47 protein-coding genes are annotated in these 48,158 nt (G+C 56.8%); 11 read left to right on the top strand and 36 right to left on the bottom strand.

Annotated features, from left to right (window positions below; translation table 11 throughout):
- The first annotated feature begins 656 nt into the window (after positions 1-656).
- Positions 657-2,042 (top strand): branched-chain amino acid transport system II carrier protein, encoded by a 1,386-nt coding sequence (gene brnQ, locus FD02_RS03010; RefSeq protein WP_056950317.1) that lies wholly within the window; start codon positions 657-659, stop codon positions 2,040-2,042.
- Between the two features lie 96 nt (positions 2,043-2,138).
- On the opposite strand, the gene FD02_RS03005 is transcribed toward brnQ, so the two are convergent.
- The 3 genes from FD02_RS03005 to FD02_RS02995 all read right to left on the bottom strand — a co-directional run bounded on the left by FD02_RS03005 (position 2,139) and on the right by FD02_RS02995 (position 6,457).
- Positions 2,139-2,747, bottom strand: coding sequence for a hypothetical protein (locus tag FD02_RS03005; protein WP_175265286.1), 609 nt, complete (start codon positions 2,745-2,747; stop codon positions 2,139-2,141).
- Positions 2,748-2,982: 235 nt separating this feature from the next.
- Complete coding sequence (locus FD02_RS03000) at positions 2,983-4,953, bottom strand: LPXTG cell wall anchor domain-containing protein (RefSeq protein ID WP_056950315.1); 1,971 nt, start codon at positions 4,951-4,953, stop codon at positions 2,983-2,985.
- Positions 4,954-5,446: 493 nt separating this feature from the next.
- Positions 5,447-6,457, bottom strand: a complete 1,011-nt coding sequence (locus FD02_RS02995) for an LCP family protein (RefSeq protein WP_235806660.1) — start codon at positions 6,455-6,457, stop codon at positions 5,447-5,449.
- Between the two features lie 168 nt (positions 6,458-6,625).
- On the opposite strand from FD02_RS02995, the gene pepF reads away from it, so the two are divergent.
- Together pepF and FD02_RS02985 are read left to right on the top strand one after the other, a co-directional pair.
- Entirely contained in the window at positions 6,626-8,425 is a 1,800-nt protein-coding gene (gene pepF, locus FD02_RS02990; RefSeq protein WP_056950312.1) for an oligoendopeptidase F, read from the top strand.
- A 51-nt stretch (positions 8,426-8,476) separates the two neighbouring features.
- Entirely contained in the window at positions 8,477-9,343 is an 867-nt protein-coding gene (locus FD02_RS02985) for an NAD(P)-dependent oxidoreductase (RefSeq protein WP_056950309.1), read from the top strand.
- 32 nt (positions 9,344-9,375) lie between these two features.
- On the opposite strand, the gene FD02_RS02980 is transcribed toward FD02_RS02985, so the two are convergent.
- From FD02_RS02980 to guaB, 14 genes are all read right to left on the bottom strand, one after another.
- A complete protein-coding gene (locus tag FD02_RS02980; RefSeq protein WP_056950306.1) occupies positions 9,376-10,248 on the bottom strand; it encodes a zinc ribbon domain-containing protein in 873 nt (290 codons plus the stop codon).
- Between the two features lie 54 nt (positions 10,249-10,302).
- Complete coding sequence (locus tag FD02_RS02975) at positions 10,303-11,094, bottom strand: metal ABC transporter permease (protein WP_054723482.1); 792 nt, start codon at positions 11,092-11,094, stop codon at positions 10,303-10,305.
- Positions 11,094-11,792: a metal ABC transporter ATP-binding protein gene (locus tag FD02_RS02970; protein WP_054723481.1), complete on the bottom strand. Its 699-nt coding sequence runs from the start codon at positions 11,790-11,792 to the stop codon at positions 11,094-11,096. The genes FD02_RS02975 and FD02_RS02970 overlap by 1 nt, the downstream gene beginning before the upstream one ends.
- Before the next feature lie 363 nt (positions 11,793-12,155).
- Positions 12,156-12,494 carry a hypothetical protein gene (locus tag FD02_RS02965; protein WP_054723479.1) on the bottom strand — a complete coding sequence of 113 codons (339 nt, stop codon included), beginning with the start codon at positions 12,492-12,494 and terminating at the stop codon, positions 12,156-12,158.
- A gap of 27 nt (positions 12,495-12,521) precedes the next feature.
- The gene (locus tag FD02_RS02960) at positions 12,522-13,382 is read right to left on the bottom strand and encodes an aldo/keto reductase (protein ID WP_056950303.1); all 861 of its coding nucleotides are present in this window, start codon (positions 13,380-13,382) and stop codon (positions 12,522-12,524) included.
- 14 nt (positions 13,383-13,396) lie between these two features.
- The gene (locus tag FD02_RS02955; RefSeq protein ID WP_054723478.1) at positions 13,397-14,146 is read right to left on the bottom strand and encodes an aspartate/glutamate racemase family protein; all 750 of its coding nucleotides are present in this window, start codon (positions 14,144-14,146) and stop codon (positions 13,397-13,399) included.
- Position 14,147: 1 nt separating this feature from the next.
- Positions 14,148-15,704 (bottom strand): UDP-N-acetylmuramoyl-L-alanyl-D-glutamate--2,6-diaminopimelate ligase, encoded by a 1,557-nt coding sequence (locus tag FD02_RS02950; protein WP_056950300.1) that lies wholly within the window; start codon positions 15,702-15,704, stop codon positions 14,148-14,150.
- Positions 15,705-15,757: 53 nt separating this feature from the next.
- Positions 15,758-16,219, bottom strand: a complete 462-nt coding sequence (greA, locus tag FD02_RS02945) for a transcription elongation factor GreA (RefSeq protein ID WP_056950297.1) — start codon at positions 16,217-16,219, stop codon at positions 15,758-15,760.
- Between the two features lie 75 nt (positions 16,220-16,294).
- Entirely contained in the window at positions 16,295-17,575 is a 1,281-nt protein-coding gene (locus FD02_RS02940; protein ID WP_056950295.1) for a serine hydrolase, read from the bottom strand.
- Positions 17,572-18,726, bottom strand: coding sequence for a sensor histidine kinase (locus tag FD02_RS02935; protein ID WP_056950293.1), 1,155 nt, complete (start codon positions 18,724-18,726; stop codon positions 17,572-17,574). Before FD02_RS02935 ends, FD02_RS02940 begins: the two co-directional genes overlap by 4 nt.
- Entirely contained in the window at positions 18,727-19,413 is a 687-nt protein-coding gene (gene croR, locus FD02_RS02930) for a response regulator transcription factor CroR (protein WP_054723486.1), read from the bottom strand.
- 550 nt (positions 19,414-19,963) lie between these two features.
- The gene (locus tag FD02_RS02925; protein ID WP_054723485.1) at positions 19,964-20,707 is read right to left on the bottom strand and encodes a DUF6612 family protein; all 744 of its coding nucleotides are present in this window, start codon (positions 20,705-20,707) and stop codon (positions 19,964-19,966) included.
- A 56-nt stretch (positions 20,708-20,763) separates the two neighbouring features.
- On the bottom strand, positions 20,764-21,510 hold the full coding sequence (locus tag FD02_RS02920) for a DUF6612 family protein (protein WP_056950290.1): 747 nt from the start codon (positions 21,508-21,510) through the stop codon (positions 20,764-20,766).
- A 168-nt stretch (positions 21,511-21,678) separates the two neighbouring features.
- Complete coding sequence (gene guaB / locus FD02_RS02915) at positions 21,679-23,166, bottom strand: IMP dehydrogenase (protein ID WP_056950287.1); 1,488 nt, start codon at positions 23,164-23,166, stop codon at positions 21,679-21,681.
- 158 nt (positions 23,167-23,324) lie between these two features.
- Between guaB and FD02_RS02910 the strand changes: the two genes are divergently transcribed.
- The gene (locus tag FD02_RS02910) at positions 23,325-25,127 is read left to right on the top strand and encodes a helix-turn-helix domain-containing protein (protein ID WP_056950284.1); all 1,803 of its coding nucleotides are present in this window, start codon (positions 23,325-23,327) and stop codon (positions 25,125-25,127) included.
- A 76-nt stretch (positions 25,128-25,203) separates the two neighbouring features.
- Here the strand turns inward: FD02_RS02910 and FD02_RS02905 are convergent, their stop codons facing one another.
- The 10 genes from FD02_RS02905 to FD02_RS02860 form a co-directional block, all read right to left on the bottom strand.
- Positions 25,204-25,884 (bottom strand): DUF1129 domain-containing protein, encoded by a 681-nt coding sequence (locus FD02_RS02905; protein ID WP_054723557.1) that lies wholly within the window; start codon positions 25,882-25,884, stop codon positions 25,204-25,206.
- A gap of 77 nt (positions 25,885-25,961) precedes the next feature.
- On the bottom strand, positions 25,962-27,068 hold the full coding sequence (gene ychF / locus FD02_RS02900) for a redox-regulated ATPase YchF (RefSeq protein ID WP_056950281.1): 1,107 nt from the start codon (positions 27,066-27,068) through the stop codon (positions 25,962-25,964).
- Between the two features lie 8 nt (positions 27,069-27,076).
- The gene (locus FD02_RS02895) at positions 27,077-27,265 is read right to left on the bottom strand and encodes a DUF951 domain-containing protein (RefSeq protein ID WP_054723556.1); all 189 of its coding nucleotides are present in this window, start codon (positions 27,263-27,265) and stop codon (positions 27,077-27,079) included.
- A 32-nt stretch (positions 27,266-27,297) separates the two neighbouring features.
- Positions 27,298-28,167: a ParB/RepB/Spo0J family partition protein gene (locus FD02_RS02890; RefSeq protein WP_056950279.1), complete on the bottom strand. Its 870-nt coding sequence runs from the start codon at positions 28,165-28,167 to the stop codon at positions 27,298-27,300.
- Positions 28,151-28,924, bottom strand: a complete 774-nt coding sequence (locus FD02_RS02885) for a ParA family protein (RefSeq protein WP_056950277.1) — start codon at positions 28,922-28,924, stop codon at positions 28,151-28,153. Before FD02_RS02885 ends, FD02_RS02890 begins: the two co-directional genes overlap by 17 nt.
- Before the next feature lie 3 nt (positions 28,925-28,927).
- The gene (gene noc / locus FD02_RS02880) at positions 28,928-29,821 is read right to left on the bottom strand and encodes a nucleoid occlusion protein (protein WP_056950275.1); all 894 of its coding nucleotides are present in this window, start codon (positions 29,819-29,821) and stop codon (positions 28,928-28,930) included.
- Between the two features lie 40 nt (positions 29,822-29,861).
- Positions 29,862-30,587, bottom strand: a complete 726-nt coding sequence (rsmG, locus tag FD02_RS02875; RefSeq protein WP_056950273.1) for a 16S rRNA (guanine(527)-N(7))-methyltransferase RsmG — start codon at positions 30,585-30,587, stop codon at positions 29,862-29,864.
- 309 nt (positions 30,588-30,896) lie between these two features.
- The gene (locus FD02_RS02870) at positions 30,897-34,364 is read right to left on the bottom strand and encodes a LysM peptidoglycan-binding domain-containing protein (RefSeq protein WP_056950270.1); all 3,468 of its coding nucleotides are present in this window, start codon (positions 34,362-34,364) and stop codon (positions 30,897-30,899) included.
- Positions 34,365-34,383: 19 nt separating this feature from the next.
- Positions 34,384-35,034 (bottom strand): hypothetical protein, encoded by a 651-nt coding sequence (locus FD02_RS02865; protein WP_054723455.1) that lies wholly within the window; start codon positions 35,032-35,034, stop codon positions 34,384-34,386.
- Positions 35,035-35,048: 14 nt separating this feature from the next.
- The gene (locus tag FD02_RS02860) at positions 35,049-35,798 is read right to left on the bottom strand and encodes a hypothetical protein (RefSeq protein ID WP_054723454.1); all 750 of its coding nucleotides are present in this window, start codon (positions 35,796-35,798) and stop codon (positions 35,049-35,051) included.
- A gap of 126 nt (positions 35,799-35,924) precedes the next feature.
- Here FD02_RS02860 and FD02_RS02855 point away from each other — a divergent pair, with 126 nt between their 5' ends.
- On the top strand, positions 35,925-36,263 hold the full coding sequence (locus tag FD02_RS02855; protein ID WP_054723453.1) for a helix-turn-helix domain-containing protein: 339 nt from the start codon (positions 35,925-35,927) through the stop codon (positions 36,261-36,263).
- A gap of 107 nt (positions 36,264-36,370) precedes the next feature.
- Here FD02_RS02855 and FD02_RS11165 read toward each other — a convergent pair whose 3' ends face one another.
- Positions 36,371-37,780: a PucR family transcriptional regulator gene (locus tag FD02_RS11165; protein ID WP_056950267.1), complete on the bottom strand. Its 1,410-nt coding sequence runs from the start codon at positions 37,778-37,780 to the stop codon at positions 36,371-36,373.
- A 169-nt stretch (positions 37,781-37,949) separates the two neighbouring features.
- Here FD02_RS11165 and FD02_RS02845 point away from each other — a divergent pair, with 169 nt between their 5' ends.
- From FD02_RS02845 to FD02_RS02835, 3 genes are all read left to right on the top strand, one after another.
- Positions 37,950-38,810 carry an SDR family NAD(P)-dependent oxidoreductase gene (locus tag FD02_RS02845; RefSeq protein WP_056950264.1) on the top strand — a complete coding sequence of 287 codons (861 nt, stop codon included), beginning with the start codon at positions 37,950-37,952 and terminating at the stop codon, positions 38,808-38,810.
- Between the two features lie 169 nt (positions 38,811-38,979).
- A complete protein-coding gene (locus tag FD02_RS02840) occupies positions 38,980-39,804 on the top strand; it encodes an acetoacetate decarboxylase family protein (protein ID WP_054723521.1) in 825 nt (274 codons plus the stop codon).
- A gap of 18 nt (positions 39,805-39,822) precedes the next feature.
- Positions 39,823-40,461 (top strand): nitroreductase family protein, encoded by a 639-nt coding sequence (locus FD02_RS02835; protein ID WP_054723520.1) that lies wholly within the window; start codon positions 39,823-39,825, stop codon positions 40,459-40,461.
- Positions 40,462-40,530: 69 nt separating this feature from the next.
- Here the strand turns inward: FD02_RS02835 and FD02_RS02830 are convergent, their stop codons facing one another.
- The 3 genes from FD02_RS02830 to FD02_RS02820 form a co-directional block, all read right to left on the bottom strand.
- Positions 40,531-41,430: a serine hydrolase gene (locus tag FD02_RS02830; protein WP_056950261.1), complete on the bottom strand. Its 900-nt coding sequence runs from the start codon at positions 41,428-41,430 to the stop codon at positions 40,531-40,533.
- A 16-nt stretch (positions 41,431-41,446) separates the two neighbouring features.
- On the bottom strand, positions 41,447-42,193 hold the full coding sequence (locus FD02_RS02825; protein WP_056950258.1) for a CPBP family intramembrane glutamic endopeptidase: 747 nt from the start codon (positions 42,191-42,193) through the stop codon (positions 41,447-41,449).
- A gap of 213 nt (positions 42,194-42,406) precedes the next feature.
- The gene (locus FD02_RS02820) at positions 42,407-43,618 is read right to left on the bottom strand and encodes a PrsW family glutamic-type intramembrane protease (protein ID WP_082603283.1); all 1,212 of its coding nucleotides are present in this window, start codon (positions 43,616-43,618) and stop codon (positions 42,407-42,409) included.
- Positions 43,619-43,776: 158 nt separating this feature from the next.
- Between FD02_RS02820 and FD02_RS02815 the strand changes: the two genes are divergently transcribed.
- Positions 43,777-44,445 carry a type 1 glutamine amidotransferase gene (locus tag FD02_RS02815; protein ID WP_056950256.1) on the top strand — a complete coding sequence of 223 codons (669 nt, stop codon included), beginning with the start codon at positions 43,777-43,779 and terminating at the stop codon, positions 44,443-44,445.
- 44 nt (positions 44,446-44,489) lie between these two features.
- On the opposite strand, the gene FD02_RS02810 is transcribed toward FD02_RS02815, so the two are convergent.
- A complete protein-coding gene (locus tag FD02_RS02810; protein WP_056950253.1) occupies positions 44,490-44,897 on the bottom strand; it encodes a pyridoxamine 5'-phosphate oxidase family protein in 408 nt (135 codons plus the stop codon).
- 36 nt (positions 44,898-44,933) lie between these two features.
- Here FD02_RS02810 and FD02_RS11600 point away from each other — a divergent pair, with 36 nt between their 5' ends.
- Complete coding sequence (locus FD02_RS11600; RefSeq protein WP_268871589.1) at positions 44,934-45,056, top strand: hypothetical protein; 123 nt, start codon at positions 44,934-44,936, stop codon at positions 45,054-45,056.
- A gap of 70 nt (positions 45,057-45,126) precedes the next feature.
- Here the strand turns inward: FD02_RS11600 and FD02_RS02805 are convergent, their stop codons facing one another.
- The 4 genes from FD02_RS02805 to FD02_RS02790 all read right to left on the bottom strand — a co-directional run bounded on the left by FD02_RS02805 (position 45,127) and on the right by FD02_RS02790 (position 47,634).
- The gene (locus tag FD02_RS02805) at positions 45,127-45,366 is read right to left on the bottom strand and encodes a hypothetical protein (RefSeq protein WP_225352614.1); all 240 of its coding nucleotides are present in this window, start codon (positions 45,364-45,366) and stop codon (positions 45,127-45,129) included.
- Between the two features lie 171 nt (positions 45,367-45,537).
- Positions 45,538-46,008, bottom strand: a complete 471-nt coding sequence (locus FD02_RS02800; protein ID WP_056950249.1) for a flavodoxin domain-containing protein — start codon at positions 46,006-46,008, stop codon at positions 45,538-45,540.
- 106 nt (positions 46,009-46,114) lie between these two features.
- On the bottom strand, positions 46,115-47,230 hold the full coding sequence (locus FD02_RS02795; RefSeq protein WP_056950247.1) for a lactate oxidase: 1,116 nt from the start codon (positions 47,228-47,230) through the stop codon (positions 46,115-46,117).
- Positions 47,231-47,334: 104 nt separating this feature from the next.
- Positions 47,335-47,634: a hypothetical protein gene (locus FD02_RS02790; RefSeq protein WP_054723560.1), complete on the bottom strand. Its 300-nt coding sequence runs from the start codon at positions 47,632-47,634 to the stop codon at positions 47,335-47,337.
- Positions 47,635-47,796: 162 nt separating this feature from the next.
- Between FD02_RS02790 and FD02_RS02785 the strand changes: the two genes are divergently transcribed.
- Positions 47,797-48,003 carry an LBP_cg2779 family protein gene (locus tag FD02_RS02785; RefSeq protein WP_054723561.1) on the top strand — a complete coding sequence of 69 codons (207 nt, stop codon included), beginning with the start codon at positions 47,797-47,799 and terminating at the stop codon, positions 48,001-48,003.
- The last annotated feature ends 155 nt before the right edge of the window (positions 48,004-48,158 follow it).

The following is a 48,158-nucleotide window of genomic DNA, read 5'->3' as shown; positions in this document are numbered from 1 at the left end:
AAAGAAACTCGCGGCAGGCGGCAACGCCAGGTCCAGCGCAACGCTGAAGTCCCGAGGTAACTTGGGCACCGTAACTGAAGGCATCGCCAGCAATGGCGACAGGTGGCACCGGCCTTGGGCTCGTCCACCTAGAGGGCAACCGCAAGCCAACACGCCAAGGACGCTGAGGGACCACCCAGAGGCGTCTTTGGTGTTTTTTTTAACGTTTTTTGGGCAGCGGTGTCCACGCCGAGTCATTAATCCCTCGCGAGCTGGACAGCTGTATCAATTCTTGGTAATCGGTGAGAATTTACGCTTGACTTTCTCATCTCACCCTGTATACTTAGTCTCAATCGAAACAAAGACAGTGAGTAGCAGAGTAACTGGGAGCGTCAGTCAGTGAGCCGTGGCGAGTGAGAAGCGGTCTGATTAACCCAAGCGAAAGTAGGCTACGAGTCGTCGCCGCGATGAGCGTGCTCAAAGTGGTGACTGGGATTGCGCCCATTACAGCAATGAAGTATCGCCGGGATCCGGACCTGGCCGTACTTTTCGAGGCCGCGACGGTGACGTCCCGGCGAAGCAAGGTGGTAACGCGCGCAAACGCCCTTGGTAGAGACATTCTACCAAGGGCGTTTTTCTGTCTTTGCAACGCAAGTCATCATTCGGAGGAATCGATTATGGAAATCAAATCAGATCATCGGTTAACCAAAAAGGAATACATTATTCTGGGCTCCATGTTGTTCGGCCTATTCTTCGGTGCCGGCAACCTCATCTTCCCGATTCACCTCGGGCAAATCTCCGGGGGCAACTGGATCCCGGCCACCATCGGCTTCCTGCTCTCCGCCGTCGTCTTGCCCCTGTGCGCGATTCTAGCGATTGCCATGACGGAAAGCGACAGCATGTACCACCTGGCCCGCCCGGTGGGTCACTACTTCGCCCTGTTCTTCCTGATTTTCACGCACGCCAGCCTTGGCCTGTTGATCGCCACGCCGCGGACGGCCACCGTCACGTTTGAAGTGGCGATTCAACCCTTTTTACAAAAAGGCCAGATGCAAATGGGACTGCTGATTTTTTCGGCCATTTACTTCCTGATCACCTATCTGTTATCCCGGCGGCCGCAGAAGATTACCGATTACGTCGGCAAGTTGCTGAACCCGGCGTTGCTGTTGCTGTTGGCAACCGCGTTCATCACGGCCTTCCTGATCAAAGGCGACGGCAGCATCCTGGCGGCAAGCACCCACGCCACCGCGGCAACGGCTAACCTCAGCAATGGTTTCTTGCAAGGCTACAACACGATGGACGCCTTAGCAGGGCTTGGCTTCGGGGTCACCATCGTCGCCGCGCTCGGTTTCTTCGGCGTCAATACCGCCAAGCGCCGCTCGCAAGACGTCGCAAAGGTCGGCGCGCTGTCGATGGGGTTAGAAGCCATCGTCTACATCTTCTTGATTGCCTTAGGCGTCATCTCCCTGCAGTTTACCAAGACTACGGCAAACGGCGGCCCCGCCTTCAATGCCATCATGACCCACTACACCGGCCTCATCGGCACCGGGCTGCTTGGTGCCATGACCCTGCTGGCCTGCCTGACCTCCTGTATCGGCCTAGTCAGCAGCCTGTCGCAGGACCTCGGCAAGCGATTCCCGAGAATCGGCTTCGGCAAATTCCTCATCGCAACCTGCTTCGGTTCCTTCTTGATTTCGAACTTCGGCTTGAATCAGATCATCGCCTTATCCAGTCCGATTCTCATGCTGCTGTACCCGCTGGCGATTGCGCTGATCATCTTAGGCATGCTGCATCCCTTCATCGGCAAGCAGCCGGCAATCTACAAGGCAACGATCGGGTTGACCTTGATTCCCGCGATTCTCGATGCGATTCATGCCTTACCACCGTTTCTGGGGAACCTGGGCTTCTTCAAGGCCATCGACACGTTCGCGCTTCACTACATTCCGTTGTTCAGCATCTCGATGGACTTTGTGCCCTTCATGCTGATTGGCTTGATTGGCGGCACCATCTACGCCAAGCTGGCAGGCAAGCCACTGCGCACCCCGGCTGGCGAGATCGACTAACGCAAAGAGGGTTCAGGTGAAAAATCACCTGAACCCTCTTTTTGTGTTCCTTAATATCGTTAATTAATTCGGAAAATATTCTTTAGTCTAGTTGTTTCAATAATTCATTTTTGATGAGGTCAAACTGTCAGATGACAGCTGATGTTCCTCCATTAACTCATAGGCCAACCTGATGCGCGCAACAATGGCTGCCGCATCGCCGAATGGTGGCTTCAACAAGCCGGCGCGAATTTGCTCAGAAGGATTCCGCGTGGTTGGCACGACTCCGGCCAAGAATTGCTTCTCGGCTTGTTTGCGCGCCAGTACCGCAGCGGGAAAACTCGGAAACGTCGCGTTCAATACCACTTTGCCATGCAGTTGCATCCGCGCCAACCAGCGGCCAGAACCCGGCTGGTAGCTGACCCCAACCACGCCAGTTTGATTGTTGCGCCGCGGGACAGTCAGCCCTTTGACGTTAGTCGGCTGGCCATCTTGCGCGCCTTGACTATTCAATCGCCGCATCCGCGCCGCACTGGCTTCCCGCCGGGCACAGCCACAACTGGTGGTCAGGCCGTGGCGCAAGGCATAGCCGTCCACTTCCACGACGTTGCCACAAGAACATTGGCACACCCACATCGCGTTCCCGTTGCGATGAACATGTTGAGATAGACGGACAACCGTCAGCCGCCCGAACTGCTGGCCCACCAGATCAATTCGTTTCCCCATGGTCGCTCCCCATTCAATTCCTGCCATCCCCATTGGCTAATCAGTAAAGTAATAATATCAATTCTTCAACGCATGGTAAACTACTTATTTTTTCATGAACGTACAGAACTGACGCAAATAATTACTGATATTAAATGGTTGAATGTTTTTTCGCTAATTATGCGAATAATTCGCAATCACTATGGTCAACAAAAAACGACCCACGCGGGGTCGTTTTCGTGTATCTCGCCTAAACTTAAGCGCGCTTGCGACGATCGCCGGCTAAGCCGAACAATGCGCCGAAGACTGCAATTGCACCAAGACTTGCTGCAACGACGTTAGTGTCATCGCCAGCTTGTGGTAATGCAGTACCTTCTGCAGACTTCTTAGTCGCAGCACCAGAGTTGTTATCAGTGGTATCACCCTTAGTGTCGGTCGTGTTCTTCTTAGTAGAAATAGGAGTTGGCGTCTTAGGATCTTGCTTCTTAGGATCTGGCGTCTTAGGATCTTTGGCGGCAGCAGCGGCACGATCAGCAGCACCTTGCTTGTAGCCAGCGGCATAAGCGGTGTTCGCCATCTGTTCAGCAGTCGGCTTTACGCCATCCTTGCCATCCTTGTAGCCAGCCTTGATTTGTGCCAAAGCATCCTTGGCCTTAGCGGCATTGGCAGCTAATTCGGCGGCACGGTCAGCAGCACCTTGCTTGTAACCAGCGGCAAATGCTGAGTCCTTCATGGCCAGTTCAGTTGGCTTGTAGCCCTTTTTGCCGATGTCGTAGCCAGCCTTAATGTTGACCAAAGCATCCTTGGCCTTAATGGCGTTGTCTGCAGCGGTCTTAGCGGCAGCATCGCGAGCAGCCTTGTCGGCCTTACCCTGATTGTAGCCAGCGACAAATGCTGGATCCTTCATGGCCAATGCAGTCGGCGTGAACCCTTGAACACCAACTTTGTAACCAGCCTGAATCTCAACCAAAGCATCCTTAGCTTTCAGCGCATTCTCAGCAGCGGTCCCGTCTGCGGCTTCGCGAGCAACCTTATCGGCAACCCCTTGCTTGTAGCCGGCAACAAATGCTGGATCCTGCATGGCAATCTTAGTCGGGGTGAAACCTTGAACACCAACTTTGTAGCCAGCCTGAATCTCAACCAAGGCATCCTTAGCCTTCAGCGCATTCTCGGCAACTGTCTTTTGGGCCGCAGCATCACGGGCAGCCTTGTCAGCAACCCCTTGCTTGTAGCCGGCGGTAAATGCAGGATCCTTCATGGCTATATCAGTCGGTGTGAGACCTTGAGCACCAACTTTGTAACCAGCCTGAATCTCAACCAAAGCATCCTTAGCCTTCAGCGCATTCTCAGCAGCTGTCTTGGCTGCATCTTCTTGCTTAGATGTAGCATCAACAACAGACTTCTGAGCAGCAGCCCTCTCAGCAGCACCCTGCTTGTAGCCAGCAGCAAATGCCGGATCCTGCATAGATGATTCAGACGGCTTGAAACCTTTTAAGCCAAGTTTGTAGCCAGCTTGAGTCTGAACCAAGGCTTCCTTAGCCTTCAGAGCCGCTGCATCGTCGGCCTTTGCCTTCTCGGCAGCTGCTGCGGCATCAGCATCAGCCTTCGCTTGGTCGGAAGCCTGGGTGGACTTGTTCGGCGTGTTGGTGTCATTAAACGCGTTAGCAGGTGTGCCGGTGTCGGTCAGCTTATCAAGCGCAGCAGTAGCATCAGCTAATTGTTTCTGGAACTGTTCCTTCAGAGCCGGATCAGTCGTGCCAGCAATCTCTTTTTCAAGATAAGACTTGGAGTCGCTCAATTTTTTCTCTTGAGCAGCTTTGTCATCTGCAGCAGTCTTCGTCGTGTCGCCGGTAGCTGGCGTAGTCGTACCGCCATTGTCCGGTGTAGTCGTACCGCCATTGTCTGGTGTAGTCGTACCGCCATTATCCGGCGTAGGCGCATCAGTAAGCTTCTTAAGCGCAGCGGTCGCTGCATCTAATTGAGTCTGGAAGTGTTCCTTCACAGCCGGATTAGTCGCTCCAGCAACTTCTTTCTGCAGGTATAAGATATCTTGTTGCAGTTCAGGCGCACCCACGCCTGGCTCGGTCGACTCATTCGTATCAGCCTGAACTGATGCCGTCTGATTTCCTGCCAGTTGGAAGCTAAACAGCGCTGCAGCCGTAATCCCTGCAGCCATCCAACCCTTATGTGTCTTAAACAACTTCTTTGCTCCACGACGATCTGTCATTTCAGTTCCTCCTAATGTGGTTAACTCTGGTGTCAGCACGTATAACCCCCAGTGCTGGTTCTCCGTGAACTCATTATAGGTAGGAACATCGATTGAATACGAGGGCAATTAGATTACGATTATTACCAATACAAATGTTGTGGGTTATGGTGTAACTCTTTATCGTCAAAGTAGAGATAAAAGCCATAGAACGAATATTGCTTTATGTGAATGAACAATAACTCAAATTGCTAATATTCTCGTGAAAATCACCTAAATATATACTCCCCATCGCCTAAAACACGCTATATTCCTGGAATTTAACCACCTATTTGCCGGAACAAACACGTGGTGAATCAGTTCCGGAAATATATTGTTTAACGTTTTAGTCCGCTCGTCGGCATCTATTCATCTTCCACAACTAACGTTCGTCTGGTGTTCTCTAGAATAATTTGATAATTATTTACCGTCAAAACGCCACCCAACGATTGTTTCATCAGGTGGCGAATTTTAGTTAGTACAATGTGTAAGTGCCGGCACCAGTGGAAAAGTTGAAGGTGTTGGCGTTTGCCGCGTTTTCTTTCGTACTATAGTTATTCAGTGTGGTTTTGCTGAGCCCGAGTTCGCCTCGTAACAAATCTGAAACAGACTGTAACTCAGCGGTAGATGGCAACTGCAGGGAAGCGCCGTTGACCATGGCGCCGGTGCCCTTCAATGTCTTCTGATTGAAGGTCTTCGCACTGCTGCTGTAGCCGGTGGCGATACTCTTGATTTCATCAAACGTCAGGTTGGTTTGAATCGCGCTGCTCAAGGACTTCATCAGTGTGCTGTAATTGCTCAAGGTGCCTGCGCTTAAGGCGTTCTTGACGATGCCTTCGATGACCTCTTGCTGGCGTTTCTGGCGGCCGTAGTCACCTTCTGGATCGAGGTACCGCATCCGCGCGTAGGCCAAGGCTTGCGCGCCATTGAGGTGCATCGGGCCCTTGGTGAACTGATAGTTGCCGACGTGTTGGGGATCGGTCCAGGAAAAGGCAACGTTGACGTCGACGCCGCCGACCGCGTCGACGATTTTCCTCAGCCCGGTCATGTTGACCAGCACGTAATAGTTAATCGGCACGGCCAGTAACTTGGAAACGGTCGAAATTGCGCCATCCGTACCGTTATAGGTATACGCCGCGTTGATCTTGTCGCCTTGCACCGTGCCGCCTTGAATCTGGACGTAGGTGTCGCGGGGAATGCTGACCATCGTCGTGCGCTTTTGCTTCGGGTTGATGGTTGCCACGATCATGGTGTCGGTCCGGCCCTTATCCGTGCGGCCTAGCGCGCCGGTATCGGTCCCCATCAGGAGAATACTGATTGGCTTGGTGGCTTCGATGTTTTTCTTGGTGACCTTCGTTGTCTTGGTGGTCGGCTGGTACGTGCCCTTCACGGCATTTTCGGTTTGCGCATAGAGGCGCACCCCATAACCCGTTACCAAGACGAACGCCATGATCACCGTCAGCCAGATCAAGCGCCACATCATCATGTGTGGCGTCAGCTCTCGCCGAGAACGCGTGCGTCTTTCCATTCGTTTATTCTCCATTTGAATTGTTTCGATTGTCTTTCACATTCTAGCGCATTCCCGTCACGGTTGTAGGTCGAAAAGGTTAAGTTGTGGTAACATTAAACAAATATTAGAAATTGGAGGCGCATCATGCAGACTTTACCGACGAGAGAGGAGGTCCCAACCGAATTAACTTGGGACCTGAGCAAGATTTTTGCAACGGATGCCGACTGGCAAGCCGCCTATGACGACGTGTTGGCCCAGGGACAAGCCGCCGGGCAACTTCAAGGCACGCTTGGCACTTCGGCTGAGGCGCTGGCCGCGGGGATCACGCAGATTCTCGGCATCTACCGCGCACTGGAAAAAGTGTACGTCTATGCCAGCATGAAAAGCGATCAGGATACCGGCAACGCCACGTACCAGGCGATGAACGCCAAGGCTGAAAGCATGGCCGCCGTTGTCAGCAGCCAAACCGCCTTTTTGGAACCAGAAGTGCTGGCCATCGCCCCTGCGACGCTGGCCGATTGGGTCGCGACCAACGACACGCTGCGCGGCTACAAGCACTACTTAGACGGCATCACGGTCAACCGTGACCACGTGCTGACCGCAGACGCCGAAAGTCTGCTGAGTGCCGCCGGCGACGCGCTAGGCGCCTCGCGCGCCACGTTTAACGTGCTGGATAACTCGGATATCGACCTGGGTACCGTCACCAACGAAGCCGGCGAAACCGTCGCGTTAAGCAACGGCTTGTATGGTCAGCTGATGCGCTCGACCAAGCGGCCGGTGCGTGAAGGGGCCTTCAAGACCTTGTTCGGCGCCTACGCCAAGTTGCAAAACACGTTTGCCCAGACCTTGTCCGGTGAAACGAAGCGGCATAACTTCCTCGCCACCGCGCATCACTACGACTCCGCCCGCGAAGCCGCCATGGCCAACAACCACATTCCAACCAGCGTGTTCGACACCTTGATCAAAGAGGTCAACGCGCACCTGCCATTACTGCACCGCTACGTCGCTTTGCGCAAGCAGTTGCTTGGCGTCGACGAGTTACACATGTACGACATGTACGTGCCGCTGACGGGCAAGCCACCTTTGTCTTACACCTACCAAGAGGCGCAAGCCGAGGCCAAGCGCGCCTTGGCCCCGCTTGGCGAAGACTACCTCAGCCACCTCGACCACATCTACGCCAGCCGCGACGTGGACGTCATGGAAAACAAGGGCAAGCGCTCCGGAGCCTACTCCGGTGGTGCCTATGATACCGATCCCTACATTCTGCTAAACTGGCAGGACTCCGTCGATGAGCTATACACGCTGGTGCACGAATCCGGCCACAGTGTCCACTCGTGGTACACCCGCCACAACCAGCCGTATGTGTATGGCGACTACCCAATTTTCGTGGCGGAGATTGCGTCCACCAGCAACGAAAATCTGCTGACCGACTACTTCTTGAAGACGCAAACCGACCCGAAAGTACGCGCCTACATCCTTAACTACTACCTGGATGGCTTCAAGGGCACGGTGTTCCGCCAAGCCGAGTTCGCCGAGTTCGAGCACTGGATTCACCTTCAAGACGCCGCGGGCGAGCCACTGACCGCCAAGTCGATGTCCGCTTACTACGCCGATTTGAACGCGCGGTATTACGGGCCGGCCGTCGCACGTGATCCGGAAATCGCCTTGGAATGGGCGCGGATTCCGCATTTTTACATGAACTATTACGTCTACCAATACGCCACGGGCTTCGCCGCGGCGTCGACGCTGGCCAGCCGCATTACCGCCGGCGTGCCAGGCGCCGTTGACCAGTACCTCGGCTACCTCAAGTCCGGCTCCAGTAAGGACGCCATCGACACGATGAAACTCGCCGGCGTCGACATGACGAAGCCGGACTACCTCGAGGCCGCCTTCAAGGTCTTCGAAACTCGGCTGGATGAATTAGAAGGCTTAATCAATCAATAATCTCTGACCGCCTCCCTAATTCGGAGGCGGTTTTGGTGAAAGGAGTTTATTATGAAAATCGGCTTTATCGGCACCGGCGTCATGGGCACCGGCATCATCTTAAATTTGTTGAAGGCCGGCTACGCGGTCACCGTCTACAACCGCACCAAGGCGCACGCCGCTACCGTGCTCGCTGCCGGCGCCACCTGGGCCGACTCACCGCAGGCCGTGGCCGCGGCGAGCGACGTGACGCTGTCGATGGTCGGCTTCCCCGCCGATGTCGAGCAGGTGTATTTCGGCGAGACCGGGATTCTGGCCGGCGCCAAGCCGCACAGCATCGTCGTGGACATGACCACGAGCACGCCGACGCTGGCGCAAACGATTGCCACCAAGGCCGCAGCGCAATCGGTGCAGGCCCTCGACGCGCCGGTATCCGGCGGTGACGTTGGCGCCAAGGCCGGCACACTGTCCGTGATGGTCGGCGGGCCGGCAACGGCACTCGCGCAGGTGCAGCCAATCTTTAATGTCATCGCCAGTCACGTCACGCGCTTCGGCGACGCCGGCAGCGGCCAACACGCCAAGATGGCCAACCAAATCATGATTGCGGGCACGATGACCGGCCTCACCGAGATGTTGGTTTACGCCAAGGCGGCTGGGCTGGACCTCACGCAGGTCATCGCCACCGTCAGCGGCGGTGCCGGCGATAACTGGAGCATGCGCAACTACGGCCCGCGGATTCTCGCCGCCGATTACACCCCGGGATTTTTCGTGAAGCACTTCGTCAAGGACTTGAAAATCGCCTTGGCGGAGGCCCAACGCATGCACCTCGACTTGCCCGCCACCGCCGAAGCGGCACGGCTGTACGAGGCCCTGCAAGCCGCCGGGGACGGCGATCTGGGCACGCAAGGGTTGATCACCAGCTATCCCTCATGGCAATAAAAAACACGCAGCCCGCGGGCTGCGTGTTTTTGTTAACTAAAGGGACCGAAACTATTGTTGCTACTGGCATCGGCAAACATGCTGTAAATCAGCTTGCACAATACCGCAATCAGGAGAATCGCAACCACATGGGTCACGATAAACGCGTAGATGCGGTCAAGATGGGTTTGAATCGCCGTGTAGTAAATCGTCGTCGTCGCCGCAATCGACACGAGCAGCACCACCATCGTCAGCAAGGTGACATTCACGCCGACGTAGTAGCCACCAGTCTGCGTGCCCACCAAAGCGTACAGCAGGAACAGCACGCTGACCGGCACCGCAAGATTGCTGTAATGACCGAACTCGTTGAGACCGGTGAGGTAATCAGCGCGCTTGTCGCCGAGTAGCGACCCGCTGACCACATGCGCCGTCGAAGCATACAACAAGATGCCACAGAACATGATTAAGAACCAGGCGAAAAATGTGGCAAAGCCGCGCTCACTGTCGCCGGCGCTGATGACTTGATGAAGCTGCGCCGTGGCGTACCGGCGATGGTTATCGGTGAAGAAGCTCAAGCCAACTAACAACGACGTCAAGCCGATGCTGGTTAGCCCGGCGTACTTGTGATAGGTCCGCGTAATCGTGGCCGGGTGCTTAATCGAATCGAGTAGGTAGTGCCAGTAGTCTTTGAGAAACAGCGAAAAAGCGCTGGGCTGCGTCGGCGGGAGCGGCGTCGGTTGGGGCGCAATGGGCTGTTGCTGCGGCTGTTGGGTCGCCTGCTGAGCAGTCGCCGGCGCCACGGGTGGCTGAACGGGCGTCGGCGCAGCCTGACTCGTGGTGGTCGCCGGCGTCAACCGCGCGCCACAGAAGGTACAAAACTCGGCATCAGCAGGGATCTGCTGGCCGCAGTTGGGACAAGTAATCATCGCAATTCTCCTTTTATGATGGCATGATAATATCCCTATTCTACCAATCTTTGATTAATCGCGCAGGCGCCGAATGCCCAATGCGATAAAATAAAATCCAAACTCGATGGCGGCAATGAAAAAGGTGACCGGCCAATTGGTGATGTAACCCAGGTACAAACCAAGCCAGACGCCAATCAGCGCGGCGCCGACACTGATGGCCAGCATCGCTGGCAGCGTGTGGCCGAGGTATTTCGCCGCCGCACTCGGTAGCGTCAGCAAGATGAACACCAGTAGGCTACCGACGATTTGCGCGCCGATGGACACCGACACGGCAAGAATCAAGAGAAAATAGATCGACAACAAGTTGCGCGGCAGGCCCTGCGCCCGCGCGCCGTCTGGATCAAAGGAGTCAAACGCCAGGCTACGGAACCCGAAGCACAACGTCACCAACACAGCCCCGGCCAAGCCGACCAGCTGCCAGACGTCACCGCGAGAAATGCCAACGATGCTCCCGAATAAAATCGTCGTGGCGTAGCTGCTGCTGGAGTCGGACAGGGAGAGAAACAGGATGCCCAACCCAACAAACAGACTCGACACCGCCGAAATCGACGCCTCCCGCCGCGACGCCTTCACCGACAACTTGCCCACCGCAATCGAGCTGACGATGGTGAACAGCAACATCCCCACCAAGGGACTGATGCCGGCGAACACGGCAAAGGCGGCACCGGCAAAGCCAACCTCGCTTAACGTGTGCGACAGAAACGACATGCCCCGGGCGCTGACGAAGACGCCAACCAAGCCACAGGTGATGGCGATAAAGGTGCTGGCCATGAAGGCATTTTGCATGAATTCATAGGCAAACATCACTGCACCTCCTCTGCGGGTTGAAGCTCGGGCGGCATCTTCGCCATATCCATGGCGCTGGTGGGCTTCAGCTCGTAGTCATCCGGGGTCAGCAACAGGTACTGATCGGTATACTCCCGCGCCAGTTGCAGGTCATGGGTGATGAAGAGGACCGTAAGCCCGCTGTTGCGGTTGAGCTGACGCACGAGACTCATCAGCTCGGTTTTCGTGTTGACGTCGAGACTGGCGGTGGCTTCGTCGAGAATCAGGAAGTTCGGCGCAGTCAGCAGTGCCTGGGCGAGGTACGCCTTTTGTTTTTCCCCGCCGCTGGCTTGCCCAATCAGCTGGTGTTGCCGCTCGGTCAGCTCAGTTTGCTTCAGCACCGCATCCAGCGCTTGCTTCTCCGCGCGCGTGTGCCACGGCCACAAGCCGTGCTGGTTGAGTTGGACGAAGCTGCGGATGGTCAACGGGTACTCGCTGTCGATGTTGCGAAACTGCGGTACGTACCCCAGGCGCAGCCCCGGCATCCGGGTAATCGTTCCGCCCACGGGCTGGAGTTCACCCATGATCAGGCGCACCAAGGTCGTCTTCCCCACCCCGTTGGCCCCAATCAAGCTCGTCAAGCTGCCTTGCGCCAACGTAAAATTCAAATCGGAATACAGCGGCCGGTCATGAAACCCGAACCGCAAATGATTAATACTAATAAGCGCAGAAGACATAAAACCTCCAAGTTGTGAGCAAGTTGTGAGCGAGGGCGGTTAAGAAGCGGAACACAGGCGCCGCCTGAGGGTTGACTCGCGGGCTTTGCGAGTCGGCCATCAGGTGGTCCTGTGTGTAGCTTCTTGCCCTCGCGAACACGATTAAGTTGTGAGCGGGCCCGGTTATGAGGCGGAGCAGATGCGCTGCCTGGGCGGTGAGTCGCGCACTTTGCGACTCGGCGGCCCCTGCCCGCCACACCACCGCCAGCCTTAAACAGTAATGATTACGATTTACCAAACTAGTTTACCTGAAGTCAGTAGCCTTGACCAGAAAGTTTCCCCACGGGGCATGAAAAGAGCCACCGCACTGGGTGGCTCTTGGTGCTAGCGGACCTCGTCTAGGTTGTTGGCCTTGCTGAAGTCGATGTAGATGGTCTTGGGGTTATCCTTCACGATCAGGATGTAACCGTGGCCGAGGAACGGCTTGTCGCCGCGATAAGTCAGCGGAAATTCCTGCGCCGGCGCCACGTCGCCTTGAATCAGCAACGCGTACATTTCGTCATCCGTATAGTCGTCGGAAAAAGCCACGGCCACCGGCGCGGTGACCAGTTGCTTGGCTTTGTTCATCAGCTGAATGACCTCAAAAATCTGGTTGGTGACAGCGGCGGGAAACACTTCTGCCACGGCGTCGCTAACATGATGCTTCTTAGTGGATTCGTACATGGGCTCCTCCGTTACGTTGAGCTTGCGTTAGAAAGTGGCGGTATCCGGATCGGTAGCCAACCCGGCGGTCCCGTGCAAGGCATCGATGACTTCCATGTCATGATGACTTAATTCGAAGTCAAACAGCTGCGCGTTTTCTTGAATGCGCTGTTCGTGCACGGACTTTGGCAGCGGCAGGAAGTCGTGTTGCAGAGACCAGCGCAAGACGATTTGGGCGACACTCTTGTGGTAGCGCGCGGCGATCTTTTTCAACTCGCCGACTTCGAAAATCTTGCCGGTCCCAAGCGGGCTGTAGGCCTCGCTTAAGATGTTATGCGCCTGGTTGTAGGCGACCACTTCTGGCTGCAGGTCGGAGGGGTTGAGGAAAATCTGGTTGACCATCGGCGTGATGTTAGCCGTTTTGGCCAGTTCGTCGAGGTGGTGTGGCCGGAAGTTCGAGACCCCGATGGCGCGGGCCTTGCCGGCTTGGAGGATTTCCTCCATGGCGCGCCAAGTTTCGGCGTTGGTGTCCTGCCAGGTGTCGCGGAACTTGATGGGGTTCGGCCAGTGAATCAGGTACAAGTCGACATAGTCCGTGCCCAGGCGCGTCAGGCTGGCGTCAATGGCCTGCTTGGTGGCGTTGTAGCCGTGATCGCCATTCCACAGCTTGGTGGTCAAGAACACCTCGCTGCGTTGCAAACCGGATTGGCGAATGCCGGCGCCGACGCCTTCCTCGTTGCCATAAGCGGCCGCGGTATCGATATGGCGATAACCCGCCTTCAGTGCCGCCGCAACGCTTTGTTGGGCGACGGTATCGGCTGGCGTCTGCCAGGTGCCAAAGCCAACGATGGGAATCTTTACGCCGTTAGCCAGCGTGTATGTATCGGTCAGTTTAGTCAAATGTGCCATCAAAATTGCTCCTTTCAGTCCGTCATGGTCTTCAATAAGGCCTGGCCCGCCGCGTCGCTTTCGCGAAACGCGCGGCCCAGCGCCAGGGTTTTGTCCACGATAATGCTTTGCGCGTCGATCACTTGATACGGGTGGTCGCCGGCTTTTTCCTGCGCCAAGGACAGCTCGGTGCAGCCGAGCACCACCACGTTGACCCCGAATTTGTCGTGCATCGTGGCGAGAATCTCGTGGTACAACGCCGCGTTGACGACGTTTTGCTCCTTGATGTAGGTGTAAATCAGGTCCATCACCTGGTCTTGCAGCGCCGCGTCGCCAAGCACCACTTCGCGCCCGGTGCGTTCGATTTCATGCGTGTAGATGCCATCGGCGATGGTGCCCTTGGTGGCGATCAGGCCGATGCGCTGCTCTTCTGGGTAGCGCGCGCACATTTCTTGAATCGCGATGCGCGGCATGTGCAGCAAGGGCACGTCGGTGGCCGCCTGCAGGTCATCGAAGAAGTAATGGGCGGTGTTGCACACCATCACCATGAAATCCGGGTGCAGCAGGCTTTGTTGCTGAATGTCCGCCAGCAGGTCGGGATAAAAACTCGGCTGGCTGTGATCGAGGATATAGCTGGTACGATCGGGCACCGTGGCGTCATTGACCAGGATGTAATTCATATAATCCTGGTCCTTTTTGGCCTGGGTGCGCGCGTTGAGCAGGCGCACGTAACTCTCCGTCGCCGCCGTGCCCATGCCGCCGATCACGCTGAAAAAGTGTCGCATCTTATTCGCCTACCTTTAGTTGTTCAGCATAGTGCTGAACGGCCGGCATGTCACCGACGTAAGGCTGACGCAAGCCGCGCACGAGCTGGCGGCGCTCCTCGCCCTTGGCCACCACGGCGGTCACCGTGGTGTCATCGGCGGCGGCCAGCGCGGCTTGAATCGCCGTTTCGCGGTCGAGAATCGTTTCCACCTTGACCGCGGGGTTCTTCATCGCCGCTTGAATCTCGGCGCAAATCGCGGCCGGATCCTCGTAACCTGGATCGTCGGTGGTCAAATAGGCGGTGTCGGCGTATTCGTCGAGGACCTTGGCGAAGTCCGGGCGGCGACTGATACCTTTGTCGCCAGGCGCGCCGATGACGACGTTGAGCTTGTGCTTGGGATACTCAGCGCGCAGGAAGTGCAACAACGCCTTGAGGCTGCCGTAATTATGGGCAAAATCGACGTACACCGTGCCGTGGCCGGGCAGCGCAACGTGCTCCATGCGACCGGGAATCTTCACGTTTTCAATGCCCGGGACGGCCTTGCTGGCATCGACGCCGGCCAGGCCGGCGCCGATGATGGCCGCGGTGGCGTTGCTTTCGTTAAAGTCACCGATGAGCGCCAGCTTGTATTGACCACCGACGTTCAGCGCCGCGGCCTTGTCGGTCACCGGCACCAGCTTGAACTGGCTGCGGCTGGTGTCCGAGGACAGGCTCTCGTAGCGAAAATCGATGTCCAAGTCCGCCTGGGCCGGCTTGAAGCCCGCGCTGGCAAACAAGTAGATGCTTTCCGGATAGGTGGTCGTCGTGGCCGCCGCGTAAACCTCTGCGAAGTGCTCGGTTTCGGCGTTGATGACGACCTTGCGCGCGTTGACCAGCACCTGCATCTTGTTGTGCAGGTAATTGGCAAAACTCGGGTGCTCGTTGCGGCCGATGTGATCCGGCGTGATATTCAAGAAGAAGCCGACGTCATAGGTCAGCCCGAACACGCGGTTGCGCAGGTAGGCTTGGCTCGACACCTCCATCACCAGGTGCGTCATGCCGTTATCGACCGCCTCGCGCATTTCGTGGAACAGGTCCAAGGACTCCGGCGTCGTGAGCGTTGATGGGAAGCGCTGGTCGGCATTCGGACCCACGATGCGCTCGATGGTCGACAGCAACGCCACGTGCTTCGGGTGGGCCTGATTCAAGATGCCATAGGTGAAGTACGCGCTGGTGGTTTTGCCCTTGGTGCCGGTGTAGGCGATTACCGTCATGTCGTCTTGCGGGTAGTCGTAAAACGCGGCGGCCAGGATGGCCATGGCCTTGGTGACGTTCACGACGATCAAGGCGTTCATGCCGTTGCCTTCGACGTAAGGCTTCTCGGCGACATACGTGATGGCACCGTTGTCCTTAGCCATCGACAGGTAAATCGGCCGGAACTTCTCCCCTTTGCAGAAAAACAGGCTCGGGCCGGACACCTTGCGTGAATCATAGGCGATACCGGTCATGTCCGTATTCAAATCGTTTTGCACCGCGCTGCTTTTCAGCAGGTGATGTTCCTTGAGTAATAAAATACATGCGTTCAGTGAAAGTGCCATTGTAATCTCCTCCGGGTTAGCCGACGCAAAATCAATTCAATTATAGCATAGCGTTAACGTCTCACCGCGACGATGGTGACCGAGTAATCACCGGCCGGCGCGTGCACAACCACCGTGTCCCCGGCGGCGTGCTCCAGCAGCGCCTGCCCCAGCGGCGAATCACTGGCCAAATTACTCGGCGCCATGCTGGCCTCCACCGGGCCCACCAGGCGGTAAGTGCCCTCATCGCCGGGCCCAAAGCTGACGGTAATCGTGGTGCCGATTGCCGCCACGTCGCCTGCCGGAGCCGGCACCGGCTGGCCATAGCGCAGCAGCTTGTCCAGATACCGCAGTCGCCCTTCCAGCTGGCGCAAGTCGCGCTTGGCCGCGCTATATTCCGCGTTCTCCGAGCGGTCCCCGAGGGCGGCGGCCGCGGCCAGCCGCTGAATATACTGCGGCCGGTCGTGCTTTAATTGTTCAACCTCCGCCTGCAAGTGGTCACGACCGGCTTGCGTAATCGGAAAATAGGTCACCATGCCACCACACCTCCCCCGTGTGAATTCGCCTCAGAATCGAAAAACATCCCCACCACCGCGGTGCGGATGCCTCTGTTAGAACAAGTCGCCGAAGTATTCCTGCACGCCGCGCCAGATCAAGACGAAGAGATTGCCCTTCTTGACGCGCCGGGTGGTTTGCACGGCCACGCGTGGCGCCTGGTTCGCCCCCACATAGCCGCGCGCCTCGCCGTCAGCCGCCAAGCTGATGGCGCCGGCAACCGTGCCGCGGGCAAGCGGCGCGCTTAACGCGTGGCGCTGCACCCACTGGCCAAGGACGGTTTGCGCGGTCACGGCCGTTGGCACTACCACGCGCGTTGCCGCCATGGTTGCGACCGGCACGCGCGTGATCGTGCCGCGGACCAGCTTCGCCGTTTTGACGCCACTGATGCGAGTCCCGGCCGGAATGGTGATGGCGTGCCAATCGGCGTACACCTGCTTCATCAACTTCGCAGTTTGAATGAACCGGCGGTCGCTTTGCTTGCCATTGGCGTGCATCACCACGGTAATCACCCGCATGCCCGCCTTGTTCACCGTGCCGACAAAACAGTCGCCGGCCTTGTCCCCGGTGCCGGTTTTCAACCCGTCGACAGGGAGGTCAGCCTCGTAGTCCTTTTGCCCCTTCAACAAGAGGTTCCAGCTCGTCATCTCGGCTTGGTCGCTCGTCCCCTTGGCAAAGGTCAGCTGCCGCGTGGCGGTGGTCGTCAGCACATCGGGAAAATCGGCGATGAGGTGCTGGGCAACTTGGGCCATATCGCTTGCCGACATTTGGTTCTCGTCGGTGTCGCTGGTGCCGGCCAGCTTGTCCGGGCCGATTTCCTTGTTGACCAACCCCGAGGCGTTGACGATGTGGGCGTCAGTGATGCCCCATTCCTTGAGCTTGGCGTTCATCATGGCGACGAACTTGGTTTGGTTGCCGGCCACGGCATTGCCTAACAACATGACCGCGGCGTTGGCCGATTCGATCAGGCTCGCCTCGTACAGCGTGCGCACCGTGTACTTGGTGTTGGCGCTCAAGGCAACGTTAGACAACGCCTTGTTGCGACTGATTTTGACGAGATTGGCATCCGGCGTCGCGGTATCGGTCCACTGCAGGCGGCCGGCCTTGATGGCCTCGCGCACCAGGTAGATGCTGACGAGTTTGCTCATCGACGCAATCGGTAGCGGCGTGGACGCGTTATTGGCCGCCAAAATCTTGCCGGACTGCGCATCGATGGCGATGGCCGCTTTGGCATCAATGGTTGTATCGGCCTGGGCGGGGTGCGGGGCGACCCCCACCAGCGTCGCCAGCGCAATGACAGCAGCGACGATGAATCGTTTCCACTTAATGACGCTCACTCCTTTGGCTTTTGCAGTGTGGTGCCAAGTTGCAACGGCAGGTGAATGACAAAACTAGTCAGCTCCGGCGTCGAGTCGGCGTAAATATACCCGCCGTGCAGCGTGACGAAGCTTTGGGCGATGGCGAGGCCGAGGCCGGTGCCGCCGGTTTCCTGCGAGCGGCTTTCCTCGACGCGGTAGAACCGGTCGAAGAGGCTGCTCAGCGAGTCGTTGGGAATCTGCGGCCCGTCGTTAGAGACCTTGATGACGGCTTCGGAGCCGATTTTTTCGGCGTCGAGGTAGATGTGCTTGCCGCCCTTGCCGTACTTCAAGGCGTTGACGATCAGGTTGTTGAACACCCGGCCGAGCTTCTCGGTGTCGGCCTCCATGATCAGCGGATCGGGCTTGCCGGTGACGACAAAGCTCATGTCCGCCCGCTCAGCTTCCAGCTCGTAGCTGGCGGCTAGCTGTTCCAGCATCGCCACCATGTTGAAACTCACGGCGTTCAGCGGCGTCGTGGTTTGCCGCGCCTTGGTGTATTCGAAGAGGTCCTCGACCAGCACCTTCATCTGCTTGGCCTTCATGTAGGCGGTGTGCGTGTACTTCACCAGCTCCTCATCGCCTTTATACTGGCCATCCTCGATTAACCCGAGGTAACCGATGATGCTGGTCAGCGGCGTGCGAATGTCGTGGGAGACGTTGGTGATCAACTCGTCTTTGCTTTGTTCGATGCGGCGCTCCTCGGCCATGGAGTTCACGGCCGATTCCACCAGCGCGTTGATCGAGTTGATCACCTTCTGCAAATCGGTGCCCACGGCGAAATTGATGCGATGGTCGAGGTGACCGCTGGCGATGTAATGCAGCTCGGCGATGACGTGGCGCATCTGCATCTGGTGGTAGCGGCGAATCAGCCGCCAATAGACAACCACCGCATCGACCACCAGCATCAGCCCGGTCAGCGGGTAGCGCCAGCTCCACAGGTGCGTGTCTTGGCCGAACACGACCACGTTTTTGATGCCCCAAATCGCGTTTTGCAGCTTCGGATTTTGCGCCGTGACCTCTTTTAGAATCACGACCAAGGCGAGGTTCAACATCAACAGCAAAATGACCGTGATGATGCCCTCGCCCCATAGCTCGGATTTCTCTTTGGCGGTTAGCCGTACTTTTTCCATTTATCCTTCAACCTTATAGCCGACGCCCCAAACGGTTTCGATGACCTTCTCGCCTCCGGTGGCCTCTTCGATTTTGTCCCGCAGGTGCGAGACGTGGACCATCACCGTCTTGGCCGACACGATGGATTCCTGTTGCCACACGCGCTCGAAGATTTCATCCGCGGAGAAGACGCGGTTCGGGTGCGACGCCAGCAGGTACAAAATGCCGAATTCCAGCGCGGTGAGTTGAATCTGCTTGCCGGTCAAGGTGGTGACCTCGTGGCTGTCGCGCTCGATGGTCAGCGGGCCGACCTCCAGCTCGTCGGGTTCGGGATTGGTGACGTTGTTGGTGCTGCGGCGCAACAAGCTCTTGACCCGCGCCATGACTTCCAGCGGGTTGAAGGGCTTGGTGACATAGTCGTCGGCCCCGGTGATGAGGCCTTGAATCTTATCCATGTCGCCGGTCTTCGCGCTGACGATGAGGATCGGGATCTGCGAGTCCTTGCGCACCTGCTTGACCACCTCGATACCGGACATGTTCGGCATCATGATGTCGAGAATCATCAACGCGGTGTCGGGGTTGGTGGCCAACTTGGTAATGGCCTCCTTCCCGCTCAAAGCCTGAAGCGGCTCGTAGCCTTCGTTTTTAACGTAAATGCTAAGCAGTTCAACGATTTCTTTATCATCATCGACAATCAAGATTTTCATAGTTGGGAATCTCCTTGAAGTTGTGAGCGAGCCCGGTTAAGGGACGGAGCACAAGCGCTGCCTAGCGCTTGAAAGGCGCTTTTTGCCTTTCGAGTGCTAGGGGGACTTGTGTGCAGTCCCTTGGGCTCGCGAACACGATTAAGTTGTGAGCGAAGGCGGTTAGCGGACGGAGCGTAGGCGCCGCCTGAGTGCTGAAGCACGGGTTTTGTGCTTCGGTGCTCAGGTGGTCCTACGTGTAGTCCGCTGCCTTCGCGAACACGATTAAGTTGTGAGCCGGGGCGGGTAGAAGACGGGGCACAAGCGTCGCCTGAGTGCTTGAAAGGCGCTCTTTGCCTTTCAAGTGCTCAGGTGGACTTGTGTGCAGTCTTTTGCCCCGGCGAACACGATTAAGTTGTGAGCGAGCCCTTAAGCGAACCCTAAACCCACCATTCGTGCTCTTTGCCCCTTCATTGTACCAGCCCCGCCAAGCCCCGGCGTTGACCCCGCCGCAATTACGCAGAATCTTCAAAATTTGACCCAAAAAAATCCCACCAGAGGCGGGATGATGAGGCTACTTCAAGTCTGGCGTGGTAATCGTGATCTTGCCCCACTTGGTATACGTGATGGTGATCAGTTCATCAATCGTTTGCCCTTGGCGCTTCACGGTGATGCGCAGCTGGTATTGTTGCGGCAGCTGACTGGCGCGGTCGATGACGAGTTGATAGTGCAGCTTTTTAATGCTGGTCTGCTTTAACTGCGAATCACTGCCGGATTGCGCCTGTTGTCCTTGCGTCCAGATGGCCTTGGCGTGCTTGCCGGTGAAGCCCATCGTCACCGTGTCGGTGGTTTTGGTCCGCTTCAACTTAGCCTGTTTCAGCGCCGACTGCGGAATCGCCTTGATCTGATCGCCACGCAGTTGCCCGGCAAAACCGGCGGGGTTGGCCATGGCTGTCATCGACTTGGAGGCATCGATCCAGTGATCCCCCACCTTCAAGTAGCTGTGCTTCGCATCGTAATAGAGCTCCACAGGCTTGGGCTGCGTCTGCCCGGTGACCTGCGACGTGCCGCGCATCTGTAGCGGCTTCATGATGAAATCGGCATCCAGATCAGCGTGCGTGGTTTGTGAGGCAGTGCTAACCATGGTCGTGACGGCCATGTGGACACTCTTTTGCTTCACCTGGGCAGCCGTGGCGGCCTGAACCAGCTTGGCGATGTTCGGCCCGGCCGGCTTGGTGGGCTTGGCGGAGTTGCCGCTGTGGCAGCCCGTGCTGACCACGGCCAAGGCGGCCAATACCGTCAATAACACTTTCTTCATCACAATGCTCCTCCCAATCTCAGCTAAAAAATCCCACCAATAGCGGGATTTCATGGTTAATCAATCGTTGGAGCAGTGACGGTTACCTTACCCCAGTTGGAATAAGTTATGGCCATCTGCTCATCAGCCGGTTTGCCTTGGTAGGTCAGCGACAGGCCCATCACGAATTTCTGCGGGAGCTTGGTGGCGCGATCGATGACGAGTTGATAGTCGACCGTTTTGAACTTCGCGTCTTTCATCAGCGCGTTGACTTGGTTATTGGCCAGCGCCTTTTTGCCTTGCTTCATGATGGCTTGGGCTTGTTTGCCGGTGAAGTGCATCGTCACCGTGTCCGTGGTCTTGGTCCGCTTCAACTTGGCCTGCTTCAATGCAGTGCTCGAAATAGACTTGATTTGCCCCCCGTTGAGTTGAGACTTAAAACTGGCGGGATTAATCAGCTGCTGCATCACGGCGGTGCCGTCGACCCATTGCGTGCCGGTCTTCACGTAAGTCTTCTGCTCGTCCAGGTACAGCGACAGCGTCTTGTCCTGCCCGGCGCCGGTGACCCGATACTCGCCAAGCATCTGCAGTGGCTTCATGACAAAATCAGCGTTCATATCCACGTGCATGGTTTCCGAGTCCGCCTTCATCGTGGTGGCCATCTGCATGTGCGTATTTTTCTGTTGGGCTTGGGCAGTGGCGGAGGCCTTCACGATCTTGGCGATATCCGGGCCGGCCTGCGCCGATTTGCCGGTTTGGCTCGTGCCGCAACCGGTGATCACCAAGGCCAACGCGGCCAAGGCAGAGATGAGTGCTTTCTTCATGATGAATTCTTCCTCCTGATGGTGCATGTAGACCAGCATACCAGAAAAAGGTGGGGTCGTGCCGGAGAGTTTCAGTAAGCCAGCCGCTGGTCCTGCTAAACCGGGCAAGTTGTGGTCAGCCACCAAAAAAACGCGGCCGGGTCAATGGCCCAGCCGCGCACACAGTCATTATTCGATTGAGTAGTTCGGTGCTTCTTTGGTGATCTGAACGTCATGCGGATGACTTTCTTTCAAGCCCGCGCCGGAGATCTGGACGAACTGGGCGTTGTCGGCCAGCGCCTGAATGTCCGGGGCGCCGACGTAGCCCATGCCACTGCGCAAGCCGCCATCCATTTGGTAAATCACATCGGCGAGGCTGCCCTTGTAGGCGACGCGGCCTTCGATGCCTTCTGGGACCAGCTTCTTGGCTTCGTTGACGCCGCTTTGGAAGTAGCGGTCGGAACTGCCATGGCTTTGGCTCATCGCGCCCATGCTGCCCATGCCGCGATAAGTCTTGTACCGGCGGCCTTGGTAGATTTCAAACTGGCCAGGCGCTTCGTCGGTGCCGGCAAGCATCGACCCCAGCATGACCGCGGCGCCGCCTGCGGCCAAGGCCTTGACGATGTCACCGGAGAACTTGATGCCACCATCGGCGATGATGGCCTTGCCGCGTTCGCGAGCCACAGTGGCCGCGTCGTACACGGCGGTCAGCTGAGGCACGCCGACGCCGGCAACGATCCGCGTCGTGCAAATCGATCCGGGGCCAATCCCGACCTTAACGACATCGGCACCGGCATCATATAACGCCGCGGCCCCTTCGGCCGTGGCGACGTTGCCGGCAATCAGCGTGGCGTCCGGGAAGTGTTCACGAATCTCGCCAATCTTCCGCAGCACACCAGCAGAATGGCCATGCGCCGTGTCGATGACAATCGCGTCGGCGCCGGCGTCTAACAAGGCCTGGGCGCGCTCGAAGGTGTCGCTGGTGACGCCCACCGCGGCGGCCACCAACAGCCGGCCCTTGTCATCCTTGGCGGCATTCGGGAACTCGATCACCTTTTCGATGTCCTTGATGGTGATCAAGCCGGACAAGCGCCCGTCTTCATCGACCAGCGGCAGCTTTTCAATCTTGTGCCGCTGCAAAATGGCTTCGGCCTCCCCTAGCGTCGTGCCGGTTGGCGCGGTCACCAGGTGGTCCTTGGTCATCACCGTGCCGATGGCGACGGTGTGGTCGGCAACGTAACGCAGGTCGCGGTTGGTGATGATGCCCGTGAGCTGACGGCTGTCCCGGTCGGCGACGATCGGCACGCCGGAGATGCGGTACTTCTTCATTAAATCATCGGCGGCGCTCACCGGATCGTCTGCAGTGAGGAAAATTGGGTTGGCGATGATGCCATTTTCGCTACGCTTAACCGTCAACACCTCATCGGCTTGCTGGGCAATGGTCATGTTCTTATGAATGACCCCCAAGCCGCCTTGGCGCGCCATGGCGATGGCCATGTCGGCTTCGGTCACGGTGTCCATCCCGGCGGAAATGATCGGAATGTTGAGGTGCAGATTCGGGGCGAGTTGAGTCGAGAGATCGACGTCTTGCGGCAACACATGACTTTCGGCAGGGATCAACAATACATCATCAAACGTAAAACCACGGCGCGTAAACTTTGTCTCCCAATTACTCACGTGAACAGCCTTCTTTCAAATTTTGTTGTTGACTAGATTAGCATGCCAACTCCCTAGCGTCAAACTAAAATGAGCACACTCTCATTCGTGTTTTGCCAGTCTTGAACCCGCCACCGGTCTGCGCGATGATAGGGCCATTAACTTCGCGAGGTGTGCACATGACAATTCCAATCGGTTTGGCCCGGCTCGGGCAGTTCTTCCATGAGTTTCGCAGCGGTCGCGGCGTGGCGCTCACGGCGGCGGCCAGCAGCTTTTCACCGGCGACGTTATCGCGCTTTGAACGCGGCAACCAAGACATCAGTGCCGCCAAAGCGCAACGGCTGATTGATGCGCTGGGCCTGGAGCCGCAAGACTTTCTGCCGCTGTTAACGGAGGCGCCTGAGATTTTTCCCTTCATGGCCCGCGGCCTAGTCGAAGGCCAGGCGCAAGCCGCCCTCCTGAAACGCCAGCGCGCATTTGCCGCGGCGCACCCAACGCCCAGCGGCTTGACCACCTTGGCGGACGCGTGGTTTGCCGCGGCCTTGCACTGGGCAGAGCCGACGTTTCGCCTGAGCCTCGCCGCCGAGCAGCGCCTCGCCGATTTTCTCGTCGTACCGGAAAACCTGACGCCCCTGGAGGAAGGCATCCGCGCCGCGCTGATTGCGCCGGCCAGCCACGAGTTGCTAGAAATCTTGTGGCAGCGCTCCGAGCGCATGAGCCACAACTTGCGCAAAGACTACCGCGGCGTGTTGCTGATCGATTATTGGCTCAGCGCCGCGGCCAACCGCGACACCGATTTTCTCACTGCGCACCAAGCCGAACTTACGGCAGAGTTGGCGGCTCACGGTCACCTCAACGCTTACCGGGACACCCTACCGCGCTGGCGCTTCGCCCAGCGCTTGGCCACCTGGGTCCAGGCCCCGACGCCGGCCCACGCGGCGGCGGTGACGGCTTATCTCGACGCCGAGCGCGCCGTGGGCCACCTCACCGCTGCCACCTACTACGCGGCGCTTTATGCCCACGCCCAAGCCGCGCAACCCGCCCACAACCCGGCGTTGGTCGATCACTTCGGCACGCTGAACACCAGTCAGACTGCCGGCGGGGTCTTGGCCCAGCGGCTGCGCCTGTTTGGGGTCACGCCGGAAGACCTGCCCAGTGATCGCGACCCCAGTACGTTGCGGCGCTATATGAACGGCCAATCGCAGTTAGGCTTTGGGGCCATGACCCAAGTCAGCGCCGAGCTCGCGTTGCTGCCGCAAACGCTGCTCATGAGCGCCGGCGGCACCGCCAAGCACGTCGGCCACAAACCGGGCCTGTACAGCTATTGGTACCAAATCACCGACTGCGCCACGGTCGCCGCGGCCGAGCAATTGTATCAGCAGTTCCGCACCGATGCCGCTGCGCTACCTACCCCCATCGCCACCGCGCAAGACTTTATCCTGCAGGCCACATTATCCGACCAGTTTGCGGTGACCCCGACGATTGGCCTCGCCAAGCACACCCCGGCTGCGTTTACGCAACTCGTGCAGTCTAATCGCTGGGGCGTTCAAGAAGGCCTCACCATCAAGTATCTCGCCGAGTGGCTGGCGGCCAGCGACCTGCCGCTGTTTTGCGACCGGGTGGCGCGCCGGTGCCGCGATTATCCTGATGACATCAATGGTGATTTCTACCACGCCGCCATTGCCACCAGCCTCAAGCGACTCGCGACGACCGCCCCGGCATTAGCCAGCCAGTTGCTGGCCGCCTTAGCCCGCGACCCGCTCGACCAAGACACCGCACCGGCTTGGGAACAAGGGGGCGCCGCGGTGGCCACGGCGGTGGTGCTCGGTGACTCGCCGCACGCCGCGTTAACGACCTGGTGTGCCCGGGCCCGCACTACCGGCCAATACGTCGCCTTAGACGCCGTGGCCGCCTTGTGGGGGGACCATTTTCCTGCCGACACCTTCGCCCATCCCGCTTGGGACCGCGCTTTTCACAGCTAATCAACCGGCCGGTAGCGCCACGCTACCGGCCATTTTTGCGCGAAAAAAGAGACCCGCGCGGGGTCTCTTTTGAGGTTTAATTGGCAAACAAACCAGGCAGCTTGTACTTGCGCTTGAGGAAGAAGTGCGCGCCGTAGCAAAGTACCGCGAACACGCCATACACCGGCCAGGCCATCGCGCTGGTCAAAGGCGACTTGATCAAGACCAAGACGCTGCTGAGGAAGGAGAAGACCAGAATCAACGCCACCCCGGCCAGCAACAGAATCCATGTCTTTGGGCGCTTGTCTTTCGGCAGGCGGTTCCACGTGTTGAAGTAGCTGAACATCACACCGGCCATGATCGACATCACCAGCAACGACAAGATGCCGCTGCCTTGTTGCATCTGCTTGGCGGTGCTGGAGAAGTAAGCCATGAAGCCGTAGATCAGGCAGAACATGCTCATGAAAAACAGACTCAAGTCCGTGGCACTCAGCCAAAACGGCACTTTCGGCGCCGGCTTCGGGGCGTGCATGATGTGATCGGCCTCGACCGTCACCGGCCCGTACAGCTGGTTGGCCGGCTTGCCCTCGTGTTGGGCCTGCACCATGTCCGGCAACAGGTTAGCGAGGATGTCGCGCTGCTTGTCTTCGCTATAGCCGTTTTCGGTCAGGATGCGCCGCAACTTAAAGACGTATTCGTCGTTTTTCTTCGATAATTCGCCGAGTAAGGCGTCGACGTCAACTTCGATGACCTGCTCTTCTTTGGTTTCTTTTGCCAAGTGTGGTTCCCCCTGTGTCTAGTTGTGTGCTGCTGAGACGGGCTGTGCGGGGCCACTAACCGCCCCGCTACACCAGCTTAAACATTAAACCTAAACTCGATGATGTCGCCGTCTTGCACGACGTATTCCTTGCCTTCTGAGCGCAGGCGGCCGGCTTCCTTGACCGCGGCGGCGGAGCCGTACTTGTCGAGGTCGGCAAAGGACATCGTTTCGGCGCGGATGAAGCCGCGCTCAAAGTCGGAGTGGATGATCCCGGCGACTTGCGGGGCCTTCATGCCTTGATGGAAAGTCCAGGCGCGGGTTTCCTTGCCGCCGGCGGTGAAGAAGGTGGCTAGGCCCAGCAGGTGGTAGCTGGCCTTGATCAGCTTGTCCAAGCCGGATTCGCTGACGCCTTCCGCCGCGAGAAAATCGGCCTTGTCGTCATCGTCGAGCTCGGCGATTTCCTCTTCGGTTTTCGCGGAAATGGCAATCACTTCGGCGCCTTCTGCCTGAGCGTGCTGCTGAATCTGTTGCACGTAGGCATTGGCATCGGGATCGGCCATGTCTTCTTCGGCGATGTTCGCCACATACAGCACCGGCTTGCTGGTCAGCAGGAATAACCCGCGGACGATCTTCTGCTCGTCTTCATTGAAATCGATGCTGCGCACGGTGCCGCCGGCCTCCAGCACCGGCTTGATCTTCTCCAGCACGGCGAACTCGGCGGCGGTGTCCTTGTCCTTGGTGTTGGTGCGCACGATTTTCTCCACCTTGCTGTAGCGCTTGGTAACGGCGTCAAGGTCGGCGAGGCCGAGTTCCAAGTCGATGGTTTCGATGTCGTCGAGCGGATCGACCTTGCCGGTGACGCTGGTGATTTCCGAGTCGTCGAAGGCGCGGACGACGTGGATGATCGCGTCGACTTGGCGAATGTTTTCCAGGAACTTGTTGCCCAGGCCCTCACCCTTCGAGGCGCCCTTGACGATGCCGGCGATGTCGGTAAATTCGAAGGTGGTGTGGATGATCTTCTTGGCCGGGATCAGCTCGTCGATGCGCGCCAGCCGGGCGTCTGGGACTTCGACCATGCCGACGTTGGGGTCGATGGTGGCGAAAGGATAGTTGGCCATTTCGGCTCCGGCCTTGGTAATCGCGTTAAACAGGGTCGACTTGCCGACGTTTGGCAGGCCGACGATACCAGCAGTTAATGCCATGGTTATGCTCACTCTTTCTCTGCGTGACTAATGACTTTCTTCATTTTGCGGTCAAACTCGTGGCGCGACAGCATCACGATGTGGCCGCAGCCGCTACATTTAATCTTAATATCCATGCCCATGCGGATGATTTCCCAATCATTCGTGCCGCACGCGTGGGGCTTTTTCATGAGCACATGATCGTGTAAGTCGTACATGGCGGCCTCCTTTAATCAGACTTCGCACCTTGCTAATCGATATTCACATGTAACAAATCCAGAATCCGGGTCAGGTCGGCTTCGTCTTCAAAATCGATTTCCAGCTTGCCGCGGCCTTTTGCCGCGCTGGTGATGGCGACTTTGGTGCCGAAGTGAGCGGCCAATTGCTCCTCACTGGCGCGGACAAACGGCGACTTCGGCTTCGGGGTGCGGGTCGGCTTGGCGTCGCCCGCGTTCATTTGGTTGATCAACCGTTCGAGTTGGCGCACGGTCAACCCGTCGGTGACGGTTTTCTTGGCCACCGCCACCAGCTTTTGTTTATCCTTCAACGACAACAACGTGCGGGCCTGGCCCATCGACAGCTTGCCGGTGTTTAACAGCTGCTTCACCGCTTCCGGTAAGGTCAGCAGGCGCAGGTAGTTGGCGATGTAAGGCCGCGACTTGCCGAGGCGCTTGGAGACCTCAGCCTGCGTCAGCTTCAGCCGCTTAATCAGCGTATCATAGGCCTGCGCCTCGTCAAGCGGCGTCAGGTCTTCGCGCTGCAGGTTTTCGATGACGGCGATTTCCATCATTTGCGGGTCGTCGAACTCGCGCACGATGGCCGGAATGGTGTCGCGGCCGGCCAGTTTGCTGGCGCGGAAGCGGCGCTCGCCGGTGATGATCTCGTAGCCGTTGACGCTTTTGCGCACGATGATCGGCTGGAACACACCGTTTTGGCGAATCGAGTCGGCCAGGTCGTTCAAGCCGGCTTGGTCGAAGGTCTTGCGGGGTTGGTACGGGTTCGGCCGAATGTCGGTCAGCGCCAGGTCAGACACGTTATCCAGCGTCAGATCCGGCGTGTTGATATCCTGGAACAAGGCGTCGATGCCGCGTCCCAGTCCTTTTTTATTTACTTTCGCCATGGGCAGCCAGCACCTCCTGAGCTAATGCTTCGTAGACTTCCGCACCGCGCGACTTCGGGTCGAAGTCGGCAATCGGCTGACCGAAGCTCGGCGCCTCGGCCAAGCGGGTCACCCGCGGAATGATGGTGTCATAGACCTTGTCTTGAAAATACTTGCGCACCTCGGCGATGACTTGCGCGCCGAGGTTGGTCCGCGCGTCGTACATGGTCAACAGCACCCCTTCGATGTTCAGCATCGGGTTGAAGTGCTTTTGCACGAGGCGCACGGTGTTTAGCAACTGGCTCAAGCCTTCCAGCGCGTAGTACTCGGCCTGCACCGGAATCAAGATGGCGTTGGCGGCGGTAAACGCGTTGATCGACAGCTGGCCGAGGCTCGGCGGGCAGTCGATGAGGATGTAGTCGTACTGGTCGGCAATCGGCTCGATGCCCAGCCGCATGCGCATTTCCCGCGCCATTTGGTTGGTCAGCTCGATTTCCGCGCCGGCCAGTTGAATCGTCGCCGGCACGATGCTGAGGTTGCGGTGCGCCGTGGGCATAATCGCCCCGGCCATCGGCGCCTCGTTGACCAACACGTCGTAAATGTCGGAGTCGACCGCGCCTTTTTGAATGCCGACGCCGCTGGTGGCGTTGCCTTGCGCATCGGCGTCGATGATCAACACCCGCTTGCCGTGATCGGCCAACGCCGCGCCGAGGTTGACGGTGGTCGTGGTTTTCCCGACGCCGCCTTTTTGGTTTGCGATTGCAATGATGTGTGTCATGCGTTAGTCCTTCTTCGGCTTGGGAATCACGATGTCAAAATGATACCCCGTCTCGCTTTCGTTCTCCGTGGCCTGGACGTCGAGCCCGGCTTCGCGAATCATCTTCAGCGACTGGCGCAGCGTGGACACCGCCATGCGCGCGTCATGGGTGATCGGCGTGCGGCGCCGCGGCTTCTTCGGCTTAGCCTTGCCCGTGGCGCTCGGCTCGGCCACGGCGGCCGCGGCTGCGGCTTGCGCCACCTTGGCAGCTGCCGCTTCCGGATGCAACACGGCTTCCACTGCCGCTTCGGTGTCGCGCACCGTCAAGTTATGGGCGAGGATATCGTGAAGCAGGACCTGCTGGTGGTAATCGTCGACTTTGAGCAACTCGCGGCCGTGCCGCTCGCTGAGCTCGCCGTTCATGATGGCGTCTTGCACGGGGTCGCTTAATTTTAACAGCCGCAACTTGTTGGCGACAAACGATTGGCTCTTGCCCATTTCGTCGGCCAACTGCAACTGAGTCAGCTGGTTGAGCCGCATCAAATCCGCGTAGGCCTGGGCTTCTTCGATTGGCGACAGGTTCTCCCGTTGCAGGTTCTCGATCAGCGCCATCTCCGCCGATTCGTCATCGCTCATTTTCTGGACGATGGCCGGCGCGGTTTCCATCTTCAGCGCCTGCATCGCGCGAAAACGGCGCTCGCCGGCGATGATCTCGTAGTGCTCGGGTTCATACTCGCGCACGACAATCGGTTGCAACAAGCCGTGTTCCTTGATGGTCGCGGCCAACTCGCTGATCGCGTCGGGGGTGAACACCTTCCGCGGCTGATGCCGGTTGGGCACGATGGCGCTCAGTGGCACCTCTGTGACTGTGGTGCCCTTGGGTGTCTCTTGTTTTTTACCAAAAAAAGAAAATGCCACGCCAATCCCTCCAAGTGTTTTTGTCCAGGCCGCGAGCGGCTTAGTGTAATGGTTGTTTCGCCGGGGTGCCCGGCTTGCGCGGGTACCGCGCCGGCGTGGTGCGCGCCTTGGGCACCACCACGATGTTGCGCTCGTCGCCAGTTTCCGGCAGCTCAAGTGTCGCCATGCTCGGCTTGCCGCCGCCTAGCGTGTGAATCGCCACGGTGGCGGCCTTCAGCTCGGCTTCACCGGCGGCGCCTTTCATGGCGGCGAATTGACCACCGACGCGCGTCAGTGGCAGGCAAAACTCAGCCAGCGTCGCCAGGTTGGCCACCGCGCGGGCGGTGACCAGGTCAAACGCCTCGCGCGCCGGCGCCTTTTTCCCGCCGAAGGTCTCGGCCCGGTCATGCACCAAGGTGACCCCGGTGAGGCCCAGCTTGTCCGTCAGGCGCGCCAGAAAGTCGATGCGTTTTTGCAAGGAGTCGACAATCGTCACCTGCAGCTGCGGAAACAGCAGCTTCAATGGTAACGACGGGAACCCCGCGCCGGCCCCGACATCGCACACGGTCAGCGGCTGATCGCGCAGCGCCGGCACCGCCTGCACCAAGGTCAGCGAGTCGTAGAAGTGCTTCAAGTAGACGTCGCTCACGCTGGTCAGCGCCGTCAAGTTGACCTTCTCGTTTTCGGCCACGAGGTACTCGTAATATGTGGCAAACTGCGCGGCTTGAGCCGGCGTCAAGGTCAGGCCAAGCGCGCTTAAACTGGCGGCAAAACTAGTGGCATCCATGGGCAACTCCGTTCTTGATTTGTGGAACAATGGTGAGTTTCACGTCATGTTCTAGTTTAACGTAAAGTCGCGGCAATTTCTACATGGTTAAGGGTGATGCTGTCTCAAAGACTGAAGCCACAGTCGTGACTGACTAAAATCACATCAATCATAATGAATCTCCAGGATATCATCACCTTAATTGGTTAATTTTCCTGGTCAACAGATAGATTCATACCGCACTTCGGGCAAAAAGAAACACCAGCCAAAGGCTAGTGTTAGATGTGATTCGATATGTATGACCCACGAGGGTTCCCGTGATTGAAAAAATTACCAGTTCATGTCGCTAGTGTCAATAACGGTAGTATCAGATAGGTCTATGGTTTCTGGTTCACCGGCATTGACTTGGGTTGCTACCTTCAACAAACCAGTTCCGTCAGCTCCGTTAACTACATAGACGCCCATTGATAAACGGGTAAAGCCACTGTTTACCAAGCTATCGTAGTGGCCACCATTGGTTGCGCGTTCGTCTTCGATATATTGCTTGAAGGCTTGCTTAGCGATTTGAGTTGCCAATGTATCTTCGTCGGTCAAAGCTGTAGCTGGGTTGAGAGTGAAATAGCAGATACACTCTGCGTTTGCGCTCATCGAATCGGCCGATGCTTTTACACCTGCAGCGGCGTAGTCATTGTAGTTACCACCCGGCACGCTACCTTCTGGCTGGTCATGACTAAAATCATATAGTGCTTCAATAGCACGTTGCTCGCTCCGTACCATTGATGTATCGTCTGCCACCACTTGAGTTTGGGCGTGTCCTGTATTGGCCTGTTCCTCGTTCAACATGGCGTTAAACTTCTTGGCGACCAGTTTGCTCAAATCAAGATTAGTCAAGTCAAGAGCTTGAGGGATAGTAACACCCACACCGTCTTCCACCTGGGCTTTTACTTCTTGAACTTTCTTGTCACTACTCAGGTTGACCCCTGGTAACTGATTAGCTGTCTTCGTCCACGTGTTCATTGTTACTGTTTCGATGGTCGTATCACCGTTTTCAGCAACAACGGGGTTCATATCGAACGTCGTACTATCTACCAATGTATAACCATCCGTAGATTTGAGCTCGGCGTTGACATCCGTAGCATCAACGTTTTGGATCGTGCTAGTGTGCTTAACCACAATCTTGTGGTAGGTGTTCGTCGTCGTGGTGGTTTCGGTGATGTTACCGTTGGCATCGGTACTCTTGGTCACGACCGGATCACTGGTCTTCATCAAGTGATAAGCCGTGGTATCTGGATCTTGGCCCAGATCATTACCAGCTTCATCGACGTTCTTAGTGACGGCCACCTTAGTCGTAGTGACCACTTTAGGCGTCTTCTTCCAAGTGGTGGTCGTCGTGATGGTCTTGGTGATGTCACCATTGGTCGCCGTGCTTGTGGTGGTCTTTGGGGCCCCAGTCGTCACTTTGGTGTAGCCATCGGTGCTGGTTAACCTATTGCCTTGCTCGTCAACGTTAACGGACACGTTGACGGTCTTGGTCGCAATCTTGTGCCAAGTTACCGTCGTGGTCACGGTCTTAACGGTATCACCATTGATCGCCGTCTTAGTGGCGACTGCTGGCGTGCCCGTCTTGACCTGCTTGTAACCAGTCGTGCTGGACAGGGTATTACCTTGCTCATCAACGTTGATGGTCTTTGTATTCGTGGTTACCGTCGGTTTGTGCCAGGTCACCGTCGTTGTGTAGGTCGTGATCTTATCCCCGTTGGCACTGATTTCATCGGATGGTATTGGATCACTAGTGGCAACTTTAGTGTAACCAGTCGTATTCGTCAGCGTCTTACCAGTATCATCCACATTAACGGTTACGTTCTTCGTCGTGGTACCGTTCTTGTGCCATGTGACGGTCGTTGTTGTGGTTTCGGTGATATCACCGTTGGCAGCCTGCTCACTCGTTGTCACAGGTGCACTTGTCTTCACCTTCGTATAACCCGTGGTATCGGTCAAAGACTGGCCGGATTCATCAACGTTGACGGTCACGTTCTTCTTTGTTGTCACGTTCTTGTGCCAGGTCACTGTCGTTGTGTGCGTCGTGACGGTGTCACCATTGTCCGCCGTCGTGACGACATCCTTTGGTGCGCTAGTAGCGACTTTCGTGTAACCCTCGGTATTGGTGAGGGTCTGCCCAGACTCATCGACGTTGACCGTGGCGTCCTTTTCCACGGCTACCGGCGTGTGTTTTACTTTAGGCGCACTGTCCTCTGCATGTTTTGCTGCGTCATTGGCAGCAGAAACGGTCGCATCATCATCGGTGGTATCAATCGCCTCAGCGGCAGTTTTTGCCTGATTCTCGGCACTCGTACCATCGCTAAGTTGCTGAGCAATATCCTCAAGCTGCTGATCCCAAGCCGCAATCTGCTTGTCGTACTTAGCAATTTCCGCGTTAAGTTGATCAATCTCAGTATTGATGTCAGCTAGCTGAGCCTTAATCTTCTTCGCTGCCGCACTATTCGGCGCAGTCACCGTGCTCGGCAAGGCGCTCAGATCCGTCTTAGCCGACTTTAAGTTGGTCGCGGCTGCATCGCGTTCTTTGGTCGCAGTGGCGAGCGCAGTGCTGGCTGTCGCCAGCTTCGTAGCAGCATCGGCGGCAGTGCTCTTTGCCGTATCTAAGGCCGTCTGGGCATTGGTAAGCTTAGTCTGATAGGCCGCGAGATTCTGCTTGGCCGTGGCTAGCTGCTGCGTCAGAGTGGCAATTTGTTGAGTAGCATCCGCATCCTTTTCTTTATCGGCATCTGCCTTCAGTGCGTCTAACTTCGCTTGAGTCGCCGCAATCTTATCCGATGCAGCTTTGATTCCCGTCTGGGCGGATGTGATCTCTGCCTGTTTAGCAGTCACGGCAGCATCAGCTTGCTGCTTAGCAGTAGCAGCGTTCGAAGCGGCTGTCTGAGCAGTATCGAACTTGCCTTGCGCGGCAGTTAAAGTGGCTTGAGTGTTTGCCACTTTCGTCAACGCCGCATCACGCTTAGTCGTAAGAGTGCTTGCCGCATCCGTATTTTCCCCATTAAGCAGTGCGGTCAGCTCGGCTTCTTTAGCAGCAGCTGCTTTCTTGGCGGCTTCCGCTTGGGCCTTTGCTGCGGCGGCTGCCTTCTTTTCGGATTCTGCTTGCGCCTTGGCTTTCTTCAAGGCCGCAGCGCTTTGCTTGCTCGTTGACTTTGTTGCGGTAGCAGATGTACTTGAGGCAGTCGTAGTCGTTGGTGTTTGAGTCGCTTCCGTTGCGGTTTGAGCTGCTGCGGACTGTGTCGCGGCGGCGACACCTGCGCTAGGGGTCACCGGCTTAGCGGGATTCAGATTATAGGTCTGATAGCTCCCATCGGCACCCTTGACGGTGACGGTTGCATCCGCTCCAGTACCATACAGGTATAGCTTGTTGCCAGCATAAATCAGATCAATATTAGCGATGTGATTGATCTCAGCCAACCGGTTCATGGTGGTCGAGATGCCAACATTGTTCAAGGCCTCGGTAATAGTGGACAGCGTATCGCCCCACTTAATATCGTAGACCTTTTTATCGGAAGCGTTGATTTGTGCCTCAATATCACTGACGCTCCGTTGCGTCCACTGCTTCGTGCTGGTGGTTTCCGCCGCACTGACAGACTGAGTGTTGGTGAAGAAAAGCCCAGTTAAACCCATGGTGGCAATCATCCCCACTGCCAACCAGCCACGATGCTTGGAGTGAACCAGTTTAGCCCGGTGTGTTTGTTCCTCCATAGCGCGTTCTAGGCGCCGTTGTTTACGTGATTGATTCATTATTCTTCCTCCTAAGCAATTAACCCTGTTGATCAATTGTGTGTTCCAAGCTATCTATCGCAAACCACCCAAGAATGAAGCTCAAATACCAACTAAACATCAATAGAAAAACCGTTCCAAGAATCAATTGGAACATATACTGTCCACCGCGACCAAGTGCATCCGTTGTTGCCCGGTCTAACCCACTGGCTACGCGCGAATCTTGTGTTGTATACTGCTCAACAGTTCCGTTGATGCCATTCGGTGTGCGATCAAATACCCCATAAGTAAACTTACCGTTCACCTTATACTCAGTGCGCACTGGCGCTCGCTGATAACCCTCGTGGTAGGCGTCCTTAATTTCTTGGATTGCCGCCAACGTGTTGGGCTTACGAAATGTGCCCTTCGCTATCCAGGCTTGTACAAATGGGAAGAATCGAATATTCACCGGTAGAATCACCAACAACAGAATCAACGCAAAAACGGTCAACCAAAGGTAATGAGGCAAATATTCCCGAAATCGCGCCACATTGAGGTGAGTCAACAGAATGAAGTCACGGGCAACAGAATCTAACAGGAGCCAACCCGCATAGAATATTAAGAAGGCACCATGAATCACGGTGAGTATCTTGACATACTCCCGCTTTGGTAGTTTACCTGAGAAGACCCACAGACTTTTTAAATGCGCCATTGAATTACCTATCCTTAATTGGCCTGGTTCGGGAAGAACAGGCGTAACCCACGCTTGAAGATACGATCGCGAATTTCCCCCACGTTATCCCGCTGTCGCTGCATCGGCGCTTGAATTTCTTCTTGTTCGAACAAATTCATCGCTTCTTTCATGCTGTCAGCTCGCCCTTCATCAAAATACGTCAGAAGCCACGTGATAGCGTAGATGTTGTCATAGTGCTCCGGGATGGCTGGCAACGTCTTTTTCAAGTCGTCAAACTTCTGCATCCACTCCTTGTAGTTTTCACCGAAAAAGATTTCATAGTCTGCGGGGTCGACATGAGGCGCTCTATATTTGAACCACAAACGGTCATATCCCAGTAACCGCGCAACAAACGTATTACTTATGTCCGGCTTGTCGGCTTTATTACGCTTACCGGCGTGAACGTCAAGATAGTAGAAGAAATACGGTACTCCAACCCCTAGCAGAGCCGCGAAGAAGGGGACTGCACCAATGGCGAAGAGAAGCGTCCCCAAACCCGAAATGAACCCGATAGATGACGAACTCATTGGGACCCCAATTCCCCAGAAGATAACGGTAGCCAGGATTGTTACGGTCAAGATAATTGCCGCCGCATGTTTTCGCTTTGCAACCTCTAAGTGCCGGGAGGCGACATTGTAGTCATTATGACTCGCATCCGCCAAATAATGGCCAAGTAAAATTTGTGAATCCGAATATTGTGGCGCTGAAGCGCTTGTATTACCCATTTCGTTATTCTCTGTCATGTCTGACATCCTCCATTTCCCTAACTGTTCATATAGTAACACACGACTATTATTATATTGCCTTATAAACGCAATTTTGCTCGCCTAAGCTTAGTTGAGTTGCTTTTACACTTAGGAGGTGCCGAGGTGAGTAGCAATTTAGGCGATAAAATTAGACGCTATCGACTGCAGGCACAATTAACACAAGAACAACTCGCAGAGAAAAGTGGGTTATCAGTTAATTTCATCTCCAAAATTGAACGAGATAGTCAACAAAACATTAGCCTCAAGCGCCTTGCGGAAATCGCGACTGCTCTCGGGGTCAGTTTGGAAGACCTGGTCACGGATGAATCCGCTAATGGCAAGGATGCCTGCCTGAGCGGTAGCTATAAACGGCTCGAATCATACTTAGATAGCTTGCCGATTGAGGTCGCTGATCAAATCAGCGCCGGTTTGCTCCTCATCTTAAAGACACAACCGAAATGAATTGAATCCCATTAGACACAACAAAGCGCTAGCTATCAGCTAGCGCTTTGTTGTGTCTAATGGGATGCCAAAGTGTCACCAGACAGTGACTATGCCCTTAAATCACGTCACTCCAACCGCCGCGCCTTCAAATAATCCAGCACCGCAAAGCTTTCCGTCAGCTTCGTCTGTGTGGCCGCGGCCTTCAGATTCAACCCGGTCAATGTCGTGATGCGCTCGAGGCGCTCGCGCAAGGTGTTCGGGTGAATGTACAGACTGGCGGCGGTGACGCTTTGTTTACCGCCGGCGGCCAGGTAAGCGCGCAAGGTTGGCACAAGCGCCGCATGATGACTGGTGTCGTATGCCTGCAAAGCCTTGATGGCCGGGTTGAGAAAATACGGCAGAATGTTGTCGCGGTCGTTGACCTCCGCCAACATCAAGGCAAAGTATCGGTCCTCGCAAAAGGTTACCGGCGAGGGGTTGCCGGCCAGCCGCGCGGTTCGCGTCAGCACCTGGTACGCCGCCACGGTTTCTCCGGGCCGCATGTAAAACGTCGACACGATGAGCTGACAATTGGCGCGCGTGGCCACGGTGGCCAACTGCTGCCGAAACTCGGCGCTGTTATATTCCGGCAGGCTCACCGTCACCAGCGCCAAGCACAAGTGGCGATAATTCGTCACGATGACCTGCGTCACCATCGGCGCCAACAGTTGTTGCAGCCGCGTGCGCAGCACCGTATCGCTTTGTCCCGCAGTGGGTTGGGCGCGCAGCAACACCATTTGCTTTGGCAGCACCGCCCCCGCCCGGGCAAATTGCGCGGCGAAGGTCTGGTCATACTGCTCCATCAACAAGAGGTTCAACAACCGGTCCCAGCCACTCGCCGGGGCGGTCACGATTTGGTCCTTCACGGCGGCATTGGCAATGATCGGCGCCAGCGCCTGCAACAGCTGCGTCTGCTTGGCCGTGATCGGTCCACTCGTCGCCCCCACCGCCAAGTACGCCAGCGGGGCTTGCTGGACTGTCAACGGGGTTAGTAATAGGGGGACAGGCGACTGGCTCGGCTGCGTAATGTACAGATGATGCCAGAAGCGGTGCGGATCTAGCGCCGGCCGGTGCGTCGACAAGAAGCGCCCCGTGGCCGTGCCCGCGTCGAGCTCGGCGCTGCTGGCCTGCAGCACGCGCTGGCCGGTGAGGTCCAGCACCATCAACGGCGCCGCCAGCAGCTTGGCCGCCGCGGCCAACGTGGTGGCAAAACTCGCCGTGATTGCCGAAACGGCCACCGGCATCACTGCCGCATTCACCGCATCGACTGGGTAAAGCGCCTCACCAATTGTTTCTAAGGCGGCAATCGGGGTCGTCGACGACAATGTCGCCACCCGCCGGCCTTGGGCATCGACCAGTTGCGTCGCCGAAACACTCAGTGTGCCCGCCACCGGGTGATTTTGCCCAAACACCGCGGCCGTGACCTCACCGGTGGCGGTGGTCACCGGCACGTCGAGCGTCTGATTTAATTGGTTTAACAGCTTGGCTAACTCCATAACCCTATCCCCCCGTGCCCTGTGTGGGCATGTCACACTGAATCGCCGACTACAATGGAGACTTCACACCTTTATGGTAGCGCTTTTTCACGTTACGATACAGTTGTATTCGGGATCGCGAATGATATTGCACCGTGACGACGGTGACAACGCGAAGGGAGTTTTTCTCATGAAAGAATTCAAGAATAAAGTGATGTTCATTACAGGCGCGGGTCATGGCTTTGGCAAAGTGATTGCCGAAGAAGGCGCGCGGCGCGGCATGAAGCTGGCGCTGGTCGACATCGATGAACCCGCCTTGACGGCCACCGCCAAGGCCATCGAAGCCACCGGCGCGCAAGTGCTCGCCATCCCCGCTGACGTGACCAAAGAAGAGTTGGTCACCAAGGCCATCGACCAAGCCATGGCCAAGTATGGCGCCATCGACTTACTGGTCAACGACGCCGGCATCGCCTTGGCCGGTCGCATGTGGGAGCTGCCGACGCGCGATTGGGAATGGATTCTCCACGCCAACGTCTTGAGCCAGGTTTATTCCATGCGCAAAGTCATTCCAATTATGTTGAAACAAGAAACGCGCGGCACCATTTTGAACGTGTCGTCCATTGCCGGCCTAGTCGACACCCCGGGGATGCCAGCATACCACGCCAGCAAGTTCGCCTCGGTGGGCATGACTGAAGCCACCGCCTACGACCTGCAGCGAGCCAACAGCGGCATCGAAATGCACGTGATGTGCCCAGGCTTCGTGCAAACCGACTTGTACCACACCGAGCAACACCGGCCGGCGCAATACAGTGACCCGAGTGACCCGTACTACCAAAGCGAAGCCTTCAAGAAGGGCCAGCAAGTCGCGAAATACGTCATCACCACCGGCATGCCAATCGACACCATTGCCGCCACTGTCTTCAAGGCGCTGGAAGACAACGAGTTCTACATCCTGACGCATCCGCAATTCAACCCGCTGATTCTCGATCGGGTCAACCGCATCGTTAACCACAAGGCACCGGATGTCCATGTGATGGATGGGTTGATGTAGGGTTTCGGTTTAAACGTGCTCGCAACTTGCTTAATCGTGTTCGCCGAGGCAAGGGGCTACACACAAGTCCACCCGGCACTCGAAGCGCCAAACCCGCGCTTCAAGCACCAGGCGGCGCTTGTGCTCCGCCCCTTTACCGCCTCGGCTCACAACTTGGAGGTAAAATCTTATGACCAGTTATTACGCATCTGATTCCGCTGTGAAACAGTTTTTGGATAATCCTAGTATGAATGATCAAGGCGGGTTGGCCTTTGCTTATGGCACCGACCCGGCGGCCTTGGCAAAGTTGGTCCCGGCTCCACTGAAGCTCGCGGCGCCGGTCGTCGTCGGCTACGTCGTGAAGATGAACAAGCCCAACTTCGGCCCGGCCTATCTTGAGCAAACCCTGTACGCGTTAGTTAGCTACAAGGATAAGTTAATGGGCGCCTACCCATTCGAGTTGTTGTTGGCTGGCCCCGGCGCCGAAGCCGGGATGGTTGCCGGTCGCGAAGGCGCCGGCATCCCCAAGAAGTTAGCCGATGACATTCAATTGACCCGCGACGGCAACACCGCCCACGCCAGCGTGACGCGCCACGGCACCAAGGTGTTGGATCTGAACTGGACCGCCGGCGACATCAACGAGCCAAGCTTCCTGCCTCAGTTCGCCCAGATGATGCCGTTGAACCAAGCCGTCGAGATGAACAGTTTCTTCATCAATTACGACCTGGAACAAGCCCAGGATGGCTCCAACCACTTCATTAACACCAGCCTGGTCACCACCCAAATGACGTCCTTCACCGATCAGCTCGAACCCGGCAAGCTGGACTTGACGCTGGCCTCCAGCATCGATGACCCGCTGAACGAGTTGCCTGTGCTCAAGCCGCTTGGGGCCGGCTGGTACCACTTCAAGACCTCGGTCATGCACAACACGTTGCACCTAGAAGACCTCGACCCGGCCAAGGCGGCGCCGTATCTGCTGACCGGCCGCTTCGATCATGAGGCTTATACGAAGTAATCAGAAAGGATCTCTATTATGAAAAACAATGATTTTAGCGATATCATGTTGAATCGCCACTCGGTTCGCCAGTTCGACCCCAGCGTCAAAATCAGCCGCGACGAGCTACAAGAAATGATTAAAGAAGCCACCACCGCCCCATCGGCCTGCAACCTGCAATCGTGGCACTTCGTCATCATCGACACGCCGGCTGCCAAGGACAAGCTCAAGCAAGCCGCCATGAAGTTCAACTATCCACAAATCGACACCAGCTCCGCCTTGATTTTCATCGCCGGGGACACCCATTCCCACGAGGTTTACCGGGACGTCTGGAACAAGGTGTACGAAGCCGGCAAGATTTCTAAAGAGAAGCTCGACCAGATTCTCAACACCTTCCTGCCGTTGTATGAAAAGGCCAGCCCGGAGTTTCTGACCCTGGACGCCACCATCGACGGCGCCATGGTCGGCATGCAGTTGTTGCTGACCGCCCGGGCCCATGGCTATGAAGCCAACCCGTGGTCCGGCTTCGACTTCAAGACCGTCATCTCCGCCATCGGCCTCGACCCGAAGCGCTTCGTGCCCGTGATGTGCGTCGCCCTCGGCAAGCCTGCCGCCGGCGCGGATATTCTCAAGACCGACCGCTACGACACCAAGACCCAAACCGAAATCCTGGAATAATCGCTTAACCAAAATAGCGCCACCGCCAGCAATTCCTCAGATTGCCTGACGATGGCGCTATTTTAATGGCTACTTCAACACCGCGTGATACACCTTTTTGCCTAAGCTGTGAAAGGCCCCTTGTTCAAGGCCCGTGTCGCCGCCTTCGCTCATGGCCACGACGATGACGCCCTTGCCGTGCTTGTTGAACAGTATCGCCGCTTCCTCGACGGCGCCGAGGTCGTCGTTGACGTGGGCAATGTTGTCATAGGTGGCGCCGGTGGGCAACTTGGCGGCCAACGCGCTCGGGCCGGTGCCTTTTTCGAGCAATTTCCACATCGCCTTTGACGCCTTCTTCGATACGAGCTTGCGCCGGTACATGCGGCTTAGCGCATCCGCGACATCGCTGGCATCGGTTTGGTTATCGGCTCCGAGCTCGGTATCGTCCGTATCGCCGATGTAGGTGGTGACCTCGGTATTGGCGAATTTCAGCTTATCGAGGATCTTCGTCGTTTTCTTCTTGCCGCCCATGGCCTGAATCAAGATATCGGTGGCCCAATCGTCGTCCTTGGCCATCATGTACTTCACCAATTGTTTGAGCGTCACCGTGGTCCCGGTATCCATGTTTTGCAAAACGCCAGTGCCAGCCACGGCGTTATCCGCGTCGACGGTGTAGGTCTGCTTCCAGCCGAGTTTGCCTTTTTTCACCTGATGGTAGACCGCCGCCATCACGAACAGCCGAATGAAGCCGCCTGCATCGACTGCCCCACCGCCGGGCTTCACCGGGCCTTCAAAGTACTTGCCACCCAGAGATTGGACCATCACCGATGAACGCGTGTCGTCGAGCTGGCCCACCGTCGCGTTAATCGCCTTGTACAACTTGTGATGCGGCAAATCCTTGGCAGCCACCGGCGTCGGCGTCGTGACGCCGACCAAGCCAATGACCAAACTCCCAAGCAATAACCCAATTAACCACCGCCAACGTTTCATCTGATCCTCCTTGTCCTTACCCCATCATCACCAGCGCCACGAGATTCCACGTCGCGTGCGCCATCACGTTTAACCCGTACTGACGGCATCGGCGATACAACAAGCTGAGCCCCGCCCCGATAATTGCATAATCCACGAAATAATACAGCCACGCCAGCAGCGAAAGCTGGCCGGCCGCCACCTGTGGCAATTGCTGCGCAACGTGCATCAGCGAAAACCCGCCAATTGCCACCGTCAGGCGCCACCGTTCATGCAAGTGGCGCGTCGGCGTCAACACCAGGTACCGAAAGCAAAACTCCTCGATCAGCGGTGCCACCACCAACGTCACGCCGACAGTCACCGCGGCCCCTGCCCAGCCGCTGTGGAACAGCGAGTTGAGCAGATGCTGATTCGCACTGGTGGCGCCACCCTTGGTTTGCAAACCAAGGAATTTGGGCCCAAGCCAGTGCCAGCCCTGGCTGGTCAGGAACATGCCACCCACCGTGATGCCCACTCGCCGCATGCTTGCAAGGTGCAGGCGCGGCCAGTTGCGGTTTTGACCATATGCCAAGGGTAGCTTTAAGTACAACCACGCAAAATATATCGCCAATAGCAGCCCGAACCAGTCTGCACCCATGTAGTGCCCGGTGTAATAGCCGGCAAATACGACCTGCTCCCCCACCAGCAGCCAGACAAACAGCAAGCAGGCTTGCCACCACCGGTACACGTCGGGGCGTGGATGAATCGTCATCAGGTGTTGCCACCGTCTTTGTAACCAGCTCATTGCTGTGCCTCCATCTGCCAATCTCAATCATCGTCTTGCGTGCCATGCTCAAGTCGCGACAACGTACTGGGCAAAACGGCACCGGCCAGCGCCCCCAACCATCGTCAGCGTTACCCACATTCTAGGGGTGAGGCACGATTGGCAACAGTGATTTTGCATATCTGCACGACAACAAAAAAACGCGGCCCAAGGTCCGGCCACGTCTTCCCAAAATTAAGCTGCTTGTTGGGCTTCGGTTTGCAGTCGCCGCAACTCCTTTAACCCCGCGGCAATCAGCGTGAACACGACGATCCAAGCAATCACAATCAGCACAATATATTTAATCGTATCACCCAGGCCGAATGTCTCTCGCCAATCCCACATCGCGTGTAGCGCCCAGGAAATAATGAAGAACGGCAAGAACTTGCCTGACACCAGCTGGCTCCAAGCGAACGGCTTTGCGCGCTTCGCCGCCAACAAGCCACCACCTTCGATGGCGGCCCAGACCATGTGAGTACCGGGGGCAGACCAGGCGCGCGTAAATACAACGCTAAGCAAGCTAGGCACGCTACCTGAGAAATGATAGTCGTAACCCATTGTTTCAAACACCGCGAAGCCCGCTCCGACTGCCGCGCCAATGAGCACGCCAGTCAGCAAAGTTTTGGGATTCAGCTGTCTGACAAAATACGCCACAATCAAAGCCTTACCAATCTCTTCTGTAAAGCCAATGCCCAACGCGTTGGCCAAATTATACGAGGTTAAGCTGGCCCCAGGCACAACCAGATAGAGGATCAAGGTAACCAGTAAGGATAGTGCCCCACCCACGAAGAAAATCTTCATCACGGAATAAATGCTGATATTGTGGTAGGCATTTAACTCGAAGAACAGCACTAGGCCGGAAAACGGGACGGCAAAGGCGCCAACCATAATGATGCCCCCGACAGCATTGGGATTGCCCAACTGCGCAAGTATGATATACAGGAGCGCAAACACAATCGCAAACGCGGCGAAGATCCGCGAAAACAGCCACGGCCGGCCCCAGTCGGCTGACAACTCGCCGATGGTCGGCGTCGTCTCCGGCGTGCCGGCGATGAAGATTTGCTCCGCCTCGGCCGTCGTGTGCTTTTTAGTGACCTGCGAGAACAAGTTCCGCAGGTTAATGTCCAGGTCAACATCCTCCCCGGCGTAACTGGCAAGCTTGTGCGTCGCCGCCTTGAGCAAGTTCTGCTTCGGCCCCGCCGGCTGCGCCGTGGCGCCTGGTTGAGCGGCGGCTGGTGCGGGTTGCGGCGCCCCGCAACTGCCGCAGAAATTGGCGTCGATTGGATTGACCTGCCCGCAATTGGCACACTGCCAGGTCTGCGGCACCGCCGCGATCAGCGGCGCGCCACACTTGGCGCAAAACTGATCTCCTGGTTGATTCTTGAAGCCACAATTCATGCAAAACATCGCGCTTACCCCATTTCAACTCGCTTAGCATGACCACCGGTACGGCAATCATCTCGCTTAGTATACAATAAGCTTGCTATGTGGGAGCGCGCATTTCCATATTTGCCTACTGGCGAATTGTGCTAAAATACGGTATCACATTGAAAGGCGGCGAAGCCATGAGCGAACCCATCAAAATCGCGTATCTCTACGAGGACCTCATGAATACTTACGGCGACTCGGGCGATGTCAAGATCCTGCGGTACTGGCTCAACCAGGCCGGTTACCAGGTCCAAGTCGATAACGTGAGCCTGGCCGCCGACTTTAACGCGGCAGATTACGACTTCCTGTTCTTCGGCGGTGGCCAAGACTACGAGCAAACCGTCGTCGCGCGCGACTTGTTGCGGCATAAGGCCACCATGCAAGCCTACATCGAAGCCGGCAAGCCCATGTTGGCCATTTGCGGCGGCTATCAGCTGCTCGGCGACTACTACAAAACCAGCGGCGGCCAAACCATCAAGGGGCTCGGCATCCTGCCGCTGCACACCGTGTTCAAGGCGGACAGCCGCATGATCGGCGACACCGAATTCGAAACCGAATACGGCACCGTGCGCGCCTTCGAGAACCACTCCGGGCGCACCTACTTCGATGACCCGAAGCTGAAACCACTGGGCAAGATGGTCCAAGGTTATGGCAACAATCCGGAAGACGGCGTCGAAGGCCTGCACTACAAGAACACCTTCGGCAGTTACGCCCACGGCCCGATTCTGCGCAACGACAACATCGCCCAGGCCATTGCCAAACTCATCATCGAAAATCACCAGGCGCGCGTTGGCGTGCCGGCATAACAAAACGGCAGGTTCGCGTTGGCGTGCCTGCCGTTTTCAGTAGCTTAGTTATCTTCTGCGATGATGGTCCCAGCGTTCGGGCCGGCATCCAACCGCACGATGCGGGTAACATGAATCACCACGGCACTGATGGCCGCCGGCAAGTGCTTCGCTTCGGCAAAGGCCTGCGCGTCCTTGAAGATCTGGTCGTCGTCATGGAACTCGACCGTCCCCTCGAACCGGAAGCCCTTGAGTTGCGAGCGGTCTACCGTTGCCACCGCCGCCTTACGCGTCGCGTTGAGGTTGTGCCAAGCGTGGTGCCCGGTTTCCTCGTTATAAATCAGATGCTCGTCATCAAACACGCGCATGGTGCCTTTGGGGCCCACCTGCGGATTGCCATTTTCATCGGCCGTTGCCAGATAGTTCAATTGGCTGCCAATCATATCTTTCATTTCTTGCGTTAATTTTGCCATGATTCTCATCCTTTCAGGGTTCTCATGCAACAAATCATGTTAATGCCGCAGCCGGCCAGTCATTTGCTCGGCCACCAGCTCACCAGCGCCAACGCGACGCAGACCCCTAGCGCCACGCCGGTAATCGCGACCGCCGCCACATTCGGCAACGGCGCTTGAAACAACCAATAGGCAATGCCCACTAGCGCCACGATCAAGAGCCCCAGCACCAGCCTGACCCAGCCGCGTCTCACAGCCGCGCCAACACCGTATACTTGCTGGCAGGCAGCTTGGCCGCCTCTTCAGGGGTCAAGGCCGCTGCCTCTTGCGGATCGAACACGACAAACTGGCCGTGCTCGTCTTGCGCCACGACCAAGCCGTGGTCGATGGCATTATGCACCTTGAACACCTCGGCACTCTTGCGCGCTGCAGCGTAATCATAATCCTTGGCAATCGCGTCACCAGGGTTGAAGAAAATCGTTTCGTCCATGAGAATCGCCTCCATTATGGTGTGAACAAGCCCGGGAAGGCACGAAACGGAAGCGCCGCCTCAGGGAGGACTGGTGGTTTTTGCCAGTCAGCCCTGAGGTGGACTTCCGTGCAGTGCCTTGGGCTTGCGAACCTGATTGAGCCGGCTAGGCGTGCAGGATTACCCCACAACCTAGTTGGCCGCGTCGTGCACGTCTTGATACTTACTCAACAACTGCTTGGTAAACTTCTCAAACGCCGGCATGTTACCTTCGTCGACGCCGTTAGCAATCTTTACCGTTTCGGCGCCTTGAATCGCCCCGCTAGCGCGCAACGTGGCGGTGAACAACGCCGGGGCGGTATTATAATCCTTACCGTAATAAGGATCACCGGTGCCGACCACGCCAAACACCAGCGGTTGCTGACTGTAGTCGGTGTGGCCCATGTCCAGATAAAAGTCTTCGCTTTCCTCCGGGATGGTGCCACCGGTCCAGGTGTAAGTGGCGAGCACCACGATGTCGTAATGGGTTAACGTGGCCGCATCAGTTTGCTGCATCTCGCCTACTGTCACTTGCGCCTGGGCGTGCGTGAAGAACTGTTCGAGCACGCGCGCCATTCCCTTGGCATTGCCGGTAATCGATGCATAAAGAATCAACACTTTCATGGTCGTCACCTCTTACCTTCAGTATACCGGTATCGGCGACTCAGGCAAAGCGCTTACTCTCCCGGTAACAAAAACGCCGCCACCGCAAGGGTGACGGCGCGTTAGCTTAGTCTTCGTAGTTAAAGTGGGTGAGCGGTGCGTGCTTCACATCCGCAATCGTCTGGGTGCCGGCGAGCTGCATGGTGATCGCCAATTCGTGGTCGATTTCCTCGAACACACTTTGTACCCCAAGTGCGCCGCCTAAGGCCAGGCCATAAATAACCGGGCGGGCAAAGGCAACCAGATCAGCACCAGCAGCCAACGCCTTGAACACATGGGAGCCGCGGCGAACGCCAGAATCAAAGATAATCGGCACCTGGTGGTTGACTGCCTTGGCAATGGCTGGCAAAACGTCAAACGCTGCCGGGCCGCCGTTCAGTTCACGGCCACCGTGGTTGGAGACGTAAATCCCAGCGGCACCGGCGCCAATTGCCCGCAACGCGTCTTCAGGGGACTCGATGCCCTTGACGATGACTGGCAAGTCAGTGTACTCCGCAATGCGGCGCACGTCAGCTTCGCTAATCTTCTGCGCGGCACTAGCGTAAATTTCGCCGATGCCCTTCCCCTTGCCGTCGCCTTCGGAGAACTTCGTCAGGTTGGCCATTGGAATTGGGAATTGGAAGTTATTGATGATGTCGGCTTCCCGATAACCATCGACCGTGGCGTCCACCGTCAAGATGATGGCCTTCGCGCCGGCCTTCTTGGCTTCGTCCAAGAGGCTTTCGTTGAAGGTCCAGTCCTTGCTCATGTAGAGTTGGAAGAACTGAGGCGCATCAGGCGCCGCTGCTTGAGTGTCGGCAATCGACGTCGAGGAGTAAGTGCTTTGGCTCATCAACCCACCAACGGCGGCGACCCCCTTGGCGGTATCCTTTTCGCCTTGACTGTGGGCCAAGCCTTGAGCCGCGGCAGGCGCCATCATCACTGGCGTCTTTAATGGAATCCCGAAGATGCTGGTGCTCAAGTCTGGATTCTCAATGTTCGACAACGCCTTGGGCACGATTTGCGCATGCGCAAACGCCTTGGTGTTCTGGCGCAACGTCCAGTTATCCTCGGCGCCGCCGACGATGTAGCCAAAGCCGCCAGTCGGAATGATGGCCTTAGCTTGTTCCTCAAGACTCGGTAGGTTCAAGATGTCGAGTTTCTGTTCCCGGTCGCTTTGTTCATATCCATTGATTACTGTCATATTGATGATCCTCCTTGATTGGTGATTGCCTCACCTGATTACAAGGACCATCTTATCACTTACTTTTTATTAGTCAACGAAATTCTCAAACTTTTTGTAAGTTGTTACGCCGGTACTTCTTCCCCGGCACCGTGCAAAATGAAATGCACCGCGTCAGCTAAGGCGCGCGTACTAAAGAAGCGAATGTCCGGCGTGTCGCCAAACACATCCACCTCAATCAGCGGCTCAAATCCGCCAAACTGCCGCAGACTTTGGCGCAGCCAGGCATCCCACACCGCTGTGGTCAGCCCCTTGTGGTTCGCCAGGTTGCGACGAATGATGACGTTCTTATTCTCCCAGATTCGCACGCGCATCGGCGTCTCTTGACTCGCGGCGAGCTGGCGTAAATACTCATATTGTTCCATGTAGATGCACCTCCGATCAGCCACCCAAGCGGCAAAACGATTGAACAACACCCACCATATCCTAACTTAATTATAGCAAACGTCCGTTCGCTTTGCAAGTAATATGCCATTTCGGCCACAGTCGGGTATACTAGGAATTAGAACAAAGGAGGAAATCTTACCATGAGTGTAAACAAGCAACTGAGCGATTTTGCCGAGGAAATTATCGCCTTCCAGCGCAAGAACGACCTCACAGATACGGAGATGGCGCTGAACAGCCACGTTTCGGTGGAGCACATCCACAACATCAAGGCCATGCGCGAAGTGCCGGAACCAAGCACCGTGGCAAGTCTCCGCGACTACATGGAACACAAACCTAACGGCAAATAATCGATTCCGCCGCCTAGCTAGGCGGCGGCTTTTTTATTCGCAGACACGCCAAATGCCCTGCCGACTTTTCAGTCGCCAGGGCATTTTTGGTGTCACCGGGCAAGTGGCCTACTTGCCCCACTCGGTAGCTTGCCGGCCAGCTACCGACGGCCCCG

The sequence above is a fragment of the Lacticaseibacillus nasuensis JCM 17158 genome (genome assembly GCF_001434705.1).
GTDB classification, from domain to species: Bacteria; Bacillota; Bacilli; order Lactobacillales; family Lactobacillaceae; genus Lacticaseibacillus; species Lacticaseibacillus nasuensis.
This window is presented reverse-complemented; position numbering and strand designations above follow the sequence as displayed.

Excerpts from the sequence above, each read along its gene's own strand:
- FD02_RS02835 (WP_054723520.1), top strand. The coding sequence starts at position 39,823 with ATGAAAAACAATGATTTTAGCGATATCATGTTGAATCGCCACTCGGTT.
- FD02_RS02795 (WP_056950247.1), bottom strand. The coding sequence starts at position 47,230 with ATGACAGTAATCAATGGATATGAACAAAGCGACCGGGAACAGAAACTC.
- ychF (WP_056950281.1), bottom strand. The coding sequence starts at position 27,068 with ATGGCATTAACTGCTGGTATCGTCGGCCTGCCAAACGTCGGCAAGTCG.
- rsmG (WP_056950273.1), bottom strand. The coding sequence starts at position 30,587 with ATGGATGCCACTAGTTTTGCCGCCAGTTTAAGCGCGCTTGGCCTGACC.
- FD02_RS02995 (WP_235806660.1), bottom strand. The coding sequence starts at position 6,457 with ATGATGATGTGGCGCTTGATCTGGCTGACGGTGATCATGGCGTTCGTC.
- FD02_RS02800 (WP_056950249.1), bottom strand. The coding sequence starts at position 46,008 with ATGAAAGTGTTGATTCTTTATGCATCGATTACCGGCAATGCCAAGGGA.
- FD02_RS02825 (WP_056950258.1), bottom strand. The coding sequence starts at position 42,193 with ATGAGCTGGTTACAAAGACGGTGGCAACACCTGATGACGATTCATCCA.
- croR (WP_054723486.1), bottom strand. The coding sequence starts at position 19,413 with ATGAAAATCTTGATTGTCGATGATGATAAAGAAATCGTTGAACTGCTT.
- FD02_RS02965 (WP_054723479.1), bottom strand. The coding sequence starts at position 12,494 with ATGTACGAATCCACTAAGAAGCATCATGTTAGCGACGCCGTGGCAGAA.
- FD02_RS02820 (WP_082603283.1), bottom strand. The coding sequence starts at position 43,618 with ATGTTTTGCATGAATTGTGGCTTCAAGAATCAACCAGGAGATCAGTTT.
- FD02_RS02960 (WP_056950303.1), bottom strand. The coding sequence starts at position 13,382 with ATGGCACATTTGACTAAACTGACCGATACATACACGCTGGCTAACGGC.
- FD02_RS02805 (WP_225352614.1), bottom strand. The coding sequence starts at position 45,366 with ATGGACGAAACGATTTTCTTCAACCCTGGTGACGCGATTGCCAAGGAT.
- greA (WP_056950297.1), bottom strand. The coding sequence starts at position 16,219 with ATGGTGACCTATTTTCCGATTACGCAAGCCGGTCGTGACCACTTGCAG.
- FD02_RS02785 (WP_054723561.1), top strand. The coding sequence starts at position 47,797 with ATGAGTGTAAACAAGCAACTGAGCGATTTTGCCGAGGAAATTATCGCC.
- FD02_RS02920 (WP_056950290.1), bottom strand. The coding sequence starts at position 21,510 with ATGAAGAAAGCACTCATCTCTGCCTTGGCCGCGTTGGCCTTGGTGATC.
- FD02_RS02980 (WP_056950306.1), bottom strand. The coding sequence starts at position 10,248 with ATGATTACTTGTCCCAACTGCGGCCAGCAGATCCCTGCTGATGCCGAG.
- FD02_RS02885 (WP_056950277.1), bottom strand. The coding sequence starts at position 28,924 with ATGACACACATCATTGCAATCGCAAACCAAAAAGGCGGCGTCGGGAAA.
- pepF (WP_056950312.1), top strand. The coding sequence starts at position 6,626 with ATGCAGACTTTACCGACGAGAGAGGAGGTCCCAACCGAATTAACTTGG.
- FD02_RS11165 (WP_056950267.1), bottom strand. The coding sequence starts at position 37,780 with ATGGAGTTAGCCAAGCTGTTAAACCAATTAAATCAGACGCTCGACGTG.
- FD02_RS02860 (WP_054723454.1), bottom strand. The coding sequence starts at position 35,798 with ATGACAGAGAATAACGAAATGGGTAATACAAGCGCTTCAGCGCCACAA.
- FD02_RS02815 (WP_056950256.1), top strand. The coding sequence starts at position 43,777 with ATGAGCGAACCCATCAAAATCGCGTATCTCTACGAGGACCTCATGAAT.
- FD02_RS02950 (WP_056950300.1), bottom strand. The coding sequence starts at position 15,704 with ATGGCACTTTCACTGAACGCATGTATTTTATTACTCAAGGAACATCAC.
- FD02_RS02870 (WP_056950270.1), bottom strand. The coding sequence starts at position 34,364 with ATGAATCAATCACGTAAACAACGGCGCCTAGAACGCGCTATGGAGGAA.
- FD02_RS02970 (WP_054723481.1), bottom strand. The coding sequence starts at position 11,792 with ATGTCTTCTGCGCTTATTAGTATTAATCATTTGCGGTTCGGGTTTCAT.
- FD02_RS03000 (WP_056950315.1), bottom strand. The coding sequence starts at position 4,953 with ATGACAGATCGTCGTGGAGCAAAGAAGTTGTTTAAGACACATAAGGGT.
- FD02_RS03005 (WP_175265286.1), bottom strand. The coding sequence starts at position 2,747 with ATGGGGAAACGAATTGATCTGGTGGGCCAGCAGTTCGGGCGGCTGACG.
- FD02_RS02925 (WP_054723485.1), bottom strand. The coding sequence starts at position 20,707 with ATGAAGAAAGTGTTATTGACGGTATTGGCCGCCTTGGCCGTGGTCAGC.
- FD02_RS02910 (WP_056950284.1), top strand. The coding sequence starts at position 23,325 with ATGACAATTCCAATCGGTTTGGCCCGGCTCGGGCAGTTCTTCCATGAG.
- FD02_RS02975 (WP_054723482.1), bottom strand. The coding sequence starts at position 11,094 with ATGTTTGCCTATGAATTCATGCAAAATGCCTTCATGGCCAGCACCTTT.
- FD02_RS02985 (WP_056950309.1), top strand. The coding sequence starts at position 8,477 with ATGAAAATCGGCTTTATCGGCACCGGCGTCATGGGCACCGGCATCATC.
- FD02_RS02895 (WP_054723556.1), bottom strand. The coding sequence starts at position 27,265 with ATGTACGACTTACACGATCATGTGCTCATGAAAAAGCCCCACGCGTGC.
- brnQ (WP_056950317.1), top strand. The coding sequence starts at position 657 with ATGGAAATCAAATCAGATCATCGGTTAACCAAAAAGGAATACATTATT.
- FD02_RS02840 (WP_054723521.1), top strand. The coding sequence starts at position 38,980 with ATGACCAGTTATTACGCATCTGATTCCGCTGTGAAACAGTTTTTGGAT.
- FD02_RS02845 (WP_056950264.1), top strand. The coding sequence starts at position 37,950 with ATGAAAGAATTCAAGAATAAAGTGATGTTCATTACAGGCGCGGGTCAT.
- FD02_RS02810 (WP_056950253.1), bottom strand. The coding sequence starts at position 44,897 with ATGGCAAAATTAACGCAAGAAATGAAAGATATGATTGGCAGCCAATTG.
- FD02_RS02935 (WP_056950293.1), bottom strand. The coding sequence starts at position 18,726 with ATGGAAAAAGTACGGCTAACCGCCAAAGAGAAATCCGAGCTATGGGGC.
- FD02_RS02865 (WP_054723455.1), bottom strand. The coding sequence starts at position 35,034 with ATGGCGCATTTAAAAAGTCTGTGGGTCTTCTCAGGTAAACTACCAAAG.
- FD02_RS02955 (WP_054723478.1), bottom strand. The coding sequence starts at position 14,146 with ATGCGACACTTTTTCAGCGTGATCGGCGGCATGGGCACGGCGGCGACG.
- FD02_RS02830 (WP_056950261.1), bottom strand. The coding sequence starts at position 41,430 with ATGAAACGTTGGCGGTGGTTAATTGGGTTATTGCTTGGGAGTTTGGTC.
- FD02_RS02890 (WP_056950279.1), bottom strand. The coding sequence starts at position 28,167 with ATGGCGAAAGTAAATAAAAAAGGACTGGGACGCGGCATCGACGCCTTG.
- FD02_RS02790 (WP_054723560.1), bottom strand. The coding sequence starts at position 47,634 with ATGGAACAATATGAGTATTTACGCCAGCTCGCCGCGAGTCAAGAGACG.
- FD02_RS11600 (WP_268871589.1), top strand. The coding sequence starts at position 44,934 with ATGTTAATGCCGCAGCCGGCCAGTCATTTGCTCGGCCACCAGCTCACC.